Genomic DNA, 48,646 nt, shown 5'->3' on the forward strand with positions numbered 1-48,646 from the left:
GACGATGGCACGATCGAAATCACGTTCGCATACCACAACGGCGACGAGGCCATACTAAAGGCCAAACAGGAGACTTCTTCAACAGCCTGCTAGACTTGACAGAACAGACAATCGCGAACATTCAAGGAACATCTAATCTTTCCCCAGTGATTCTGCGGAAGCCCGACCGGACGGCTGGATGTATCTCGAAAAGCTTAACCCCCAGCAGCGCATGGCCGTCGAACACGGCACGCTCACCGACGGCAGCCATATTGCCGGGCCGCTGCTGGTCATTGCCGGCGCCGGCTCGGGAAAGACCAATACGCTGGCGCATCGGGTCGCTCATCTGATCGTCAAGGGCGCCGATCCGCGCCGCATCCTGCTGATGACCTTCTCGCGCCGGGCAGCCGCCGAGATGGCGCGCCGCGTCGAGCGCATCTGCCGCGATGTGCTGGGTACCAATGCCGGCGTCATGGCCGACGCGCTCTCCTGGTCCGGCACCTTCCACGGCATCGGCGCGCGGCTGCTGCGCGATTATGCACAGCAGATCGGCCTCGACGCCGATTTCACCATCCACGACCGCGAAGACAGCGCCGACCTGATGAACCTCATCCGGCACGATCTCGGCTTTTCCAAAACCGAAAGCCGGTTTCCGGCCAAAGGCACCTGCCTTGCCATCTATAGCAGGGCGGTGAATTCGGAAACGGCGCTCGATGAGGTGCTGCGCGACGCCTTTCCCTGGTGCGCGACCTGGGAGAAACAGCTGCGCGAGCTTTTCGCCTGTTATGTCGAGGCCAAGCAGGCGCAGAACGTGCTCGATTACGACGACCTGCTGCTCTACTGGGCGCAGATGGTCGGCGAGAGCGTGATTGCCGAGGATATCGGCAGCCGCTTCGACCATGTGCTGGTCGACGAATATCAGGACACCAACCGGCTGCAGGCCTCGATCCTGATGGCGCTGAAGCCGCAAGGCCAGGGGCTGACCGTCGTCGGCGACGATGCCCAGTCGATCTATTCCTTCCGTGCGGCGACGGTGCGCAACATCCTCGATTTTCCCGCCGCCTTCAGCCCGGCCGCCAATATCGTCACGCTCGACCGCAACTATCGCTCGACGCAACCGATCCTGACGGCCGCCAACGCCGTCATCGATCTCGCCTCGGAGCGTTTCACCAAGAACCTGTGGACCGAGCGGCAATCGGCGGAGCGGCCGCGCCTCGTTTCGGTGCGCGACGAGGCCGAGCAGGCGCGTTATATCGCCGACAAAGTGCTCGACAATCGCGAAGAAGGCTTGAAACTCAAGCAGCAGGCCGTGCTCTTCCGCGCCTCGCATCACAGCGGGCCGCTGGAGGTCGAGCTGACCCGGCGCAACATTCCCTTCGTCAAGTTCGGTGGCCTCAAGTTTCTCGACAGCGCCCATGTCAAGGACATGCTGGCCGCGCTGCGTTTCGCCCAGAACCCGCGCGACCGGGTGGCGGGCTTCCGGCTGATGCAGATCCTGCCGGGCGTCGGGCCGTCGACGGCGCAGAAGGCGCTCGACCTGATGGCCGAGGATGCGAGGCCGATATCGGCGCTGGCCGAAATGCCGGCGCCGCCGCGCTCCGGCGAGGACTGGACTGATTTCGTTGCCATGCTGCAGGAGCTGAAATCCGGCAAGGCCGGCTGGCCGGCGGAAATCGGCCTGGCACGGCAATGGTATGCGCCGCATCTGGAACGGCTGCATGAGGACGCCGCCACCCGGCAGGCCGATCTCCTGCAGCTCGAACAGATCGCCGGCGGTTATGCCTCGCGCGAGCGGTTCCTAACCGAGCTCACCCTCGATCCGCCGGATGCGACCAGCGACCAGGCCGGCGTGCCGCTGCTCGACGAGGATTATCTCATCCTTTCCACAATTCATTCCGCCAAGGGCCAGGAATGGACGAGGGTCTTCATGCTGAACGTCGTCGACGGCTGCATTCCGAGCGATCTCGCCGTCGGCGCCACCGCCGAAATCGAGGAGGAACGCCGGCTGCTCTACGTCGCGATGACGCGGGCAAGAGACGGCCTCGATCTGGTGGTGCCGCAACGCTTCTTTACCTATGGGCAGAATTCGCAGGGCGATCGGCACGTCTATGCCTCACGCAGCCGCTTCATCCCGGCAACACTGCTGCAGTTCTTCGAGGCCTGCAGCTGGCCGCAGGTGAAATCGGATGCCGCCGCTCAAGCGCAGGCGCGGCAGGTGCGTATCGATGTCGGCGCGCGCATGCGCGGCATGTGGCGGTAGGCGGTCGTTAGAGCGAAAGCGGCGGTTCGGCCGGTTTGAGGAAACGCTCGACCGTTGCGGCCTCGACCGAGGCCGGCGACCATTTCGGATTGCGGTCCTTGTCGATGACGGCGGCGCGGATGCCTTCGAAGAAATCGGGATTATCCAGCATCTGCAGGCAGGCGCCGAGTTCGCGGTCGAGGCATTCGGCAAGCGAGACGCTGCGGCGGCCGGCCCGGAGCAGCCGCAACGCGAGCTTCAGGCTGGTCGGCGAACGGGTCGACAGCACCCGGCGCGTCTCGGCGGCGAAATCGCCCTCTTCGCCTGATAGTGCTGCCATGATCTCCTCGACCGTGTCGAAACGAAAGGCGCGGTCGATCAAGGCCGCATTCTGCCTGAGCCGGCTTTCTGCCGGAGGCTCGGAAAGCCCCCGCAACAGGGTATCGACATTGCTCGACGAACTGCCGCGTGGCAGGCCCGACAGGGCATCGATCACCGCGGCAAGCCGCGGCGAAGCGATCTGAAGGTCGGCAAGCCCGGCATGGATCGCGTCGGCGGCACCGATATCGAGCCCCGTCAGACCGAGCCATGTTCCGGCCTCGCCCGGCGCCTTCGGCAGCAGCCAGGTGGCGCCGACATCCGGGACATAGCCGATGCCGGTTTCCGGCATGGCGAGGCGGGTGCGCTCGGTGACGATGCGGTGGCGGCCGTGTGACGACAGGCCGACGCCGCCGCCCATGGTGATGCCGTCCATCAGCGCGACATAGGGTTTGGGATAGGAGGCGATCTGATGGTTGAGGCGGAATTCCTCGCGCCAGAAGGTTGCCGCCAGGCCATCGCCGGTACGCGCGCTCTCATGCAAAGCGCGGATGTCGCCGCCGGCGCAGAAGCCGCGTTCGCCTTCCCCCGATATGACGACGCTCGCCACCGCGGGATCACCGGCAAAGGCATGCAGCGCTTCGGCGATCGCACGGATCATCGGCAGCGTCAGGCTGTTCAGCGCGCGCGGCCGGTTGAGCCGGATCACGCCCGCAGTCCCCCGCCGTTCAATGATGACTTCGCCCGACCGTTCGCCGTCCTGCATGGTTCACCTCCAGCTTTTTGTTTTTGCGCAATTCCGGACGCAAACCGCGGCACACTTTTGCTGGAATTGCTCCCGACTAGGAATAGCCGAGGACGAGGCGCCGCTCCAGTCGATTCAAGCTCGGTTCAGGCAGACAGCGAATTGCGGGCGGCGGCGGCCGCGTCGCATCGGGCGGCATAATCGATGGCCAGTTCCAGCGGCAGCGGCCGCGAGAAATGATAGCCCTGCGCCAGGCGAACGCCCATCGCCTTCAACCCTTCAGCGATCGTTTCGCTTTCGACGCCCTCGGCGACGGAGGCGATGCCGAGATTCTGGCAGAGATTGGCGACCGAGCGGGTGATATTCATGCAACGGGCGTCGCGATCGAAATTCATCACGAAGGCCTTGTCGATCTTCAGCTTGTCGAAGCCGAGGCGATGGATATGGCTGAGGCTGGAATAGCCAGTGCCGAAATCGTCGAGCGCGATCGAGATGCCTGCAGCGCGCAGCATCGATATGACCTCGTCGGCGGTGTCGAAATCGGAGAGCAGCGCCGTCTCGGTGATTTCGAATTCGATTCGCCTGGGATCGATGCCGGAACGGGTGATCATGGCAAGCAGCGCCATCGAGGTCTCGTGGTCGCAGATATCGCGCGCCGAAAGATTGAAGGAGAGCTTGAGATGGCGGGGAATGATCGCCAGCGCTTCGAGCGCCTTGGCGAAAAGGATGCGCGTCATGCGGCCGATGACGGCGGTGCGCTCGGCAGCCGGAATGAAGGCTTCCGGGCTGATGCGGCCGAAGCGGGCACTGTCCCAGCGGGCGAGCGCCTCGTAACCGACGACGCGGCCGCTCTTCAATTCGACGATCGGCTGATAATCGAGTTTCAATTCCCGGGCGAAATCGCCTGCCTGCAGCTCGAGTTCGATCAGGTGGCGCTGCGTCAGGATCTTCTCGTGCTCGGCTGAAAAGAATTCAACGCCGCTGCTGCGCTTGCTCTTGACCTGGTAGAGGGCGAAATCGGCTTTTTCGTAGAGATCTTCGGCGGTGTATTCGCCGGCGTCGGGATAGACGATGCCGCAGGAGCCGAAAACCCGGACCGAGCCATCGGGGATTTCATAGGGATCGCGGACAGCGGCGCAAAGCGCCTGGCCGAGATCGGCGATTGCCTGGCGTGTCATCGAACAGGGGAAGATGATGCCGAACTCATCGCCGCCGAGACGGGAGACGATGCCCTCTTCGCCGACCAGCGCTGTAAAGCGGCGGGCGGTCTCCTTGAGCACGAGATCGCCGGCGGCATGGCCGAAGACGTCGTTGACGGGCTTGAAGCCGTCGAGATCGAGAATACCGATGATGGGCGGCCGGGACGGGTGCTTCTGCAGCCGCTGTTCCAGCGAGAGAAAGAAACTGCGGCGGTTGGCAAGGCCGGTCAGCTGGTCGTGCAGGGCGTTACGGCTGTTGACGAGGTTCAGGTCCTCGGCTTCCGCCCGCTTCTGCTTCAACTCCTCGGTCAATCGCACGAGGCCGACGAAGTTCTGGAAATAGCTGTCGATCACCCGCAGAAACGGCAGGATCAGGAAAAGACCGCTGACGGCGGTCGCGACGAAAACCGGATTGCCCGAGAACATGAAGGTCGCGACCATCGCCGAGAAGGTGATGACCGTGGTGAGCACCGCCGCCAGCGGCAGATGCATCAGGCAGAAGATGCAGGAAATCCCGGTGACGACCAGGAAATAGGCGATCTGGCCCTGCTGATACGCATCGCCATATCGGTAGAGCGCGATCGCCCAGCCGCCGAAAGCAACGCACAGGATGCAGGCTCCGGCTATGGTGACCTTCATCAGCCGGTAGGCCCGCTCGGCGGTAATGTCCTTGCCTCGTGTCTCCCACCAGCAGAGCCGGAAAATACAGACGATGCTCAAGCCGACCGGAATATAACAGGAGAGCCAGAGAGGCGCGGATTGGAGATGGGTGATTGCCACCGCAAGGGCATTGATGATCAAGAGAACATAGAGAATGGGGATCTGCGACGACAGGGCCTGGAACTGTGCCGTCAGAAAGGTCGGATTGTCTTTTTGCAGCCTCAACGAGGCTAGAAAGTTCCTCATCTTCTCTTGTTTCCGTTGGCCGGGGCCAGGAGATGCTCGATTTTTCTCTATTCACGTCATGTCATGCAGGTCCCGCAGGCACGGGGATGATCAACAGGCCGATGCGCACTCTCGCCGGGAGCGCTTCAGAAAGATGCGGCGGCGAGTGCCCGGTGGATGCTCTGCAGGTCGTCGACGTTTCTGTTTGCCAGGAACAGTTCCCAATCGAGCGAGCTCTGGACGATGGTTTCCAGCGAATCGTGCCGAGGCTTCCAGCCGAGCACCTGGCGAGCGAGCGAAGCATCAGCGACGACGCTTGCCGAATCGCCGGCGCGGCGCGGCGCCATGTGGATCTTGAAGGAATGCCCGTGCAGGCGCGTGACCATGTTCAGCACGTCGAGCACGGAATAACCGCTGCCATAACCGCAATTGGCAACGAGCGAGCCCTTGTCCCTGCGCAGGTGCTGCAGCGCTTTCAGATGGGCCTCGACAAGGTCGGTGACATGGATGTAGTCGCGCACGCCGGTGCCGTCATGGGTCGGATAATCGATACCATAGACGCTGACGCTGTCGCGCCGGCCGAGCGCTGCCTCGCAGGCAACCTTGATCAGGTGGGTGGCGCCTGATGTCGACTGGCCGGCACGATGGTCGGGATCGGCGCCGGCGACGTTGAAGTAACGAAGCGCGACATAGTTGAAATCATAGGCTGCGGCGGCATCGCGCAGCATGAATTCGGTCATCAGCTTCGACTGGCCGTAAGGATTTTCCGGATTGAGGACGGCCGTCTCCTTCACCGGCAGGTCGCTCTTCTGCTGACCGTAGACGGCCGCCGTCGAGGAGAAGACGAAGTTGCGGATGCCGGCCTTGATCGAGGAGCTCAGCAGCGCGCGGGTCTTGCCCGAGTTGTTGTCGTAATAGGAGAGCGGATCGGCGACCGAGACCGGGACGACGGCGGAGCCGGCAAAATGGATGATCGCCTCGATGTCGTTTTCGATGAAGATCTTTTTCAATATGTCGGGATCGGCGACGTCGCCGAGATAGAAACGCGCCGCCGGCGCCACGGCCCAGCGAAAGCCGGTGGAGAGGCAGTCGAGCACGACCACATCCTCGCCCGCATCGAGCAGCGCCCAAACCATGTGACTGCCGATATATCCGGCGCCGCCCGTCACCAAAACCGCCATGTCCCGCATCCCTGCTTTTGTTTTATAGCAGGGGCATCAGGCCCGGTTTTTCTTTCCAATTTTGTTATCGAACGGCCTTTGGAGGGCCTTTGAACCGGTATGTTTGGACTTGTGGTTAGAGGCCGATTTCGGGCTTTGCTCAAGTTTTATCGATCCGGCGATTCCGGCACAAAATGACCCGCCGGACCGCTGCTCAGAGCTTGAGGATATAATCGCAAAGACGCTCGGCTGCGATCGCCACCTGGGCGGGGTCACGCAGGAAACAGGCGCGCAGGAAGAGCTCGCCGCCGGCGCCGAACGCGGTTCCGGGAGCCAAGCCGACGCCCGTCTTGTCGACGATATCGATGGCAGCGCGGCGGCTGTCGGTGACGCCGTCGATCTTCAGGAAGGCGTATAGCGCGCCGTCCGGCTTCAGCGTCTCGACGCGGTTGGTGGCAACAAGCGCATCACAGAGAATATCGCGGGAGCGGGCCGCCTTGGCGATATTGGCGCGCACGAAATCGTCGCCTTGATCCAGCGCGGCGACGGCGCCCTTCTGCATGAACTGGGCAACGCCCGATGTCGAATATTGCACGAGATTTTCGAGCACCTGGCCCATCTCGGGCGGCGCCACGATCCAGCCGACGCGCCAGCCGGTCATCGACCAGTTCTTCGAGAAGGAATTGACGAAAATGATCTTGTCGTCAGGCTCCATCACGTCGAGGAAGGAGGGCGCCCGGCCGCCCGGAAAATAATAGAGGGCATAGATCTCATCGGCCATGATCCAGAGGTCATGCTTGCGGGCCAGCGCCAGGAGATCGGCCAGATCCTTCCTGGTTGCCGTCCAGCCGGTCGGGTTCGACGGCGTGTTGATGAAGAGGCCCCGGGTCTTCGGCGTGATGGCGGCTTCGATGCGGTTGAGATCGACTGCCCATTTGCCGCCTTCGAACTGCAGCTCGACACCGACCGAACGTGCGCCTGCGATCTCCAGAGCTGCGGCGATATTCGGCCAGGCGGGGGTCAGGTAGACGAATTCGTCACCCGGCGAGGTCAGCGTCTGCACGGCGATCTGGATCGCCTGCATGCCGGAGCCGGTGACATAGAAATGCTCGACCGGGAGCCGGACACCGAAATGCCTGCTGTAATAATCCGAAAGCGCCTGGCGAAGCTCGGGAATGCCGCGCTGCCAGGTGTAGAAGGTTTCGCCTGAAGCAAGCGCATCCATCGCCGCCCGGCTGATGAAATCGGGCGTCGGCAGATCGCCTTCACCGACCCAGAGCGGCAGCAGGCCTTCGCGGCCACGGGCATAATTGACGACTTCGACGATCCCGCTTTCGGGCGCCGCCATGGCGCGCGGGCTGAGGCTTTTGACGATCGACATGCATATCTCCGGTTTCCGCCTTCATAGCGGATTTGCACCGGCAAATCCCATGATAACAAGTGATGGCATATCGATTTTGGTGATGAGTGCCGGCCCGGCGGATGGCCAGGCCGGAAGCCCGTCAGACGGCCGGGCGCTTGGCCAGCAGGTCGCGGATCTCGGTCAGCAACTGGACGTCTGCCGGCGGCGGAGGCAGTTCCTCCGGTGCGGCCTTCTCCTTGCGCTCGACCTGGGCACGCAGGGTATTCACCCCCTTGACCATCAGGAAAATGATCCAGGCGAGAATGAGAAAGTTGATCAGAACCGTGAGGAAGCTGCCATAGGCAAACACCGCTCCCTGGGCGCGGGCGGCAGCAAGCGTCGGCGCGTTGACGGCCGACGAGAGCGGCAGGAAGTAATTGGAAAAATCGAAACCGCCGAAAATGGCGCCGACGATCGGCATGATCAGGTCGTCGACCAAGGATTTGACGATGCCGCCGAAGGCGCCGCCGATGATGACGCCGACGGCAAGATCCATGACATTGCCGCGGGCGATAAAGGCCTTGAACTCATTGAGCATCGGATCCGTCTCCCTCTGATGCAGTTCAACGATATGCAATTGTTTTTATTAGCACCATCTTCACCGCAATTAATCAATCGGCAATCGCAATTATTTCGCCATACTCCGGTGGGTTCTTTGACTTAAGGCCTAGACGACCGGGAATTTTCAAAGCCCCTGAAATAACTTAAGCTGATCCTGTTGCGGGAGGTCCCGGCGGGTTTCCCGCCGGCGGAGGGTCAATGCTTCCAGGCTGGGTCATATTCGCGTCTGCCTTCGGCTATCTGCTCCTGCTTTTCGCCGTGGCAAGCTATGGCGACCGCAAGAACCGCGGAACGGGCGCACTCGGCCCGGGCGCGCTGGAAGGCGGATGGCCTGTTGTCTATGCGCTGAGTCTGGCGATCTACTGCACCTCCTGGACCTATTTCGGCAGCGTCGGGCTTGCCGCGCAGCGCGGGTTGGAATTTGCCGGGATCTATATCGGCCCGATCCTGGTCTTCACGCTCGGCATGCCGCTGCTTCGCCGCATCATCGAGCTCGCCAAGGCGGAGAAGCTCACCTCGGTCGCCGATTTCGTCGCCGCGCGCTACGGCAAGAACCCGACGGTCGCGACGATCGTGGCGCTGATCTCGCTGATCGGCACCATTCCCTATATCGCGCTGCAGCTGAAAGCGATCTCCAGCACCGTCAGCGCCATGGTCAACCCTTCCGATTACGGCATCGGCAGCGGCAATCTCTATTTCCTCGACCTGCCGCTCCTCGCCACGCTGGTGCTTGCCTGTTTCGCCATCATGTTCGGCACCCGGCACACGGATGCGACGGAACACCAGGACGGTCTGATCCTCGCCGTCTCGATGGAATCCGTCGTCAAGCTCGTCGCCTTCCTGACGGCCGGCGTCTGCGTCATCTGGTTTCTCTTCGACGGTCCGGCCGACCTCTGGCAGAAGACCATCGACAATGCGCTTGTCATGTCGGCGCTGAACTACCATACGCCGATCAGCCGCTGGATCACGCTGATCCTGCTGTCGGCCTTCGCGATCATCCTGCTGCCGCGGCAATTCCACGTGACGGTCGTCGAAAACCGGACGCCGAAACAGCTGAAACTGGCGGGTTTCCTGTTTCCCACCTATCTCATCGCGATCAACCTCTTCGTGCTGCCGGTGGCGATCGGCGGGCTGCTGACCTTCGGCGGCAGCGGCAACGCCGATTTCTACATGCTGTCGCTGCCGCTTGCCGGCCAGATGCCTCTGGTGTCGCTGATCACCTTCATCGGCGGCTTCTCCGCCGCCACCGCGATGGTTATCGTCGATTCCGTGGCGCTGTCGATCATGGTGTCGAACGACATCATCATGCCGATTTTCCTCAGGCGCAAACTCGCCGGCCGCGCCAGCCAGCGCGACAATTTCGCCAAGACGCTGCTCAATATCCGCCGCAGCGCCATCTTCGCCGTGCTGCTGTTCGGCTATGCCTATTACCGCTCGACCGACAGCACCGCCGGTCTTGCCTCGATCGGCCTGCTTTCCTTTGCGGCGATCGCGCAAATCGCCCCTGCCCTGATCGGCGGGCTGATCTGGCGGCGGGCGAATGCACGCGGCGCAATCCTCGGGCTGACCTCCGGCTTCGTCATCTGGATCTATCTGCTGTTCCTGCCCTCGCTCGGCGGTCCCGATTATTCGCATGTGGCAAGCGCCGTGCTCGGCTTCATCTTTCCCGGGACGACGCTGTTTACCGCGCCCGATGCCGATCCGCTGGTCAATGCGACGGTCATGAGCCTGCTCGTCAACACCGCCTTTTTCATCGTAGGCTCGCTCACCCGCAATGCCAGGCCGCTGGAGCGCATCCAGGCCGGCATCTTCGTCAAACGGCATTCGCGCTCGCAATTTGCCACGCGCGGCTGGAAGACCCGTATCAGCGTCGGCGATCTCAAGGCGGCGATCTCACGTTATCTCGGCGAAGAGCGGATGCAGCGTTCGTTCACCACCTACGAGCAAAGCTCGGGCCGCAAGCTGGAGGACGAGCAGCCGGCCGACATGGCGCTGATCCATTTCAGCGAACAGCTGCTCGGCAGCGCCATCGGCTCGTCCTCGGCCCGGCTGGTGCTGTCGCTGATCCTGCAGAAGATCGAGGATGCCTCTTCCGACACCGCCTGGCTGCTCGACCAGGCGAGCGAGGCGCTGCAATATAACCAGGACATGCTGCAGACGGCGCTATCGCAGATGGACCAGGGCATCGCCGTCTTCGACAGCTCCAACCGGCTGACGATCTGGAACCGGCGCTTCCGGCAATTGCTGGATCTGCCGGAAAGTGCCGGCCAGGTCGGTTTCCCCCTGTCCGACATCGTCACGACGCTCAGCCAGCGCGGCGATATCGCGCCCGGCGATCTCAATCAGACGGTGCGGCATTTCCTGACCCTCGACAAACCCTTTTCGCTGGTGCTCGGCGGCGGCGAGCGGATCATCGAGGTGCGCTCCAACGCCATGCCGGACAAGGGCATCGTCGCCACCTTCACCGATATCACCCAGCGCGTCAGCGCCGACCAGGCGCTGAAACAGGCAAACGAGACGCTGGAGCAGCGCGTCGCCGAACGCACGGCGGAACTGACCCGCGTCAACCACGAACTCGCCGAGGCGCGCGCGGCCGCCGACGAGGCGAATATCGGCAAGACCCGCTTTTTCGCCGCCGCCGGCCACGACATCCTGCAGCCGCTGAATGCCGCCAGGCTCTATTCCTCGGCATTGGTCGAGCGCATGGCGCAATCCGACAACAGCCCGATCGTGCGCAACATCGATTCCGCGCTGGAATCGGTCGAGACCATTCTCGGCGCCGTGCTCGACATATCGAGGCTCGATACCGGCGCCATGCGGCCGCGGCTTGCCTCCGTCGCACTTTCCGATCTGCTCGAGCGGATCGAGACCGATTTTGCGCCGATCGCCCGGGAAAAACAGCTGAAGCTGGTGGTCATGCCGACATCACTGAGGGTCCGCTCCGACCCCAATCTTCTGCGCCGGCTGGTGCAGAACCTGGTTTCCAACGCCATCAAATACACGATCACCGGCAAGGTTCTGGTGGGCGCACGGCGGCGCGGCAACCAGGTGATCATCCAGGTGATCGACTCCGGCATCGGCATTCCGCCGTCGAAATTCCGCACGGTGTTCAAGGAATTCGCCCGGCTGGACGAAGGCGCCAAAACCGCCTCCGGCCTCGGGCTCGGCCTTTCGATCGTCGACCGCATCGCCCGCGTGCTCAATCATCCGGTCGAACTGCACTCGACACATGGCAAGGGCACTGAATTTCGCATCGCCATGCCGCTCGACGTCTCGCGCCCGGCCGAGGCCGCCCCCACCGCCGTCGCCGCCGACCGGGCGGGGCAGCCGCTCAAGGGGCTGAAAATCCTCTGCATCGACAACGAGCCGAAGATCCTCGAAGGCATGCGGCTGCTGCTCAGCGGCTGGGGTTGCGAGGTCACGGCACTCGATTGCCTCGCCGACGTGATATCGAGCGACGGCCGTGACGGGCCGCCGGATCTCGCCATCGCCGACTATCATCTCGACGACGGAACCGGCATTGCCGCGATCCTGCATCTGCGCCGGCAGTTTGGCGCCGATATCCCTGCCCTGATGATCACCGCCGACCGCACGCCGGAGGTGCGCAGCGAGGCTGAGCGGCACGACATCGCCGTTCAGCACAAACCGGTGCGGCCGGCGGCGCTGCGCGCCTATATCACCCAGATATCCGGCCTCAAACGCGCGGCTGCGGAGTAAGCTCAGTTCGTTGTGTTCATGACGCGGGCGACCAGATCGCGCACCCGCGCCGCATCCGGCACGTCGCCGAACAGAATGCGGTACATGATCGGCGCCACGAGCTGATCCATGACCAGATCGACATCAGGAAACCGTCCGCCGCGGGCCTTTGCCCGCTCGGCGATAACGACGATCTGCTGGCGGGTATATTCGCTGCATTTGCAGGCATTGGCACCCGCCTGCGCCGCCAGCACGTCGCGGATCATCTCGCGGCCCGGGCCGGAAGACATTTCCTCGGCATATTGCTCGGCCCAGGCTTGAAGATCGGCCTTGCCGCTGCCGGCATCGACCGGCTGCATATCCGGCCGCAGCCGTTCGACGGCGACATCGGCAAGAAGCGCCTGCAGGTCGCCCCAGCGGCGGTAGATAGTCGACGGCGTCACACCCGCCCTGGCGGCGATCAGCGGGATCGTCACCTCGGCGCGGCTCATTTCGGCCAACAGCTCGCGCACCGCCTTGTGCACCGATGCCTGAACCCTGGCGCTTCTGCCGCCCGGGCGGAGATTCTCTTTCACTGCCATGCCTGCAACCCGATCCCCCGATCCGATAGTTCAAAATCTTTGACAGCACCATAAACGCAAATAATTTGCCTTTACGCAGAACCTACATTACATGAAGCTAACGCAACGGCTTAGCTTTAAGGGGGCTTATATATGCTCGCCGCAGCCAAATCTACAGAGAATGCGCCGCGCCCCTCGATCGGCTTTCATGCGCTGATGCTCGCCACCTTCTTCGGCGCTTCCGCAGCGCCGACGCCGCTCTACCGGATCTATCAGGAGAATTTCGCGCTCTCACCGGTGCTGATCACGGTGGTCTTCGCCGTCTACGCCTTCGCGCTGCTGGCAGCACTGCTGACGGCCGGTTCGATCTCCGATCATCTCGGCCGCAAGCCGGTGATCTTTTTCGCCCTGGTGCTCGAAATTGTCGCCATGGCGCTCTTCGTCGCCGCAAGCGGCCCCGGCTGGCTGATCGCGGCGCGGATCGTGCAGGGTATTGCAACCGGGATCGCCGGCGCTTCGCTCGGCGCCGCACTCGTCGATGTCGATCGGGCCAAGGGGCAGATCGTCAATTCGATCGCCCCGCTTTGCGGCATGGCGGTGGGCGCGGTCGGCACCAGCGCCCTGATCCAATATGGCCCCTTCCCGATGCATCTGATCTATGCGCTGCTGCTCACCGCCTTCGCGCTGCAGGCGGCCGGCATCTGGCTGACGCGCGAGACCGGCGGCAGGCGGCCGGGGGTGCTCGGCTCGCTGATGCCGCGCGTCACCGTTCCGCCGCAGGTGAAGCGGCCACTGTCGCTGGTGACGCCGATCAACATCGCCAACTGGACGCTCGCCGGTTTCTATCTCTCGCTGGTTCCATCGCTGGTCGCCGGCACGACCGGCAGCGGGGCGCCGCTGACCGGCGGAGCCGTGGTGACCGCGCTGATGGCAAGCGGGGCGATCACCGTCTATCTCAGGCGCGCCAAGAGCGCATCGGCCAATCTCGGTTTCGGCGTGTCGGCCAAGACACTTGGCATCCTGACGGTCGTTGCCGGCGTGCATCTTGCCAACGTGCCGCTGCTCATCATCGGCACCGTCTTCACCGGCGCCGGTTTCGGCACGAATTTCCTCGGCTCGATCGGCACCATCATGCCGCTTGCCAAACCGGACGAGCGGGCCGGCCTGCTTGCCGCCTTCTACGTCCAGAGCTACCTCGCCTTCAGCCTGCCGGCGATCCTTGCCGGGTTCCTGGCGAAATCAGCCGGTTATGCGCTGACGACGGATATTTATGCGACGGCAATCCTGCTGTTGATGGGCGCCGGGCTGATCGCCATTCGCGCCGGCCGCCGGAAGGCGGCCGCCTGAGCTATAGTGGGGACCTGTCTCCGTTCCGCTGAGCAGACCGGATCAAAAATCTTCCCAGCCGTCGCCGGCCGGGGCGGCTGCCGTTGAGCCGCCACCAAGGGCGACAGCCAGCGTCTTCTTCAACGCACGGGCCGGAGAAGGAACCGGGACGGCTGTGTGCGACGATACGATTTTCGGAGAGGAGACCGGTCGCGAAGCATGCGAACGCGGCGTCGCCGAAGTCATGCCCGCGCCCATATCGAGCCGGAACTGGCCCAGGCGTCCGGAGAGCGCCGAGACCTCGGTCGCCAGCGTGTGGGCTGCCGCGTTCGATTCCTCGACCATGGCCGCGTTCTTCTGCGTCGCCTGATCCATCTGATTGACGGCCGTATTGATTTCCTGAAGGCCGGTCGACTGTTCGCGCGCCGACTGGACGATCGCGTGGACATTGCGGTCGATCTGCTGCACCTCCTGGACAATGCCTTCGAGCGCATCGCCGGTCTGACGGACCAGGGCAACACCCTGTTGGACCTGGCCGCCTGAAGAGCTGATCAATGTCTTGATTTCCTTGGCCGCGCCGGCCGAACGCTGCGCCAGCTCGCGCACCTCCTGAGCGACGACCGCAAAACCCTTGCCGGCTTCACCGGCGCGTGCGGCCTCGACACCGGCATTCAGCGCCAGCAGGTTGGTCTGGAAGGCGATCTCGTCGATGACGCCGATAATGTTCGAGATCGACTTGGAGGACTGTTTGATGTCGTGCATGGCGGCGACCGCCCGCTGCACGATCTGGCCGGAACGTTCGGCATTTTCCTTCGTCCGAACGACCATCGATCCGGCTTCTTCGGCGCGCACCGTGGAATCCTTGACGGATGTGGTGATCTGCTCCAGCGCTGCGGCGGTTTCCTCGACGGAAGCCGCCTGTTGTTCCGTCCGGCGCGCAAGATCGTCGGCAGCAGAACGGATCTCCTCGGTGCCGCTTTGTATGACCTCGGCATTCTGCGAGAACGATACCAGCGCCGACCGCAATTTGACGACCGACTCGTTGAAATTGGTGCGGGTCTCGTCAAGCGTCGCCGCGAAAGGCTGCTCGAGTGCGACCGTCATGTCGCCTTCGGCAAGTTTTGCCAGGCCAAGCGCCAGTTCACCGACGGCGAATTTGACGTCCGCCTCCTGGGCCTGGTCGATCCGGGCGCGCTCCGCACGCTCCTTTTCCTGCAGCGTGCGGTGTTCTTCTGCCTCGGCCTGCAGACGCGCTCTTTCGCGGTTGCTCTCGAGCAACGCCTTCAGGGAGCGCGAGAGATCGCCGATTTCATCCCTAGCGTCGCCGTCCTTCAGGGTCACGTCGAGTTTGCCGGCGGCGATGTCGGCGGTTTCGCCGATCACGCTGGAAATGCGGCCGACGAACCGGCGTGCGATCAGCCATCCGGCGAGGCCGAGCAGCACGGCCGCCAGGCTGGTGGCGAGAATGGCATCCCGCACGACCGCATAGAGAGTTCCGAAGAGTGTTTCCCTCGGGACCGAAACGATCGCATACCAATCCGGGCTCTCGGCAAGCTTGACGGCGATGGCAATCGCCAGCGACACGCTGCCGTCCTCGTTGGTCGCCTCATGCTCGACACCGGGCGTGGCGATAAGGCGGTCCCAATCCGCAGTCTTCGCTCCGGTCTCCGAAAGGTTCTTGCCGATCAGGCTCGCATCCGGATGGCTGACGATCTTGCCGGCGCTGGTCACCAGGCCGAGGAAGCCCGCTCCCATCGGCCTGACTGAAGACAGCGCCTTGTTGGTGTCCTGCAGCGACAGGTCGAGACCCGCCACACCGACCGCCTTGCCATCGATGATGATCGGTTTGGTGACGGAGGTCATCAACACGTCCTTGCCGTCGATCGCATAGGAATAGGGCTCGATGACAAGGGTTTTGCGCTGCGTGAACGGCAGCTGATAATAGTCGCCCGGCCCGGCCGTCGCGTAATCCGTCAATGCGGTATGGGTGATCTGGCCGCCGCTGCGCACCCAGTAGGGCACATAACGGCCCGTCGCATCGTGGCCTTCCTTGCCGGCATAATCCTTGTCCTTGCCGTCGAAGGCATTGGGCTCCCAGCCGGTCCAGGTCGCCAGGATCGGCGGGTTGGCCTCCAGCATGTTGAGCAGGACCTTATCCGCCTTGGCGCGATCGGTGTCGCCCAGTTCCTTCATCGTCGCTAGCACGGCGTCCAGCCCATCGACAATGTGCACGGTGCCGCCGATATTCTTTTCGACTTTCAGCGCCTCGGCTGTCGCGATCTGACGCATCTGTTCGATGCTGCTGCTACGAATTTCGGTGTATGACCGATAGAATATCACACCGGAAGCGACAATAACGGCAATGACGCCACAGGCGGCCACAGAAAAAAGATTGCGGCTTGTCGTAGACTTGAAAAGCATGTTCCCGCTCGCCCCGATGCTCGTACTGGCGCACGCCTCAAGTCAATTCGCCGGCAGGTTTAAACAACCGTCATCCAGCAGAAACTGAAGGCCTCCCAAGGTCCATGCTTACAAAATTTTATTAAAAGAAAGTTCTTATTCTCCACGAATTATGGACGGAACTATCCAGCTCCAGTTTAGCCGCCCGCGATGCAAGATATCCCGTTATTCTAAACCGGAATTATGCAATAGAATCCAGCTTCACGGCTTCAAATCGAGCAGCGCGCGGCCGCTGCCATCCATGGCGAAAGGCACCGAGGCGTGCTGATGGGCGACCAGCCAGCGGCCATCCCGCTTGACGAGGCCCAGCGTCTGGCGGAACCAGAGATCGACCTCGGTGCCATCGGTCTTGGTGCCGGTCATGCGGGTCAGGCCGCTCCAGAAGGCGACATCGCCACCGACCGTCAGCTTGGCATCGCGCACTTCGCCGCCGATCGGGCCTTCCCAGGTATCGAACCAGGCCTGCAGGCCCGCCTCGTCCTTGCCATTGTAGACGAGCGGCGGCGCCAGTGAAAACTCGACGGAATCCTCGGCCTCGTAGGAAAGCGCATCCCCGGTGTTCTTTTCGCCTAGCGCCTTGGCCCGCATCATCAGCATGGCGATGACGGCTTCTTCCTCGACGTTGGCATTCTTTTCGTTGCTCATGCCCACTCTCCTCATCTGTTGCAGGCAGAGGACGCACGGGAGAACGACGATCCGACAAGGATGCTTGCCATTGCGCAATTTCGCCGAAATTGCTTCAGAGATAACTCGTCACGTCTGGCTCGTTCCACCAGGCATCGTGCCTGCCGTCGTAATAACGGACCGGCAGGGCTGCCAGTTCCTCAGGACTGATATCGTCGAGGCAGGCGATGTTGATCGAGACATAGGCGCCGCCGATCGCCTCGACATAACCGTGGCCATAGGCCGACACGCCGCAGGTGCGGCAGAAGCGGTGATGGCCGCTCATCGTGTTGAACTGGTAGTCCGATGTTTCCGCCTCGTCGCACATCAGCCGGAAATCCTCCGGCTTGACGTTGGCGCCCCAATAGCGCCGCTTGGCGCAGATCGAGCAATTGCAGCGGCCGGTACCCTCTTCGAGGTCGATGTCGACCTCGTAATGCACTTTGCCGCAATGACAGCTTCCCTTGTAGGTCTTCTTCATCGGCTCCTCCTCCTTGGCCGTTGCACCGGCCACCAAGATATGACAATATGTTGTCACTATGGATGAGATACAGAATCGACAACATGTTGTCAAACAAAATCGACCGGAGCGGACGATGGAGGGGAATGCCTTTTCCGCTTTCGCGATTGCAGCCCTTCGCCTTGCCGGCCATCTGACGGCGGCCGGCGACCAGCTGGCCAAGCCCGCGGGACAGACAAGTGCGCGCTGGCAGGTGCTGGCCGCGGCGAGGCGCGGCGACATGTCGGTGGCACAGATCGCCCGCGCCCTCGGCCTTGCCCGCCAGGGCGTGCAGCGGCTTGCCGATGTGCTGGAGGGTGAAGGGCTGATCGCCTATGCCGACAACCCGCAGCACCAGCGCGCCAAGCTGGTGCGGCTGACGGCGGAAGGCGCGGCGCGGCTGGGGGTTATCGAGGTGGCGCAGGCCGGATGGGCGGATGGGCTGGGTGCTGCGTTTACGCCAGGCGAGCTCGATGCGGCGCGGGCGGTGATGGGGCGGGTGATGGCGATGCTGGAAGGTGACGGGGCGGCTGGAGGCTGAGGGACGAAGGATTCTTTAAGGTCATGCCGTAAGTACCCAAATACAAAAAAAGGCCGGGCTAACCCGACCTTCCCTGCCATCTCGACGGACCGTGCCAGTATATCCGTGGTCACGATCCGGAGATGATATTCAAAGCCCGCGCGTCCAGCAGGACGCGCTGAAAGGCTCAGGCCGCCTGGAGGCGGTCTGCCGACATCTTGCCGGACTTGTTGTCGCGAACGAGCTCGTAAGACAGCTTCTGGCCATCCTTAAGATCGCGCATGCCAGCGCGTTCAACAGCGGAGATGTGGACGAAAACGTCGGCTGCGCCGTCATCCGGCTGAATGAAGCCGTAGCCCTTGGTTGCGTTGAACCACTTTACGGTACCAGTGCTCATGACGATATCCCTTTCGAATCGTTCATAGAAGATTGCAGCCCGGACAAAGGTACGAACCGCGATGAAAACCGATTTTGGAGGAAGTTCGCCAGGAAAGACGCAAGCGCCGTTTCAAAGTTCATCTAGCAAGATCGATGCTTGAACGTTTAATCGGGAATTGTGTCCGTGACAAGGCGTCGGCGGGGAAAATTAGAATTCGTGCGGATTGAGGAAAATCGAAGGCTTCTTTGCCGTCGCGCTGTGGGCACCCCCTCTGCCCGGCGGCAAAGATAGTCCATAAAACCAAGACCGCGAAAGCGGCCTAAGCCGCCTTCCCGACCTTCGCATAGGGATCGAACCGCCCATAAAACGTCTCTCCCTTGGCGGCCATGTCCTTCAGCAGCGGCGTCGGCCTGAAATGACTTCCGTAAGCCTCAGCTAACTTTTCGGCCAACTCCACGAAAGCCCTTACCCCCATGCCGTCGATGTAGGAGAGCGCTCCGCCGGTATAGGGCGCGAAGCCGAAGCCGAGGATCGAGCCGACGTCGGCCTCGCGCGGATCGGTGACGATGCCTTCCTCGACGGTGCGGGCGGCTTCGAGCGCGATGGTGACGAGGAAGCGTTGCTTGAGCACGGTGACGTCGACCTCGTCGGCCTTCTTCTGCGGGTAGAAGCTTTTGAGATCCGGCCAGAGGGACTTCTTCGCCGGCTTCGGCGGATAGTCGTAAAAACCCTTGGAATTCTTGCGTCCGAAGCGGCCCTCCTTTTCGACCATGCGGGAGATCAGCTCCATATGCCTGGGGTCGATGGCCTTCTCGCCGAGATCGGCGACCGTCGCCTTGAGGATCTTCAGCGACAGATCGATCGCCACCTCGTCATTCAAAGCCAGCGGTCCCACCGGCATGCCGGCCATCTTGGCGGCATTTTCGATCATGACAGGCGGCACGCCCTCGATCAGCATGTCATAGCTTTCCGACATGTAACGCAGCACGCAGCGATTGACGAAGAAGCCGCGGGTGTCGTTGACGACGATCGGCGTCTTCTTGATCGCCGCGACATAATCGAGAGCGACGGCCAGCGCCTTGTCGCCGGTTTCGCTTCCAAGGATGACCTCAGTCAGCATCATCTTCTCCACCGGTGAGAAGAAGTGGATGCCGATGAAATCGGCCGGGCGCTTGGAATTCTTCGCCAGACCCGAGATCGGCAGGGTCGAGGTATTGGAGGCGAAGATCGCGCCTTCCGGCAGCACGGCCTCGACCGCTTCGATAACAGCCTTCTTCACTTCGCGATCCTCGAACACCGCCTCGATGACGAGATCGGCATTGGCAAGGGCCGCATAATCCGCCGAGGGCGTGATGCGCGACAGCAATGCCGCCGCCTCGTCCTGCGTAAGACGACCCTTACCGACAGAGTCCTTGACGAGGCCTTCGGAGACGGTCTTGCCCTTGGCCGCCGCCTCGATGTCGCGGTCGATCAGCGTCACAGGAATGCCGGCTGCGGCGGTGACATAGGCGATCGAAGCGCCCATGAAGCCGGCGCCGACGACGCCGACATGTTTCAGCTCGGTCTTGGGGTAGCCTGCCGGGCGGCGGGCGCCCTTGCCGAGCTCCTGCATCGAGATGAACAGCGAACGGATCATCGAGAAGGCTTCGCGGGTCTGCAGCACCTCGGTGAAATAACGCTGCTCGATCTTGAGACCGGTGTCAAACGGCACCTGCAGGCCTTCATAGACACATTTCAGGATGGCGAGCGCGGCCGGATAATTGCCCGATGTTTCCCTGCGCAGGATCGCCGGCGCTGCCGGCCAGAGCTGGGCGGAGGCCGGCGTCCAGATGCCGCCGCCGGGCGCCTTGAAGCCCTTCTCGTCCCAGGGCGCGACCGGCTTCAGGCCATCCTTGATCATCTGCCTGGCGGCAGGGATCAGCTGATCCGGCTCGACCACCTGATGCACGAGGTTCATCGCCTTGGCACGTGAGCCGGTCAGCGACTGACCCGTGGTCATCATCTGCAGCGCATCCTGGGCATTGGCGAGGCGCGGCACACGCTGGGTGCCGCCGGCGCCGGGGAAGATGCCGACCTTGACCTCGGGCAACGCGATCTTGACGCTCTTGGCATTGGAGGCGACGCGGCCATGGCAGGCGAGCGAGAGTTCGAAAGCGCCGCCCATGCAGGTGCCGTTGATCGCCGAAACCCACGGCTTGCCCGAGGTTTCCAGCTTGCGGAACAGGCCGGACATGCGGCCGACCAGACCGAAGAGGGTCTGCACCGCCTTTTCCGGGCTCTTTGCCTTTTCCTCCTGATAGGAGCTGAACATCGACTTGATCATCGACAGATCGGCGCCGCCGGAGAAGGAGGACTTGCCTGATGTGAAGACGACGCCCTTGACGGCGGCGTCAGCGGTCGTGGCGTCGATGATGGCGTCGAGTTCTGCCATCACCTCCGCTGTGAAGACGTTCATCGACTTGCCGGGCATGTCCCAGGTGACAAGAGCGATGCCGTCGGCGTCGGTTTCGAGCGTGAAATTGGTGTAGCTGCTCATCTTGGGAATTCCTCTCCCTGAATTTTCTTGCGGTGAAGCTCCTCCCCTCAAGGGGAGGGTTCAGATCCCGTCAAACGCGTTCGATAACCGTTGCCGTGCCCATGCCGGCGCCGATGCAGAGCGTCACCAGCGCGGTGTTGAGATCGCGGCGTTCAAGCTCGTCCAGCACCGTGCCGAGGATCATCGCGCCGGTGGCGCCGAGCGGATGGCCCATGGCGATGGCGCCACCGTTGACGTTGATCCTGTCGTGGCCGATGTCGAAGGCCTGCATGTAGCGCAGCACGACGGCGGCGAAAGCTTCGTTCAGCTCGAAGAGGTCGATATCCGCAAGGCTCATGCCGGTGCGTTTCAGCAGCTTCTCGGTGACGTCGACAGGCCCGGTCAGCATCAGGGCCGGATCGGAGCCGATATTGGCGAAAGCCTTGATGCGGGCGCGCGGCTTCAGCCCCATACTTTCACCGCCGGCCCTGGAGCCGAGCAGGACGACGCCGGCCCCGTCGACGATGCCGGAGGAATTACCGGCATGATGGACATAGTTGATCCGCTCGATCTCCGGATGGGCCTGGATGCCGACGGCCTCGAAGCCGCCCATCTCCCCGGGCATCTGGAAGGAAGGATTGAGCGAGGCGAGCGCCTGCATGTCGGTGCCGGGGCGCATATGCTCGTCCGTTGCCAGGATCGTCAGGCCGTTCTGGTCCTTGACCGGGACGACCGACTTGTCGAACCAGCCGTTTTCCCAGGCGTGGGCGGCGCGCTTCTGGCTTTCGACGGCGTAGGCGTCGACATCGGTTCGGCTGAAGCCGTATTTGGTGGCGATGAGATCGGCCGAGACGCCTTGCGGCATGAAATAGGCCGGGAAATTCACCGAAGGGTCCATGAACCAGGCGCCGCCCGACATGCCCAGGCCAACGCGGGACATGCTTTCCACCCCGCCTGATATGACGATATCGTCGGCGCCCTGGGCGATCTTGCCGGCGCCGAAATTGACGGCGTCGAGGCCGGAAGCGCAGAAGCGGGAGATCTGCATGCCGGGCGCCCGGGTGGAATAACCGGCTTCGAAGGCGGCGGCCTTGGGGATGACGGCGCCGGCATCCATGACCGGATCGACGCAGCCCATGATGATGTCGTCGACGGTGTTGGTGTCGAGCCCGTTGCGGTCACGGATCGCTTCCAGCGTCTTGGCCGCCAGGCGGACGGAGGGCACCTCATGCAGGGCGCCGTCCTTCTTGCCGCGGCCGCGCGGCGTGCGGACGTGATCGTAAATGAAAACCTCGGTCATAGTCTCGTCTCCCTGGCGGCAATCTATCTTGCCTCAAATCTTGGCAGGAGGAGAAAAGGCCCCTCCCCAACCCTCCCCACAAGGGGGAGGGAGAAATGGCTCAAAACGCTTCCGCGGCCAGTTCCATCATCGTGTCGGCGCCGGCCTCGATGCGGGTCTTGCGCAGCGCGGTTTCCGGCATGATGCGCTCCATGAAGAATTTCGCGGTGATCAGCTTGTTCTTCAGGTAATCCTCGCGGGCGGCATCGCCCGTTGCAAGGCCGTCCTCGGCGGCTTTGGCCATCTTCGCCCACATATAACCGAGAACGACGAGGCCGAAGAGATGCATGTAGTCGGTCGAGCCGGCGCCGGCATTGTCGGGCTTGGCCATGGCGTTCTGCATGAACCACATGGTCGCGCCCTGGACGTCGTTCAAGCCCTTCTTCAGATGCTTGGTGAAGAAGGAGAGCTTCTCGTTGCTGCGGTTCTCCTCGCAGAAATCGCCGATCTCCTTGAACAGCGCCATGGCGGCGCGGCCGCCGTTCAAGGCGAGCTTGCGGCCGACGAGATCGAGCGCCTGAATGCCGTTGGCGCCTTCATAGATCATGGCGATACGGGCATCGCGGACATACTGGCTCATGCCGTGTTCTTCGATATAACCGTGACCACCGAAGACCTGCTGGGCCATGACGGCATGATCGAAGCCCTTGTCGGTCATCACGCCCTTGAGGATGGGGGTGACGAGGCCGAGAATATCGTCGGCCGTCTGGCGCTCCTTCTCGTCGGTGGCCCGGTGGGCGATGTCGGACTTCAGCGCGGTCCAGAGCAGGAAGGCGCGGCCAGCCTCGTTGAAGGCGCGGATGGTCATCAGCGTCCGGCGAATATCGGGATGGACGATGATCGGATCGGCCTTCCTGTCCGGCGCCTTGGGGCCGGACAGCGAACGGCCCTGGATACGGTCGCGGGCATAGGCGGCGGCGTTCTGATAGGCGACCTCGGAAATGGCGATGCCCTGCAGGCCGACCATCAGGCGGGCCTCGTTCATCATCACGAACATGGCGTTGAGGCCGCGGTTTTCGGCGCCGATCAGGAAGCCGGTCGCCTCGTCGTAATTCATGACGCAGGTGGCGTTGGCGTGAATGCCCATCTTGTGTTCGATCGCGCCGCAGGAGACGGCGTTGCGGGCGCCGAGCGCACCGTCCTTGCCGACGAGGAATTTCGGAACGATGAACAGCGAAATGCCCTTGGTGCCCTCGGGCGCACCCTCGATGCGGGCGAGCACCAGATGGACGATATTGTCGGCGAGATCGTGTTCGCCGGCCGAGATGAAAATCTTCTGGCCCGATATCTTGTAGCTGCCGTCGGCCTGCGGCACGGCCTTGGTGCGCAGCATGCCGAGATCGGTGCCGCAATGGGGCTCGGTCAGGTTCATGGTGCCGGACCAGGAGCCGTCGACCATCTTCGGCAGATAGATGCTCTTCTGCTCGTCGGTGCCGTGGACGAGGATCGCGGCGATCGCGCCCTGCGTCAGGCCGGGATACATCATCAGCGACATGTTGGCGGCGGAGGTATATTCGCCGACGGCGGTATGCAGCGTATAGGGAAGCCCCTGGCCGCCGAATTCCTCCGGCACCGCAAGGCCGATCCAGCCGCCTTCGCGATAGGCTTTATAGGCTTCCTTGAAGCCCTCCGGGGTCGAGACGCTGGCATCGTCGTGGCGCGTGCAGCCTTGCTGATCGCCGGAATAATTCAGCGGGAAGAGCGCTTCCTCGGCCACCTTGGCCGCCTCACCGAGGATTGCCTCGATCAGATCGGGTGTCGCATCGGCAAAACCGGGAAGATTGTTGTAGCGTTCGAGGCCCAGCACGTCGTTCAGGACGAAGAGCGTATCGTTTACCGGGGCCTTGTAGACTGGCATCTTGCGAATTCCTCCCATTCGGTTGACCGGATCGCGCCGGCCTCGGGCACTGTCTTACAAAATATTGACGTTTGCGTAAACGTCAAAATCTGCAGCTTTGCCTCCTTTTCATGAAAAAATTGCAAGGCACGAATCCACGAGCCGTGAAACGCCAGGAAGAGACGTCATCTCCCCTTCCTTGTCCATCTGGGAACGGCGTATAAGCGAAAGCATCGTTCAACCCGCAATTCGGGAATGCCAGAGGAGGGCCGGCGGGATGATCAGTTTCGAGACGATCAGGCAGCGTGCGGAGCAGCGAAAAGGCGGCGCGGCGGCGCTGCAGGCGTTGCTGGAGAAACACCGGCCGGATCACGACCGGCTGCGCGCCCTGCCCGACGACCGCATTCTGGGGGATATGACCCGGCGCATCTTCTACAGCGGCTTCGTCCAGAAGGTGATCGATGCGAAGTGGCCGGGTTTCGAAGCGGCCTTTTCCGGTTTCGATCCGGCAATGCTGAATATCGCACCCGACGACTACTGGCATGAGCTGACCTCGGACGAACGGATCATCCGCAACGGCGCGAAGATCATGTCGGTTCGCGCCAATGCCGCCTTCATCAGGGAACTGGCGAGGGAACATGGCAGCGCCGGCGCCTTCTTCGCCGACTGGCCGCGCGAGGACCAGATCGGACTTCTCGAGCTGTTGAGCAAACGCGGCAGCCGGCTCGGCGGCATGACCGGGCAATATTTCCTGCGCGGCATCGGCCGCGACAGCTTCGTCGCCACGATGGACGTGCTCGCCTGCCTGAGAGCGGCCGGCGTGCCGCTGTCTGCCTCCGGCACGGCGAAGAAGGACCAGCCGCTGATCCAGCAGGCCTTCAACGACTGGGCGGAGGAGACCGGCCTGTCCTTCATCCATCTCTCGCGCATCAGCGCCTATTCGATCGATGCGGCGCCCTGAAATTCGCAGGGGGTCGAAAGTTGCGGCAGGCAATCATTGCCTGTTAATCACCAGGACAGATTGGTACGTATCCTTCATATCTGGCTGCTATATCGGCGCGTGTTGTAACAATGCGTGGGGAAATTGCACTTGAAACAGCTGATCGGCGCCGCCGCAGGATGGTTGATCGGTTATTCAGCGGCATTTGCGCAAGAGCCGCCGCTCCTCCCTAAGTTAACGAAACAGCAGTTTCTGTCCTACGCCGCCGGCGCAGCCGTTGCGAGCATGTACTGCGGGAAGCTCGAACTGAATGCCGATTTCGTCGCCGGGTATGAGGCTGGGACCGGTATCTATCCGCCGCTCGATCCCTATTTCCGATCAGAAATGGCGCGACTTGAGAAAGACGCACAAACCGACGTGAAGAGCTACTGCTCGCTTGCAAAACTGATGTTTTACAAGGGCAACAAACCAAAGCCGTTGGCGGCCCCTCTTTTGATCGACAAGCCGTGATAGCGCCTGCGCACGAAGGCTAACGTTTTTGACGACTGGGCCGAAGAGACGATCCTTTGCTTCACCGCGCACGGGCATCAGCGCTCATTCTATCGTTCCGGCGCAATCGCGTCGAACCTCCGCTTGAGAGCCCACAGTCCGGGCAAAAACGACTTTCGCGACGAGCCCGAAGAGGCTAGATTTCGCATCGTCAACGCTGGCTGGGAGGATACCGATGCCGCGCCTGGATCACGTCACCATCGAAACCCGCGATGCGCCTGTCATGATCGGTTTTTTCGAAACCCTGCTCGGCGTCAAGGAAGGCTATCGCCCACCCTTTGCCTCGCCCGGCCACTGGCTCTATCTCGACGGACTGCCGGTGATCCATCTCAGCCTGACATCGCGCAGCACTGACTTTCCGCCTGGCATCTTCAATCATGTCGCCTTCAGCCTTTATGAATTCGGGCCGGCGCTGGAGCGCATCAAGGCAAGCGGCTACCGCTACGAATATTACGATATTCCCGGCGCCGACCTCGGCCAGGTCTTCGTTTACGGTCCCGAAGGCGTGAAGATCGAGCTGCAATATCCCCGGCCGGCCTGAGCCGTGGCGGCCGTCCGATCTGACGAATTCAGCGGCAATTACCGCCAAAAGCGGCCTTTCAAACATAAACGTTAAAAAATTCTCATCGATATTAACGGCTTGTTTACCACGTTTCGTGAAAGGTGCGGATTGAGCAGTAGCAATCCGCATTCCTTACTCCAGTCTCGCGTTTCTAAGGATGCCGCTACATCGTTCAGCTTGAGGAAAGTCTAATTGACTAGCTTCTCATGAATGATGTGCTCCGGTCCGCGGCAAAGCCGTGGCCACAGAGGGAAAAGCCAAGGATCGAGCTCTGACGAGAGGTCGACCAGTCGAAGCGAGCAAGAAGATGAACGGATCGCGATCAAATCCTTCCCGACAGTCCGACAGGACCTCGCTCGATGCGCTGAACCGCACGATCGAAGGGCTGGAGGCACGCATCGAAGGGCTGATGGGCAGTGGGCGCGAACAGCGGCCGCGCACGGCAACGGCCGAGCGCGATCCCTATGCCAGCGCCCCGCGCCCGGCACGGCCGCCGCTCGAACAGCGGCCGGATCCACTCGCCGAAATCCGCCAGCGCCAGCGCGCTCTCGAAGCAGGCCGCGAACGGCCCTATACACGCGAGCCGGCCCCGCAGATGCGCGAACCGGCGCCGCGCGCCGCCGCGCCGCTGGCCGCACCCGCCTTCCGCGCCGGCGACGACACGATGACGGAGATCGCCCAGGCGCTCGTCAACCTGCGCCAGGACCTGAAGCGCGACATTTCCGAGGGCGTCACCCGCGAAATGAACGCGCTGCGCACCGAATTGCGCGAGATCAAAACAAGTGCCGGCGACGGCCGTTTCGCCGACGACATGCGCGCCGACATGGGCCGCCTTGCCCAGAGCATCAGCCAGCTGACCGGCCGCGCGAGCGGCCCGGAGGCCGCCGGCCTGCGCGAGGATTTCGAGGACCTGCGCTCGCTGATGGACGGGCTGGCGCGCGAGGATTCGCTGCGCCACATGGAAAACCGCTGGGACGGCTTCGAGAGCCGGCTTGCCGCACTCGATACCGAGGGGCTGCAGGAAGAGCTGGTTTCGCTCGCCTACCGCCTCGACGACATCAAGCGCCATATCGGCGGTATGGGCGAAAGCCCGGCGGTGCGGGCGCTGGAAGACAAGCTGATCGCCATCGCCACGGCGATGGAGCAGTTCGGCAATATGATCCAGCCGCACGACCGGGTCATGTCCGAGCAGTTCGCCGCCATGGATTCGCGCCTCGACGAGATCAGCCGGGCGATCGCGGCCAGCGGCCGGGCTGCCGCCACCAACGACCCGGCGCTGATGCAGCGGCTGGAAAGCCGGCTTTCGGCGCTCGCCGACCAGATCGACCTGATGAGCCATGATGCGGCCAACCGCGTGAACCCGGCCGACGAGCTGGCGATGCGGCTGGAGGCGCTGACGACGCGCGTCGAGGAGCTGACCAAGGCGGAAGCAACATCGCGGCTCGACGAACGGCTGGAGCATCTTTCCTATCTCCTGGAGCGCACGCAGAAGGCCGCACCGCAGCCCGACCTCACCGGACCGCTTTCCGATATTTCCCGCAAGATCGACGCGCTCGAGAACGGCGCCGTCAACGATGTGCTGGCGCAGCGGCTCGACTATCTTGCCCGGCGCATCGACGAGATGGCCTATCAGCAGCCGGCGCCGGCCGCTGCGATCGACGACGTCGCCTTCCAGCGTCTCGAAGGGCGGCTGAGCGACATCGCCGCCCGGCTGGAAGAGAGCACCGCGGCGGCCCCGACCGATGCGCGCGCGCTGAAGAGCCTCGAAGACCAGATCGCCAATCTTTCGGCGCTGATGAGCGAGCCGCGCGAAAGCGCTGCGATCCCCGCCGATCTCGACCGGCGCATGGGCGCGATCGAAGATTATATGGCGACCAGCGACGAATATATCATCGAGGCGGCGCGCCAGGCGGCGGAAGCCGTCGTCGAAGCCTATGCGCGCAATGGCAGCGCCCAGGGCGGCGTGCCCGCCGCCGACATGTCGGCGCTGACGGCGCTGGCCGAGGATCTGCGCCACCTCGAGGATATCAGCCGCGACAGCGAGGAGCGCACCCACAAGACGTTCAAGGCGCTGCACGAAACGCTGGTGCATATCGCCGACCGCCTCGACGGCATGGAAGAGCGCGGCGGACGGGCGAGCGCCCAGATGCCGGTCGCCGACGTCGATTTCGATGTCGATCCCTATGCGCTGATGGTGGCGGAAGCCGAGATGGACAGGACGCCGGCCGCTGCCCCGGCGCCGAAGGCCTCTCCTGTGATCCGCACCGCCGAGGTCGCTGCCGAACCTGTCGCCCCCGCACAAGCCACCGTCATGAGCGGAACGAGCGCGATCGCCATCGAAGCCGCGACCAGGACGCCGGAGGCTGCGACAGCGGCACCGGCCAAGGTCAGCCTGCTCGCCAGCCTCGGCAAGCGGCTGCTGCCCGGCAAGAAGACCGAAGCCCGTGCCGCCGAACGCCCGATGATCGATCCTGCACCGTCGATCGATCCGACCGACGTGGTGCCCACGGATGCGTCGAACGAACTGCTCGAGCCGGGTTCCGGCGCCCCCGACGTCAAGAAGATCCTCGAGCGCGTCCGCGCCAGCCAGAATGCCGCCCGCGGCAAACCGGCCGCTGAGACCGATCGCGCCGATTATATCGCCGCCGCCCGCCGTGCGGCGCAGGCCGCCGCGATGGAAGTTGACGCCAACCCGAAGCAGGCCGTCAAGGCCGAGAAGAAGGGTGCTACCGCCGACAAGGCCGGCAAAATTTCGGACAAGGCTTCGGACAAAACTGGCAAGACCAGCGCCTTTTCGCGCTACCGGCGGCCAATCCTGCTGGCTGTCGGCGCCGTGCTGCTCGCCATCATGGCCTTCCCGCTCGCCCGGACATTGACGAGCGGCGAGCGCGCGCCGCAGCCGCCGGCAGAAGTTTCGGCATTGACGGGGGTAACGGAGAGCCCGGCCCCGGCCCTGCCTGAAGCAACGCCCGTCCAGCCGAATGCCGGCACAGCGGAAACGACCGCTCCCGCATTGGAAGCGACACCTTCCGCCGCCGAACGGGCTGAGCCGGAAACAGCTCCGCCTGCCGCCGGCGAGCATCTGACCGAGGCAGCGCCGCTCGACGGCGAAGGGGCTGCGACATTTGCTCCGGCCGGCACAGCACCGGAGGCATCGGGCTTCGTTGCCAACACCCCGGCCGGCGGCGCATCCGCACCGCAAGCCACGATTGCCATTCCCGACACTGTCCAGCCGAAATCGCTCGCCGATGCAGCGCAGGGCGGCGATCCGCTGGCGCTGTTCGAGATCGGCGCGCGCTATTCGGACGGCCGCAACGGCATGACGGTCGATCAGAAGCAGGCGGCAAGCTGGTACCAGCTTTCGGCCGACAAGGGTTTTGCACCCGCAGAATACCGGCTCGGCAGCATGTACGAGAAGGGCAACGGCGTCGAACGCGACATCGCCAAGGCGAAGGCCTTCTACGAACAGGCGGCAAACCAGGGCAATGCCAGCGCCATGCACAATCTCGCCGTGCTTTACGCCTCCGGCGCGCTCGGCCAGCAGGATTATGCGACGGCAGCCTCCTGGTTCACCAAGGCCGCCAACCTCGGCATCACCGACAGCCAGTTCAACCTGGCGATCCTCTGTGCGCGCGGCAACGGGGTGCCGGCGGATCTCGAAGAGTCCTACAAATGGTTTGCGATCGCTGCCAAGGCCGGTGACAAGGATGCGGCCCAGAAGCGCGACGAAGTGGCCAAGGCCATGAAGCCCGACCAGCTCGAACAGGCCCGCGCCAAGGCCGATCTCTGGAAGCCGGAACCGGTCGACCACCGCACCAACGCCATCGACATTCCCGACGAATGGGCAGGAACAGGCCCCAAGACGGCAAGCGTCGACATGAAGAAGGCGATCCGCAACATCCAGGCGATCCTCAACAATAACGGCTTCGACGCCGGCGCGCCGGATGGCGAAATGGGCGCAAAGACCGTGACCGCGATCAAGAGCTTCCAGAAATCGGTCGGCCAGGAGCCGGACGGCAAGGTGACCGACGCGACCGTCAAGGCGCTGCTCGAACGCAACAAGCAGGGCAGCAAGGCGATCTGAGGCGGGTTGTTTCGACGCGGGAGTCGGCTGTGAAGACCCCTCCCCAGCCCCTTCCCACAAGGGGGAGGGGCTATGCGCCGCACCCCCCATGACAAACATCAACGCTTCTGCGGATGAGACGGTAAAATGAAATGCGGCGGGGCGGCATCCAAGTCCCTCCCCCTTGTGGGTTGGGGAAGGGTCTTCGCCGGTCTTGCGGCGTTCCGTCACAAAGCTTTTCCCAATTTTTCCGGCTCTCGTCACAAAACCTGAAAAAAGCCGGATTATGCGGGAGATATCGATCCGCGCATCGCCGAATCTCCTGCCATCGATCTCCATCGCCAATCGGGGCCGATCGAAAGCCTCTGGCAACGATTTCACAGTATGGTGCGCATTCGAACGGGGACGTGACGGAAACCGCCCGGCAGGCGCGGTCATCATTCGGGGTCGGTTGTGACAATCTATCTGCCCATCGCAGAATTGTCGGTGAACATTTTCATCATTCTCGGCATGGGGGCGGCCGTCGGATTCCTGTCTGGAATGTTCGGCGTCGGCGGCGGTTTTCTGATCACGCCGCTGTTGATTTTCTACAATATTCCCCCGGTCGTTGCTGTCGCGACCGGCGCCAACCAGGTGGTTGCCTCATCCATATCGGGCGCGATCACCCATTTCCGGCGCGGCACGCTCGACGTCAAGCTCGGCACGGTGCTTTTGATCGGCGGTCTCTCGGGTGCCACGGTCGGCATCTGGATCTTCTCGCTGCTGCGCGCCATCGGCCAGCTCGATCTCATCATCTCGCTGATGTACGTTATCTTCCTCGGCACCGTCGGCGGGCTGATGCTGCTCGAAAGCATCAATGCCATGCGCCGCGCCGCGCGCAATGAGCCGCCGGCGCCGCGCAAGCCCGGCCACCAGCACTGGGTGCACAAGCTGCCGCTCAAGGTGCGCTTCAAGAAATCGAAGATCTATCTCAGCGTCATTCCGATCGTCGCGCTCGGTTTCGCGATCGGCATCCTCACCTCGATCATGGGCGTCGGCGGCGGCTTCATCATGGTGCCGGCGATGATCTATCTCCTGCGCATCCCGACCAATGTCGTCGTCGGCACCTCGCTGTTCCAGATCATTTTCGTCACCGCCTATACGACGATCGTGCAGGCGGCGACGAATTTTTCCGTCGATATCGTGCTCGCCTTCATCCTGATGGTGGCGGGTGTCGTCGGGGCGCAATACGGCGTGCGCGTCGGCCAGAAGCTGCGCGGCGAGCAGCTGCGCGCCCTGCTCGGCCTGCTGGTGCTCGCCGTCGGCCTGCGTCTGGCGATCGCGCTGGTGGTGACGCCGGCCGACGTCTATTCGGTGGTGATGGGAGCCGGCAACTGATGCGCCTGCTTGCCGCCGTCATGACATTCCTTTGCCTGCTGCCGGCGGTAGCCGGCGCGCAATGGCTGCCCGGGCAATCCACTGAAGCGGTGCGCGAAGGGCTTGAGATCGGCACCTCGACCAGCGAAATCGCCATTACCTCTGATTTCCACGGTGCCGACCTGACGATCTTCGGGGCGCTCTCCAACACCGACCAGTTGCTTCTCGCCATCGGCCAGTACGACGTGGTCGTGGTGCTGGAAGGCCCGCGCCAGGATGCGACGGTACGCAAGAAAGAGCGTGTCTTCGGCATCTGGGTGAACAGGCGCTCGATGACCTTCGAAGCGGTGCCGCACTCCTATTCGATGTCGAGTTCGCGGATGATCGATGATCTGACGACGCCACTCGAACTGACCGATCAGGGGATCGGCATCGATCACATTCCGCTGACGCCGGTCGGCTTCGTCGGCGACGGCAGCAATCTCGGCGAGTTCCGCGATGCCTTCCGACGGCTGCAGCAGGGCGGCGGCTTCTACGACCGCAACCCGAGCGGCGTGCGGTTTGTTTCCTCCAACCTTTTCAAGGCGAGCCTGCGCCTGCCGGCGAATATTCCGAACGGTGTCCACACCGTGCGCGCCTATCTCTTCAAGAGCGGCAATCTGGTGACCCAGGAATCGCTGCCGCTGCGCGTCATCAAGACCGGCATCGAGCAGACCATCACCGATGCGGCGCACAGCCAGCCGATTCTCTACGGTTTTGCGTCCGTGGCTCTCGCCGTCATCACCGGCTGGGGCGCCAGCCTGATCTTCCGCAAGGATTGAGCCGCCGCGAGGCACGTCCCACCTACCCTTTTGAAAACTTCGTATTCGACTAAAAACCGGTCCTTAACATTTACGAGTTAGTAATCTCTCGGAAACGAGAGGTTTTGTCATGCGTACTCGTATCGTTCTGGCCGCTATGGGTCTCGCGCTGCTTGCCGGCTGCGCGACGGCGCCGAAGCAGACGCGGAACATCTGCGCCGTCTTCGACCAGCGCGACGGGCTTTTCTCCAGCTGGCAGAGTGCTGCCGAGCGGACCGAGAAGAAATACGGCGTGCCGGTGCCGATCCTGATGGCGACGATGTATACCGAATCCGGCTTCCAGCCCTATGCGCGGCCGCCGCGCACCAAGCTGTTCGGCTTCATTCCCTGGACCCGGCCTTCGACCGCCTACGGCTATTCGCAGGCACTCGACGGCACATGGGATCACTATCAGTCGCAGACGGGGAATTGGACGGCGCGGCGGGCGAACTTCGCCGATGCGATCGATTTCATCGGCTGGTATCACGCCCAGAACAGCGCCGAGACCGGCATCCCGCTGAACGATGCCTATAATCTCTATCTCGCCTATTATTCCGGCCCGACCGGATACAAGCGCGGCGACTGGCGCTCGAACGGGCAGTTGCAGCAGACGGCGCAGAAGTTCGCGCGGATGGCCGGGACGTATCAGCAGCAGTTGCACGGGTGTAATTGAGGGTGTGCCGTGTGGCACCCCATCGAGGCCAATCACTACCCCCGCAAATTCCCATACCGGACCGAATAAATCCGATCCCGCCCCAGCAGGTGGGCGATCAGCGACGTCCGGTCGAAAAGACCGTGCATCGCCTGATGGCCGAGATCGAGACCGCCGCTCATGACGCCGAAGGCGGGCATCAGCAGGCGGGCGCCGTCGGTGGCGAAACACGGGCGGCGGACGGATTTGTCGCGGCGGCGCACGGTGGCCGAGGGGTGCAGATGGCCGGCGATTTCGCCGCTCTGTAGACCATTCCTTGGCTCGTGGCGGAAGGTCAGGCCGGCATAATGTAGTTCGTCGGTGGAAACGCCGGGCAGATCGACGATGCCGTCGGGATCATGATTGCCGTTGATCCAGATCCATTCGCGGCCGCGCGCCAGGCCGACGATCAGCGCCCGGAAATTTTCCGGCAGATGCTTCGAACCGATGCGATCGTGAAAATTGTCGCCGAGCGAGACGACGAGCTTCGGATCGTAACGCGAGATGACGGCGGAAAGCACGGTTAGCGTCGCCAGCGTGTCATAGGGCGGCAGCATCATGCCGCGGCGAGCGAAGGCGGCGCCCTTTTCCAGATGCAGGTCGGAGACGACGAGCAGCCCGGCATCCGGCAGATAGAGGGCGCCGAGCGGATCGCAGACGGCGGCGATACCGTTCACCGATGTCTCGATGCCCGGTATCGCGGCCAGTCCGGAAATGTCGCGCGCCAGCGCCAGGCGGTTCATCACAGTCGTGTTTTCCCAGTCTTCGTCATCATGCCAGAGCTTCGGCGATCAGGTCGTCGGCCGCTTCGGCGAGCAACGCATCATGGGCCTCGCCCGGCACCGCCTCGCGTCCGATTTCCAGCATCACCGGCACGGCGAGCGGGGAAATATGGTCGAGCGGGCGATGGGTGATGTGCCCCCTGATTCGCATCAGCATATCGCCAAGCCGGCTGATATCCAAAAGTCCAGTCGCCGCATCCTGGCGGGTCGCCTGCAGCAGGATGTGATCCGGCTCGTGGCTGCGCAGCACGTCATAGATCAGATCGGCGGAGACGGTGATCTGGCGGCCGCTCTTTTCCTTGCCCGGATGGCGGCGTTCGATCAAGCCCGCAATCACGGCGCAATTGCGGAAGGTGCGCTTCAACAGGAAGGATTCGGCGAGCCAGGCTTCCAGATCGTCGCCGAGCATATCCGCATCGAAGAGGTCGGAGAGGTTGAGACGGCCATTGCCGATCATCAGCCCCATATCTTCCAGGCCCCAGACGGCCAGCGAATAATCGGTGGCGACGAAGCCGAGCGGCTTGGCGCCCGCCCGCTCCAGCCGGCGAGTGAGCAGCATGCCGAGGGTCTGATGGGCGAGACGGCCTTCGAAGGGATAGGCAACCATATAACCGCGGCTGCCGCGCGGGAAGGTTTCGATCAGGAACTCGTCGCGTTTCGGCAGCATCGACTTGTCCTTCTGCAGCGACAACCAGTCGCGCACCTGATCCGGCAGGTGGCGCCAGCGATCGGGATCGGCGATCATCGCCCGCACCTGCTCGGCGAGATAGGTCGACAGCGGAAACTTGCCGCCGGCATAGGAGGGGATTTTCGGATCGAGCGAAAAGGCCTGCGAGGCCAGGCACTCGTTTTCGCGGATGCCCTCGAAGCGCAGCACCTTGCCGGAGAAAAGGAAAGTGTCGCCCGGCGACAATTGCTCGAGGAAATATTCCTCGACCTTGCCCAGCGTGGCGCCGCCGCGGCCGATCCGGCCGCCCTCACCGCGCTTGACCATGCGGATATTCAGCATCGGGCTTTCGACGATGGTGCCGAGGTTGAGGCGGTATTGCTGGGCAACGGCCGGATTGGAGACGCGCCAGCGGCCCTCCTTGGTCTTGCGGATACGGGCGTAACGCTCATAGGTCCGAAGCGCATAACCGCCGGTCGCGACGAAATCGACGATGCGCTCGAAGGTCTCCCAGCTGAGATCGGCATAGGGCGAGGCGCTGGTGACTTCGTCGTAGAGTTCCAGCATGTCGAAAGGTTCGGCGCAGGCCATGCCGAGCACGTGCTGGGCGAGCACGTCGAGCGCGCCGCGGCCGACCGGCGGCGTGTCCTGGGCACCGATATAATTGGCATCGAGGGCTGCCTGGCACTCCATGACCTCGAAACGATTGGCCGGCACCAGGATCGCCTTCGAGGGTTCGTCCATGCGGTGGTTGGCGCGGCCGATGCGCTGGGCAAGACGCGAGGCGCCCTTCGGCGCGCCGACATGGATGACGAGATCGACATCGCCCCAGTCGATACCGAGGTCGAGGGTAGAGGTAGCGACCACAGCGCGCAGCCGGTTTTCGGCCATCGCCGCCTCGACCTTGCGGCGCTGGGCGACATCGAGCGAACCGTGGTGAAGGGCGATCGGCAGATTGTCGTCATTGATCGTCCAGAGTTCCTGGAACAGCATCTCGGCCTGGCTGCGGGTATTGACGAAGAGCAGCGTCGTCTTGTGTTCAAGCAGTTGCCTGTACACATCGGGAATGGCGTATTTGGCGGAATGGCCGGCCCAGGGGATGCGCTCCTCGGTCGACAGGATCGAAATATCGGGTTTGGCGCCGCCTTCGACGACGACGAGACCGGCATGATGCGCGCTGCCCTCCTCCCCCTCGCCCCCCTGTTGGCCGACCAGCCATTTCTGCAGGTCCATCGGCTCGGCGACGGTCGCCGACAGGCCGATGGTCTTGAGGTCGGGGGCAAGGCGGCGCAGGCGGGCGAGGCCAAGCGACAGCATATGGCCGCGCTTGGAGGTGACGAGCGAATGCAGCTCGTCGAGCACGACATATTTCAGGTCCTTGAAGAAGCGCTCGGCCTCGCGGTTGGCCAGCAGCAGGGCGACCTGTTCGGGCGTCGTCAGCAGAATATCCGGCGGGTTGAGCTTCTGGCGCTGGCGCTTGGCGTTCGGCGTATCGCCGGTGCGGTTTTCCACCGTGACCGGCAGGCCCATCTCCCCGACCGGCTTCATCAGATTGCGCTCGATATCGATCGCCAGCGCCTTCAGCGGCGAGACATAGAGCGTATGGATGCCGGTGAAGGCTGAGCCGGGCGGAATTTTGCCGCGGCGGGTGAGATCGGTGAGCGAGGGCAGGAAACCGGCAAGCGTCTTGCCGGCGCCGGTCGGCGCAATCAGCAAGGTGCTTTCACCGGCCTCGGCGCGGGCAAGCAATTCCAGCTGATGGGCACGCGGACGCCAGCCCTTTTCCGCAAACCAGCGGGTAAAGGCGGCAGGCAGCAGGGCGCTGGCTTCGGAATCGATCTGGTCCACATGCTGAAGGTAGTGAAAGCCCAGGGAAAAAGAAGAGCGGTCATCGCCTCACACGGCGATATAGCGGTCCTTGCGGTGATTGATGGCAATCGCGAGGTTGAGCACGACCGCGCCGAGCACGGAGCAGGCGATGATGAAGGGGCTGGCGACGAAGAAGGAGAGCGCCAGGATGACAAGGTCGAAGCCGAGCTGAACGAGACCGGCGCGCCAGCCGAGACGATCCTGGATATAAAGGGCGAGAATGCCGATGCCGCCGAGGCTGGCGCGATGGCGGAAGAGCGCCAGCATGCCGGCGCCGATGACGAGGCCGCCGAACAGCGCCCCGGCGATCGGATTGACATGGGTGATGCCGATAAAGCCCGGCACGAACTCGGAGAGGATCGAGGTCAGCGCGATGGCGGCGAAGGTCTTGATGGTGAAGGCCGGCCCCAATCGGCGGAAGGCGAGATAGTAGAAGGGTAGGTTCACGGCAAAGAAGCAGAGGCCGAAGCTGAGGCCCGTCGCATAATGGGCGAGAAAGGCAAGACCGGCCGTGCCGCCGGCAAGCAGCCCCGCGCCCGACAGAAGCGAGACGCCGAGCACGGCGAGCATGCTGCCGGCGACGATGCCCTGCGCATCGTCGAACGGCGAGTGTCGATCGGCGCTGGAATTCAGAAGGCCTGCGAAGGCGTTGGATGCCATGAATGTTCCCCTGTCGGCTTTTTCCGTCTTCTATCCCCCGCAGGGATAAAGGCAAGCAGCATGGCGCCTCTTGACATCGACCCTAATCGTGGATATTTTTTATCCACGAATTGAGGAGGCCGTACGTATGAAAATGAGCGATGGGGTCGAGCAGGCCATTCACAGCGTCGCGATGCTTTCCGGCCTTTCCGAAGGCGGCGTGCTTTCGGCAGCGGCGCTGGCGGAATTCCACGGTGTATCGACGAGCTATCTGCTCAAACACCTGCAGGCGCTGTCGGGCGCCGGCATCCTCGATACCGTGCCGGGGCCGAAGGGCGGCTATCGGCTGGCGAAGGCGCCGGCGGAGATTTCGCTGCTCGATATCCTGCTCGCCGTCGAAGGGCCGGCGCCGGCCTTTCGCTGCGCCGAAATCCGCCAGCGCGGACCGAACCCGGTCTCCGACCGCTTCTTCGCCAAGCCCTGCAACATCAGCGCGGCGATGCTCCGGGCCGAACGGATCTACCGGGCCGAACTCGCCAAGACCAGCATTGCCGATCTCGGCATCGAACTTGCCGCCCTCGACGACGGATCGATCGCAGCCCGAGGCTGCGCCTTCCTTGAAATTCATGAACGCAAGACGGCTCGTTGAGCCCCAACAAGGAGAATGACCATGCAGCCACGTTTCAATTTCGCCAAAGCCGCTCCCGATGCCTACAAGGCCGTCGCCGCACTCGAACAATATGTCCAGTCTTCCGGGCTGGAGCGCCGCTTCATCCACCTGATCAAGCTGCGCGCCTCGCAGATCAACGGCTGCGCCTATTGTGTCGACATGCATGTGAAGGAAGCCCGCCATGATGGGCTCAGCGAGCAATGGATCAACCTGATGTGCGTCTGGCGGGAATCGCCTGTTTACGATGCCCGCGAACGCGCCCTGCTCGGCTGGGTCGACGCCGTCACCAATATCGCCAAGACCGGCGCACCGGACGGCGACTACGAGGCGCTGAAGGCGCATTTCTCCGAGAAGGAGATGACCGAGATCACCGTGGCGATCGGCGCGATCAATATCTGGAACCGTCTTGCCGTCGGCTTCCGCTCGCAGCATCCGATCGATCAGGCAACGAAGGCAGCCTGATCGCTATCGACGACGAACCGACCCGAAAATCTCGGGTCGGTCGAATATCTGATCATTGGTGATCGGCAGCGGCCCGCAGGGCAACGGCATCGGACCCATTGTCCGAGAGGTCGACGCTGTTGAATATGTCGCGGACGACTTTCGCGATTTCCTCTGCGGAAGCGCCCCTGGCGTATTCTTCCTGCATGCGGCGTCTTACAAGTTTTTCCAAATCCGACATGGTTCACCTCATCAAATCCGGCGCGAGGAGAGTGTCGCGCCAGGGTCGATCAGAGGCAAGTTACGATCTGTTTAGAATGGGTTACGGATTTTTAAGGTTTGAATCTGGTCGTGGCGTGCCAGGAAAAATCCACCCCTACAGCGCGATGTAACGGTCGGCGCGGTGGTTGATGGCGACGAAGAGGTTGAGGACGATGGCGCCGAGGACGGAGTAGAAGACGACCGGCGGCGTGGTGACGAAGAAGGCGGCAGCGAGCACGCACATGTCGATGGCAAGTTGGACGAGGCCGGCGCGGATGCCGAAACGTTCCTGCAGATAGATGCCGAGAATGCCGACGCCGCCGAGGCTGGCGCGGTGGCGATAGAGCGCCAGCAGGCCGAAGCCAAGGAGCAGGCCGCCGAGAAGGGCGGCCCAGGCCGGATGGATGCTGGAAATCGAAAAGAACCGAGACTGCACATCTGCCAGCACCGACGTCAGGCCGATGGCGATGAAGGTCTTGACCGTGAAGGCCATGCCGAGGCGTTTCCACGAGAGATAGAAGAAGGGCAGATTGAGCAGGAAGAAGGCGAGGCCGAAATTGACGCCGAAGGCGTAATGCAGGAGGAAAGCCACCCCGGCGGTGCTGCCGGTGAGAAGCCCGGCGCTGGCGAGCACGTAAAGGCCGAGCGCGGCAACCAGGCTGCCGGAGAAGATGCCCTGCACGTCTTCAACAGGCGTATGGCGCGTTGCGCTGGTATTCCAGACGCCGAGGGCATTGATGCGCTGTGTCATATCGCCAGTCTCCACGGCAAACGAGGTCGAAACGCGCTCGGGAAGACCTGGGCGCGGCGGAATTTTGCAGAATGAAAGGAGCCCGAGCGCCTCGGCGCCAATTGCCGGGCTCTCTGCTGATGCGACGCAGTATCGGGTTTTTCGGTCTTGCGATCAAGCGAAATAGGTAAGCAATGCTGACCTATAAAAACATCGCAAGAAATGTTCGCTCAAGCGGGTTTGCGCGTAAGGAACAGAATGCCGGCAACCGGTTTGCCGCCATCTTTGCGAATGACCGTCCTGACGATGGTGAGGATTTCCAGGCCGTGGCGGGCAAGCCGCTGCCTCACATAGGCTTCCGAATGGGCATAACGCAGCGACGGCGCGAGATGGAAACCTTCGCCATCCCCGGCATCCTCGACGGAAAAGGCGATATCGGCGCCCGACGCGGCAAGCTCTTCGATGATCGCAAAGACACTTTCGAGATTGCCGAGATACATCAGCACGTCGGCTGCCGTCACAAGATCGGCGCGCCGGCGTCCCGCATCGGCAAACAGGCCGGAAAGATCGGGCGCGAGCGAGAGATCGGCCTGGGCGAGATGATCGTAGATCCCCTTCTCGGCCGCCTTGACCAGCATGTTCTGCGAGAGGTCGAAGCCTTCGAGACGGCCGGCGCAAGCGCGGATCTCGGGGCCGAGCAGGCCGGTGCCGCAGCCGAGATCGACGGCGCATGCGTAATGCCGGCCGGTGGAGACGACGAGGGAGGCAAGCTTCTGCGGCACGCTGTAATCGAGTTTTTCGACGAGCGACGTTTCGAAACGGTCGGCATAATCGTCGAACAGGCGCTCGACATAGCGGCTCGGCGGCTGGTCAGGGGTAGCGCCGTCGCCGAGAAGGGCGAGCTTGAGGGCAGCGCCGAAAATGTCATCGGGATCGAGGGCAAGCGTCCGGCGATAGGCCTCGATCGCCGCTTCCCCCCTGCCCGCCTTTTCCAGATAGGTGGCGAGACGAAACCAGCCGGCCGCCCAGGCGGGCACGAGTTCGAGCGCCTGCTCCATCAGCTCGGCCGCTGCCTCCGGCTCGCCGCCTTCTTCGAGCATTTTGGCATAATCGGCGCGGCGGTCGGCGATGACATCGCCTGAGGAAAGCTGGTGGGGCTGCATGAAAGGACCTTTGGTTCACCGGCATTTGGCGGCGGCCACAAAAAAACTCAAGTCCTATTTCACAGGCGAAACAGCCAATTCCGGAAAGGGCTTGCGGGCGGCACGCCGCAACCTTATTCCAGGGGCAAACAGGAGATGGCTTATGTCCGATCAGGCGAACAGGTTCCTCGGCGATTCAGTCGGCCGCACGCTGATAAAACTTATCGTGGTGTCGCTGATCGTCGGTTTCGTCATGACCGTCTTCGGCCTGACGCCGTGGAATATCATCTATGGTTTCCGCGACTTCATCCTGGAAATCTGGCATCGGGGTTTTTCGGCGCTCGGGCGCGTCGGCGACTATCTCCTGCTCGGCGCCACGATCGTCATCCCGCTCTTCGTCATCCTTCGCCTTTTCAGCTATCGCCGGTAACATGACCTCCATCGATCTTTCCAGGCGCGGTCTGCTGCGTCTTTCCGGACTTGCGCTCGCCGCCGGCATTGCCGGCTGCACCACCACGCCGCGAATTGCCGGCACGCCTTCGAACGGCGAGGACGAGACGGCGAGCGTATTGCCGCTCGTCAATCAGCTCCGTGCGAAAAACGGCCTGCCGCCGCTTGCTATCGACCCGGCGGCACAGACCGCCGCCCTCTTCCAGGCCAAACGCATGGCGAGCGTCGGCAAGATGGCGCATCTGATCGGCATGACCGACAATTTCGGCGCCCGCGTCAAGGCAAGCGGCGTGCGGCTGCCGGCAGCGGAAAACATTGCCTCCGGTCAGCAGAGCGTCGATGCCGTGGTGACGGCCTGGATCAACTCGCCGCACCATTTGGAGAACATGCTCGGGCGCTATGACGGCCTCGGCGTCGCCGTTGCCCACAATACATCTTCCAGGAACCTGCCCTATTGGGCCATGGTGCTTTCCAGCCGAGGCGATTCCGCCTCGATATGAGGCAGGTCATGGATACGCGCAGCCACAATCACTCTCTTGCCTTTGAGGTAACACACCGGCTGGTGCTGTCGATTGCCATTCCGATGACGCTGGGCTTCATGACCACGCCGCTGCTCGGGCTGACGAGCACCGCCGTCGTCGGCCATATGGGTAACGCGGAAGCGCTGGCAGGGCTTGCGATCGGCGCGATGCTGTTCGATCTGATCCTCGGCAGTTTCAACTTCCTGCGCGCCTCGACGACGGGCCTGACGGCGCAGGCCTATGGCCGGCGGGATCAGCACGAGCAACAGGCCGTTTTCTGGCGAGCCTTGATTTCGGCGCTCGGCTGCGGCTTGGCGCTGCTCTGTCTTTCGCCGCTGTTGATGGCGGCGGGTTTGAAGCTGATGGGCGCGGAAGGGGCGATCGCCGAAGCGACCGGCACCTATTTTTCGATCCGCATGCTGGCGGCACCGGCGGCGCTGGCGAATTACGCGATCCTCGGCTTCGTGCTCGGGCGCGGACAGGGCACTGTCGGCCTGCTGCTGCAGGCCCTGATCAACGGCATCAACATCCTGCTTTCCATCTATCTCGGGCTGTCGCTCGGCTGGGGTGTGGCGGGGGTGGCCTGGGCAACGATGGCCGGCGAGACGGCCGGCGCTTTCGCCGGGCTCTTCATCGTCCTCAGAGGTTTCGGCAGGGCCGAGCGGCCGGCTTGGGCCGAGATCTTTTCCCGGCACCGGCTGGCTGAGCTTTTCGCGCTCAACCGTGACATCCTGATCCGCACCTTCGTGCTGATCGGCGCTTTCACGATCATGACGCGGATCGGCACCGGCTTCGGGGCGGTGACGCTTGCCGCCAATGCCGTGCTGATGAATTTCTTCCTGCTGTCAGGCTATTACCTCGACGGGCTTGCCAATGCCGCCGAGCAGATCACCGGCCGGGCGATCGGCGCGCATTATCGGCCGGCCTTCGACCGCGGGCTGAAACTGACGACCGTCTGGTCCTTCGGACTGGCCGCATTCGCTTCCGCCTTCTTCTTTCTGGCCGGCCCCTGGCTGATCTCGGTGCTGACGACCTCGCCCGAAGTGCGGCAGGCGGCCGAAACCTATCTGCCCTGGGCTGCGATCACCGGGCTGACGGGCGCGCTCGCCTTTCTGATGGACGGCGTCTTCATCGGCGCGACATGGTCTGTCGACATGCGCAACCGCATGCTGATATCCTTTGCCGGTTATCTCCTGATGCTCGCCGTCTTCGTGCCGCTCTTCGGCAATCACGGCCTGTGGCTCGGCATGAACGCCTTCCTGCTCTTCCGCGGCTTCTTCCTGGCGGTGCTGGTCAAGCCGCGCGCCGATCAAACCTTTCGTGCTGCCCAGTAATCGAGCCTGCTGTCGCGCAGCTCACGGATCGAGCCGGCCTTTTCGCGATCCAACAGTTTCGACAGGCCGCGAACGATATCGCCGGGCAGGCCCGGACCCTCATAGACCATGCAGGAATAGAGCTGGACGAGATCGGCGCCGGCCCTGATCTTTTCCAGCGCCGTTTCGGCCGAGGAGACGCCGCCGACGCCGATGATCGGCAGACCGGGGCCGACGCGCTTGCGCATCCGGGCAAGCACCGCCGTCGATTTTTCAAACAGCGGCACGCCGGAAAGGCCGCCGGTCTCCTGCGCCTGACGCTGATCCTTCAGACCTTCGCGCGACAGCGTGGTGTTGGAGATGATCAACCCATCCAGCGCATGCGAGAGCACTTCGGCGGCGATATCGTCCATGCCTTCTTCGGTCAGGTCAGGAGCGATCTTCAGGAAGACCGGGATCTTGCGGCCGGATTTCTGCGCCATCTCTTCGCGCGCCGCAAGCACTGCCGACAGCAGCGCCGCCAGGCTTTCGCGCGCCTGCAGGTCACGCAGGCCGGGCGTATTCGGCGAGGAGATATTGGCGGTGAAATAACGCGCCACGGAATAGAAGCGGCGAATGCCCGCGACATAATCGGCGATGCGATCTTCGCTATCCTTGTTGGCGCCGATATTGACGCCGATCATGCCGCCGCCCGTCAGTGCCGAGAGACGCTCGAAAGCGGCATCATGGCCCTCATTGTTGAAACCCAGGCGATTGATGACCGCTTCATCCTCGACCAGGCGGAAGATGCGCGGGCGCGGATTGCCGGCTTGTGGCTTCGGCGTCACCGTGCCGATCTCGGTAAAGCCGAAACCGAGCTTCAGCAGGGCTTCGGGCACCTCGGCATTCTTGTCGTAACCGGCCGCCATGCCGAGCGGATTGTCGAAGGCAAGGCCGGCAACGGTCTGGCGCAGGCGCGGATCGGGGGTGATCTGGCAGGCGGGCACCAGGCCGGACTTCAGTGCCGCGATCGACATGCCGTGCGCGGTTTCCGGATTGAACAGGAAGAGGCCCTTGCGGGCGAGACGCTTGAAGGGATCGATCATGGCGTAAGCTCCGGGAAGATATGGGCGCCTGTCTCATCGAGCAGCAGCGCTGCCTCCCAGAGCACGGCGGCCAGCGGCAGATCGGCGTAGAGATGCGGGAAGAGATCGCCGCCGCGCGAGGGTTCGAAGATCAGCTTGTCCCCGAAGCCGCCGCCATCGACGGCAACCAGCAGCAGCCCGGACTGGCCGGTAAAATGCAGGGCGGCAGTCTGCTTGACCTGATCGGCCGTCGAGAAATGGATGAAGCCATCCTTGAGATCGATGCCGGCGCCATGAAAAATGCCGGTTTGTCTGGCTTGCTGCCAGAGCGTTTCCGTCACGATCTTGTAAAGGGTCGGTGTCACGCTCATCATGGCCTCGCGATTGCTGGTCCTCGGATCACGAGGGCTTTGCCGGAAAGAGGCGGCGATGTCCACGCCCCCGGCGCTTAAAATGGGACTGCCACGGGCAAAATCCGGAGGATGAGACGATGAAGTTTTTGGTTCTCACATTTGGCGTTGTTCTCCTGCCGCTCGGCGCTGCGGCGGCGGAGGCCGATGCCACCCGCTTCCAGCTGGAAAAGAGCGGCGACCATTTCGTCCGGCTCGACCGGCAGACCGGGGCGATGTCGATCTGCCAGGACAAGGACGGCGCCCTCGTCTGCCGCATGGCCGCCGATGAGCGGGCGGCCTATGAGGACGAACTCGACCGGCTCTCCGAGCGGGTGACGAAGCTGGAACAAGGCGGCCTCATCGAGCGCGCGCTGCCGAGCGATGCCGAAGTCGACCGCTCGATCAGCATCATGGAGAAGATGATGAAGAGTTTCATGGGGATGGTGAAGGAGTTCCAGTCGGAGGAAAACGCCAATCCCCTTCCGCAGAAGACCTGATCTGATATAGTCCCTGCGAGAAAGCGGCATGCGGCGCGGAGGGGATGGCGGCGCGTGCAGGCAGGATCGGGCTCTTGGGAGGGAGTTTTCGATGCACGAACAGACCATCATCATTGCCGACGATCACCCGCTGTTCCGCGATGCGCTGCGCCAGGCTGTCATCGGCATGGAAGGCCAGCAGACGATCGTCGAGGCCGGCGATTTCGCCGCCGCGCGCAAGGCGGCAGGCGCCCATGCGGAGGCCGACCTGATGCTGCTCGACCTCGCCATGCCGGGCGTCAGCGGCTTTTCCGGCCTGATGGCGCTGCGCTCCGAATTCGCCAGCCTGCCGATCATCATCGTTTCGGCCACCGACGACGCGACGACGATCCGCCGAGCGCTGGAACTCGGCGCTTCCGGCTTCATTTCCAAATCCTCCGGCATCGACGACATTCGCCGCAGCATCCAGACGGTGCTGGCCGGCGATATCGCCACGCCGGAAAGCTATCGCGACGGCCAGGAGCAGGATCCCGATGTCGCCGACCTGATCCACCGCCTGCATACGCTGACGCCGCAGCAGAGCCGGGTGCTGACCATGCTCGCCGAAGGGCTTTTGAACAAGCAGATCGCCTATGAACTCGGCGTCTCCGAGGCGACGATCAAGGCGCATGTCTCGGCGATCCTCCTGAAACTCGATGTCGACAGCCGGACGCAGGCGGTCATCCAGCTCGGCAAGATCAACATGGCGATGGTTGCCTGAGCGCCCGGCACGATAATCGCTACCGATATCGATCGACCGCTAAGGGCAGGATTTTATTCCTCTTTTGCCTTTACTCCGTTGGTGCGGTCGGTTAATATTCCGCCCTGTTGAAGTGCGGCCCGCAGGAGCCGCGGAATCGGGCGCATATGCTGTCACACGAGCAGATCTGGGGGGCGATCGACAGGCTTGCCGAACGGCACGCGCTGACGCCATCCGGCCTTGCACGGCGCGCCGGGCTCGACCCCACCTCCTTCAACAAATCGAAACGGCTTTCCGCCGATGGGCGGCTGCGCTGGCCCTCGACGGAATCGATCGCCAAGGTGCTCGACGCGACAGGGGCGAGCATGGAACAGTTTCTTGCCTTCCTGCGGCCGGACGCCGAACTTTCTGAACAACCGGCTGAACAGCGGGCCGAGCAGCTTGGCGCCGCAACTCCGCCGCAGGGCAACGCGATTCCTCTGCTCGGCTTTGCCCAGGCCGGCGCCGGCGGCTTCTTCGACGATGGCGGCTTTCCGGCCGGCCAGGGCTGGGACGTGGTGGAATTTCCGGCAACGCCGGCGCAAAAATCAGGCGTCTATGCGCTGGAGGTGCAGGGCGAAAGCATGATGCCGCTCTATCGCGACGGCGACGTGCTGATCGTCGAGCCGGCAGCGCAGGTGCGCCGCAACGACCGCGTCGTGGTGCGCACCCGCGAGGGCGAGGTGATGGCCAAGGTGCTGCTGCGCCAGAGCCCGCGATCGATCGAACTCCTGTCGCTCAATCCCGAACATCCCAACCGCACCCTCGATCTTGCCGATGTCGACTGGATCGCCCGCATCATCTGGGCCAGCCAATAGGAAGATATTCCATGCGCCCTGCCGCCGTCTTCACAGGCCTCCTAGGGATGGTGGTGGTGGCCGGCCTGCTGCTGGCCGGGCAAGCAAGGCTTGGCGGCGGCACTGCCGGCGACGAGCCGGTGTCGGCGCAGGAGACGGCAGCCGCCGCAGCGAATAGCGCCCCCAAGGCCGGCGAACCGGCTGCGATATCGGACGAACAAGCCGAAATCATCGCCGGCGCGGCGCAACCGGCGGCCCCAGCGCCCGGAGCCGGATCGGGCGACAGTGCGGCAGCCAAACCCGCCGATGCGACGCAGCAGGCCCAGACCGCCACCCGGCAAACGGCAGCGCCGGCCGCGAAAAAGCCGATAGAGCTGGCGCGGCCGGCGGTCGAAAATGCCGGCATGCTTTCGTTCGGCGAGCGCCGGCTTCAGCTGGCCGGCGTCGTTCCGACGGCCGCCGATAAAATATGCGGGCCGGCGGGGCGGCAATGGCCCTGCGGCATGATGGCGAAGACGGCGCTGCGCCAGCTGTTGCGCAACCGCAGCATCAGCTGCGATCTCGATAGCGCGGAATGGAAGGGAAGCGTGTCGGCAAGCTGCCGGCTCGGCGCCCAGGATCTCGGCACATGGCTCGTCGAAAACGGCTGGGCGGAAGCAGGCCCGGGTTCGCCACTTGCATCCGCGGCCGAGACGGCCAGGCAGGCGGGAAAAGGCATTTACGGCGACGACCCGCGCCGGAGATAGAAGGCGGTCTTGACAGAGGGCCGATCCCTTGTAATGCCGGCTGCCAATTCCCACTCTGGGCTGATCGAAAAAGGAAACAGAGATGAACAAGCCGCTTTCCGCCCATGACGCGCTGATCTACGTGATGGTGATGGCCTCCGCCGTCGACAGCACGATGAACGACCGGGAGCTGGAAAGGATCGGCCAGCTGATCGGGTTCCTGCCAGTGTTCCGGGATTTCGACGACGACAAGCTGATTTCGGTGGCACGCGACTGCGCCTCGCTGCTGGCCGGCCCGGAAGGTCTCGACGTCGTGCTCGAAACCGTGCGCGATACCCTGCCGGCAAAACTCTACGACACCGCCTATGCGTTGGCCGTCGAAGTCGCTTCCGCCGATCTTTCGGTCAAGGCTGAGGAACTCAGGCTGCTCAGCCTGCTGCGCGACCGGCTCGGTCTCGACAAGCTCACCTGCGCGGCAATCGAGCGCAGCGCCATTGCCCGCTTCCGCAAGGGCTAATCTCTATTTTTCAATAGAGCCCGTAAGGGAAATAACGCAGATAGATTTCCTGGAGGCGGCCGTTGCGCGACAGCGTGGCGAGCGCGTGGTCGATGGCCGCCGTCAGCACGCTGTCCTTCTGCCGCAGCATGATCGTCATGCCCTCGCCGAGGAACTGCTCGGAGAGATAGGGACCGTCGAACAGCGCGCAGCATTTGGCTGAAGCCGGCGACGAGACCCAGAAGGAAAGCTGCAGCGCATCGGCAAAGGCGGCATCGACCTTGCGCTCCCTGAGGGCTGCCAGCAGGGCGTCCTTGGTGTCGAACGGCTCGGCCTTGATCGTCGGGAAGAAGGCCGACAGCATCGCCTCATGCACCGTCCCCCTGACGACACCGACCGGGCGTTTCGAAAGAGCGGCCGCCGTCTTACCGTCGAGCGGCGCAGCGAGATTGCGCACGAAGCGGGCCGGCAGCATCAGATAGGGCCGGGAGAAGACGAATTGCCGGCGCAGCTCCGGGGTCACCGCCAGGCCGGCGATGACGGCATCGCCCTGCGAGGCGGCGAGCGCATCCTTCAAATCGGCAAAGGGGATCGCCTGGATCTGGCACTTGTCCGATATCTCCAGCTCGCTGCAGATTTCACGGGCGAGATCGACGTCGAAACCCGAAAGTTTGCCGTTCTGATCGGTAAAATTGAACGGCGGAAAATCGACCGAGGTCAGGAAGCGCAGGCGCACCAGCGAGGAGAGATCGGGTCTGGCAAGACGCTCGCGGGCATCGAAGAGCAGCGGCAGCGAGGGAGACGCCTGCTGGGCGGATGCGGCAAAGCTCGAAAGCAGTGCTGCCAGGAACAGCCCGAACGCGAAAAACCCTTTGAGAGTCAGGGATGCCAGCTTGGATTGCGTCATCGTGATCTTGGTCTCGGGGTTGAGGGCGAAGCATCGCGGGGTCGGAAAGATGTAACAGAGTCATGGCCGGCGGGGAATATGGGTGGGAGTGCGGATGAGAGAAGCGCGGCATCCTCCAAGGCTTTTTGGGCGCGGCATCCTCCCCCGCTCCTCATCCTTGTACGTTGCCGTTGGTGTATAATGGGGTCGTGCGACGGGGATGCGTGTCATCCTTGGGTTTTGAACTCGTGCCTCAGCGAGCATC

General features: G+C 63.1%; 43 protein-coding genes. 21 read left to right on the forward strand and 22 right to left on the reverse strand.

The window, feature by feature from the left end; all coding sequences use genetic code 11:
* The first annotated feature begins 178 nt into the window (after positions 1-178).
* Positions 179-2,239 (forward strand): ATP-dependent helicase, encoded by a 2,061-nt coding sequence (locus GGD57_RS27615; RefSeq protein WP_184473350.1) that lies wholly within the window; start codon positions 179-181, stop codon positions 2,237-2,239.
* Between the two features lie 7 nt (positions 2,240-2,246).
* Here the strand turns inward: GGD57_RS27615 and GGD57_RS27620 are convergent, their stop codons facing one another.
* The 5 genes from GGD57_RS27620 to mscL all read right to left on the reverse strand — a co-directional run bounded on the left by GGD57_RS27620 (position 2,247) and on the right by mscL (position 8,465).
* A complete protein-coding gene (locus GGD57_RS27620) occupies positions 2,247-3,302 on the reverse strand; it encodes an enoyl-CoA hydratase/isomerase family protein (protein WP_184473351.1) in 1,056 nt (351 codons plus the stop codon).
* 125 nt (positions 3,303-3,427) lie between these two features.
* Complete coding sequence (locus GGD57_RS27625; protein WP_184473352.1) at positions 3,428-5,386, reverse strand: putative bifunctional diguanylate cyclase/phosphodiesterase; 1,959 nt, start codon at positions 5,384-5,386, stop codon at positions 3,428-3,430.
* 125 nt (positions 5,387-5,511) lie between these two features.
* Positions 5,512-6,546: a UDP-glucose 4-epimerase GalE gene (gene galE / locus GGD57_RS27630; RefSeq protein ID WP_184473353.1), complete on the reverse strand. Its 1,035-nt coding sequence runs from the start codon at positions 6,544-6,546 to the stop codon at positions 5,512-5,514.
* Between the two features lie 193 nt (positions 6,547-6,739).
* Positions 6,740-7,906 carry a pyridoxal phosphate-dependent aminotransferase gene (locus GGD57_RS27635; RefSeq protein ID WP_184473354.1) on the reverse strand — a complete coding sequence of 389 codons (1,167 nt, stop codon included), beginning with the start codon at positions 7,904-7,906 and terminating at the stop codon, positions 6,740-6,742.
* 121 nt (positions 7,907-8,027) lie between these two features.
* Positions 8,028-8,465 (reverse strand): large conductance mechanosensitive channel protein MscL, encoded by a 438-nt coding sequence (gene mscL / locus GGD57_RS27640; RefSeq protein ID WP_184473355.1) that lies wholly within the window; start codon positions 8,463-8,465, stop codon positions 8,028-8,030.
* Between the two features lie 221 nt (positions 8,466-8,686).
* On the opposite strand from mscL, the gene GGD57_RS27645 reads away from it, so the two are divergent.
* Positions 8,687-12,205 carry a PAS domain-containing hybrid sensor histidine kinase/response regulator gene (locus tag GGD57_RS27645; RefSeq protein ID WP_184473356.1) on the forward strand — a complete coding sequence of 1,173 codons (3,519 nt, stop codon included), beginning with the start codon at positions 8,687-8,689 and terminating at the stop codon, positions 12,203-12,205.
* A 2-nt stretch (positions 12,206-12,207) separates the two neighbouring features.
* Here the strand turns inward: GGD57_RS27645 and GGD57_RS27650 are convergent, their stop codons facing one another.
* Entirely contained in the window at positions 12,208-12,765 is a 558-nt protein-coding gene (locus GGD57_RS27650) for a TetR/AcrR family transcriptional regulator (protein WP_184473357.1), read from the reverse strand.
* 132 nt (positions 12,766-12,897) lie between these two features.
* Here GGD57_RS27650 and GGD57_RS27655 point away from each other — a divergent pair, with 132 nt between their 5' ends.
* Complete coding sequence (locus GGD57_RS27655) at positions 12,898-14,091, forward strand: MFS transporter (RefSeq protein ID WP_184473358.1); 1,194 nt, start codon at positions 12,898-12,900, stop codon at positions 14,089-14,091.
* A 42-nt stretch (positions 14,092-14,133) separates the two neighbouring features.
* On the opposite strand, the gene GGD57_RS27660 is transcribed toward GGD57_RS27655, so the two are convergent.
* The 3 genes from GGD57_RS27660 to GGD57_RS27670 form a co-directional block, all read right to left on the reverse strand.
* Complete coding sequence (locus GGD57_RS27660; RefSeq protein ID WP_184473359.1) at positions 14,134-16,491, reverse strand: methyl-accepting chemotaxis protein; 2,358 nt, start codon at positions 16,489-16,491, stop codon at positions 14,134-14,136.
* A gap of 240 nt (positions 16,492-16,731) precedes the next feature.
* Entirely contained in the window at positions 16,732-17,175 is a 444-nt protein-coding gene (locus GGD57_RS27665; protein WP_184473360.1) for a YybH family protein, read from the reverse strand.
* 94 nt (positions 17,176-17,269) lie between these two features.
* Positions 17,270-17,674, reverse strand: coding sequence for a GFA family protein (locus tag GGD57_RS27670; RefSeq protein ID WP_184473361.1), 405 nt, complete (start codon positions 17,672-17,674; stop codon positions 17,270-17,272).
* A gap of 115 nt (positions 17,675-17,789) precedes the next feature.
* On the opposite strand from GGD57_RS27670, the gene GGD57_RS27675 reads away from it, so the two are divergent.
* Positions 17,790-18,233 (forward strand): MarR family winged helix-turn-helix transcriptional regulator, encoded by a 444-nt coding sequence (locus GGD57_RS27675; RefSeq protein ID WP_246713751.1) that lies wholly within the window; start codon positions 17,790-17,792, stop codon positions 18,231-18,233.
* Positions 18,234-18,399: 166 nt separating this feature from the next.
* On the opposite strand, the gene GGD57_RS27680 is transcribed toward GGD57_RS27675, so the two are convergent.
* The 4 genes from GGD57_RS27680 to GGD57_RS27695 form a co-directional block, all read right to left on the reverse strand.
* Complete coding sequence (locus tag GGD57_RS27680; protein ID WP_010064266.1) at positions 18,400-18,609, reverse strand: cold-shock protein; 210 nt, start codon at positions 18,607-18,609, stop codon at positions 18,400-18,402.
* A 301-nt stretch (positions 18,610-18,910) separates the two neighbouring features.
* Entirely contained in the window at positions 18,911-21,127 is a 2,217-nt protein-coding gene (locus GGD57_RS27685) for a 3-hydroxyacyl-CoA dehydrogenase NAD-binding domain-containing protein (RefSeq protein WP_184473363.1), read from the reverse strand.
* Between the two features lie 70 nt (positions 21,128-21,197).
* Positions 21,198-22,406: an acetyl-CoA C-acetyltransferase gene (locus GGD57_RS27690; protein WP_184473364.1), complete on the reverse strand. Its 1,209-nt coding sequence runs from the start codon at positions 22,404-22,406 to the stop codon at positions 21,198-21,200.
* A gap of 100 nt (positions 22,407-22,506) precedes the next feature.
* Positions 22,507-24,303, reverse strand: a complete 1,797-nt coding sequence (locus tag GGD57_RS27695) for an acyl-CoA dehydrogenase C-terminal domain-containing protein (RefSeq protein ID WP_184473365.1) — start codon at positions 24,301-24,303, stop codon at positions 22,507-22,509.
* A gap of 256 nt (positions 24,304-24,559) precedes the next feature.
* On the opposite strand from GGD57_RS27695, the gene GGD57_RS27700 reads away from it, so the two are divergent.
* The 7 genes from GGD57_RS27700 (at position 24,560) to GGD57_RS27730 (ending at position 33,264) form a co-directional block, all read left to right on the forward strand.
* Positions 24,560-25,243 (forward strand): DNA-3-methyladenine glycosylase I, encoded by a 684-nt coding sequence (locus GGD57_RS27700; protein WP_184473366.1) that lies wholly within the window; start codon positions 24,560-24,562, stop codon positions 25,241-25,243.
* A 129-nt stretch (positions 25,244-25,372) separates the two neighbouring features.
* Complete coding sequence (locus tag GGD57_RS27705) at positions 25,373-25,732, forward strand: hypothetical protein (protein WP_184473367.1); 360 nt, start codon at positions 25,373-25,375, stop codon at positions 25,730-25,732.
* A gap of 214 nt (positions 25,733-25,946) precedes the next feature.
* The gene (locus GGD57_RS27710) at positions 25,947-26,312 is read left to right on the forward strand and encodes a VOC family protein (RefSeq protein ID WP_184473368.1); all 366 of its coding nucleotides are present in this window, start codon (positions 25,947-25,949) and stop codon (positions 26,310-26,312) included.
* A 328-nt stretch (positions 26,313-26,640) separates the two neighbouring features.
* Positions 26,641-30,417 (forward strand): peptidoglycan-binding protein, encoded by a 3,777-nt coding sequence (locus GGD57_RS27715; protein ID WP_184473369.1) that lies wholly within the window; start codon positions 26,641-26,643, stop codon positions 30,415-30,417.
* A 432-nt stretch (positions 30,418-30,849) separates the two neighbouring features.
* Positions 30,850-31,773, forward strand: coding sequence for a TSUP family transporter (locus GGD57_RS27720; protein ID WP_184473370.1), 924 nt, complete (start codon positions 30,850-30,852; stop codon positions 31,771-31,773).
* Positions 31,773-32,573 carry a TIGR02186 family protein gene (locus GGD57_RS27725; protein ID WP_085736054.1) on the forward strand — a complete coding sequence of 267 codons (801 nt, stop codon included), beginning with the start codon at positions 31,773-31,775 and terminating at the stop codon, positions 32,571-32,573. Before GGD57_RS27720 ends, GGD57_RS27725 begins: the two co-directional genes overlap by 1 nt.
* A gap of 109 nt (positions 32,574-32,682) precedes the next feature.
* Entirely contained in the window at positions 32,683-33,264 is a 582-nt protein-coding gene (locus GGD57_RS27730; protein WP_184473371.1) for a transglycosylase SLT domain-containing protein, read from the forward strand.
* Between the two features lie 35 nt (positions 33,265-33,299).
* Here GGD57_RS27730 and pdeM read toward each other — a convergent pair whose 3' ends face one another.
* The 3 genes from pdeM to GGD57_RS27745 are packed head-to-tail and all read right to left on the reverse strand — an operon-like array spanning position 33,300 to position 37,260.
* Complete coding sequence (pdeM, locus tag GGD57_RS27735) at positions 33,300-34,025, reverse strand: ligase-associated DNA damage response endonuclease PdeM (protein ID WP_184473387.1); 726 nt, start codon at positions 34,023-34,025, stop codon at positions 33,300-33,302.
* Between the two features lie 28 nt (positions 34,026-34,053).
* Positions 34,054-36,579: a ligase-associated DNA damage response DEXH box helicase gene (locus GGD57_RS27740; RefSeq protein WP_184473372.1), complete on the reverse strand. Its 2,526-nt coding sequence runs from the start codon at positions 36,577-36,579 to the stop codon at positions 34,054-34,056.
* A 48-nt stretch (positions 36,580-36,627) separates the two neighbouring features.
* A complete protein-coding gene (locus GGD57_RS27745; protein ID WP_184473373.1) occupies positions 36,628-37,260 on the reverse strand; it encodes a YitT family protein in 633 nt (210 codons plus the stop codon).
* A 127-nt stretch (positions 37,261-37,387) separates the two neighbouring features.
* Between GGD57_RS27745 and GGD57_RS27750 the strand changes: the two genes are divergently transcribed.
* Together GGD57_RS27750 and GGD57_RS27755 are read left to right on the forward strand one after the other, a co-directional pair.
* Positions 37,388-37,888 carry an RrF2 family transcriptional regulator gene (locus GGD57_RS27750; RefSeq protein ID WP_184473374.1) on the forward strand — a complete coding sequence of 167 codons (501 nt, stop codon included), beginning with the start codon at positions 37,388-37,390 and terminating at the stop codon, positions 37,886-37,888.
* A gap of 21 nt (positions 37,889-37,909) precedes the next feature.
* A complete protein-coding gene (locus GGD57_RS27755; RefSeq protein WP_184473375.1) occupies positions 37,910-38,371 on the forward strand; it encodes a carboxymuconolactone decarboxylase family protein in 462 nt (153 codons plus the stop codon).
* A gap of 52 nt (positions 38,372-38,423) precedes the next feature.
* Here the strand turns inward: GGD57_RS27755 and GGD57_RS27760 are convergent, their stop codons facing one another.
* The 3 genes from GGD57_RS27760 to GGD57_RS27770 form a co-directional block, all read right to left on the reverse strand.
* Entirely contained in the window at positions 38,424-38,591 is a 168-nt protein-coding gene (locus GGD57_RS27760) for a hypothetical protein (RefSeq protein ID WP_184473389.1), read from the reverse strand.
* Positions 38,592-38,726: 135 nt separating this feature from the next.
* Positions 38,727-39,362, reverse strand: a complete 636-nt coding sequence (locus GGD57_RS27765; RefSeq protein WP_184473376.1) for a YitT family protein — start codon at positions 39,360-39,362, stop codon at positions 38,727-38,729.
* A 209-nt stretch (positions 39,363-39,571) separates the two neighbouring features.
* Positions 39,572-40,504 (reverse strand): class I SAM-dependent DNA methyltransferase, encoded by a 933-nt coding sequence (locus GGD57_RS27770; protein ID WP_184473377.1) that lies wholly within the window; start codon positions 40,502-40,504, stop codon positions 39,572-39,574.
* 142 nt (positions 40,505-40,646) lie between these two features.
* On the opposite strand from GGD57_RS27770, the gene GGD57_RS27775 reads away from it, so the two are divergent.
* From GGD57_RS27775 to GGD57_RS27785, 3 genes are read left to right on the forward strand one after another with little or no spacing between them, the layout of a single operon-like run.
* Entirely contained in the window at positions 40,647-40,913 is a 267-nt protein-coding gene (locus GGD57_RS27775; protein WP_085736040.1) for a DUF6460 domain-containing protein, read from the forward strand.
* 1 nt (position 40,914) lies between these two features.
* Positions 40,915-41,433: a CAP domain-containing protein gene (locus GGD57_RS27780; protein ID WP_184473378.1), complete on the forward strand. Its 519-nt coding sequence runs from the start codon at positions 40,915-40,917 to the stop codon at positions 41,431-41,433.
* Between the two features lie 8 nt (positions 41,434-41,441).
* Complete coding sequence (locus tag GGD57_RS27785) at positions 41,442-42,788, forward strand: MATE family efflux transporter (protein ID WP_184473379.1); 1,347 nt, start codon at positions 41,442-41,444, stop codon at positions 42,786-42,788.
* On the opposite strand, the gene GGD57_RS27790 is transcribed toward GGD57_RS27785, so the two are convergent.
* Together GGD57_RS27790 and GGD57_RS27795 are read right to left on the reverse strand one after the other, a co-directional pair.
* Positions 42,764-43,852, reverse strand: coding sequence for a quinone-dependent dihydroorotate dehydrogenase (locus tag GGD57_RS27790; protein ID WP_184473380.1), 1,089 nt, complete (start codon positions 43,850-43,852; stop codon positions 42,764-42,766). The genes GGD57_RS27785 and GGD57_RS27790 overlap by 25 nt on opposite strands.
* Entirely contained in the window at positions 43,849-44,202 is a 354-nt protein-coding gene (locus GGD57_RS27795) for a DUF952 domain-containing protein (protein ID WP_184473388.1), read from the reverse strand. The genes GGD57_RS27790 and GGD57_RS27795 overlap by 4 nt, the downstream gene beginning before the upstream one ends.
* A 119-nt stretch (positions 44,203-44,321) precedes the next feature.
* Here GGD57_RS27795 and GGD57_RS27800 point away from each other — a divergent pair, with 119 nt between their 5' ends.
* The 5 genes from GGD57_RS27800 (at position 44,322) to GGD57_RS27820 (ending at position 47,516) form a co-directional block, all read left to right on the forward strand.
* Positions 44,322-44,720, forward strand: coding sequence for a hypothetical protein (locus GGD57_RS27800; protein WP_184473381.1), 399 nt, complete (start codon positions 44,322-44,324; stop codon positions 44,718-44,720).
* A gap of 91 nt (positions 44,721-44,811) precedes the next feature.
* Positions 44,812-45,459, forward strand: a complete 648-nt coding sequence (locus GGD57_RS27805) for a response regulator (RefSeq protein WP_184473382.1) — start codon at positions 44,812-44,814, stop codon at positions 45,457-45,459.
* A 146-nt stretch (positions 45,460-45,605) separates the two neighbouring features.
* Entirely contained in the window at positions 45,606-46,295 is a 690-nt protein-coding gene (locus GGD57_RS27810; RefSeq protein ID WP_184473383.1) for a S24 family peptidase, read from the forward strand.
* A gap of 11 nt (positions 46,296-46,306) precedes the next feature.
* Positions 46,307-47,020, forward strand: a complete 714-nt coding sequence (locus GGD57_RS27815) for a thermonuclease family protein (RefSeq protein ID WP_184473384.1) — start codon at positions 46,307-46,309, stop codon at positions 47,018-47,020.
* Positions 47,021-47,102: 82 nt separating this feature from the next.
* Entirely contained in the window at positions 47,103-47,516 is a 414-nt protein-coding gene (locus GGD57_RS27820; protein WP_184473385.1) for a tellurite resistance TerB family protein, read from the forward strand.
* Between the two features lie 10 nt (positions 47,517-47,526).
* Here GGD57_RS27820 and GGD57_RS27825 read toward each other — a convergent pair whose 3' ends face one another.
* Positions 47,527-48,402 (reverse strand): transporter substrate-binding domain-containing protein, encoded by an 876-nt coding sequence (locus GGD57_RS27825; protein WP_184473386.1) that lies wholly within the window; start codon positions 48,400-48,402, stop codon positions 47,527-47,529.
* Between the last annotated feature and the right edge of the window lie 244 nt (positions 48,403-48,646).

Source organism: Rhizobium esperanzae (genome assembly GCF_014197615.1).
GTDB lineage: Bacteria > Pseudomonadota > Alphaproteobacteria > Rhizobiales > Rhizobiaceae > Rhizobium > Rhizobium esperanzae_A.

Coding starts and splice junctions, on each gene's coding strand:
- GGD57_RS27655 (WP_184473358.1), top strand. CDS start 12,898: ATGCTCGCCGCAGCCAAATCTACAGAGAATGCGCCGCGCCCCTCGATC.
- galE (WP_184473353.1), bottom strand. CDS start 6,546: ATGGCGGTTTTGGTGACGGGCGGCGCCGGATATATCGGCAGTCACATG.
- GGD57_RS27625 (WP_184473352.1), bottom strand. CDS start 5,386: ATGAGGAACTTTCTAGCCTCGTTGAGGCTGCAAAAAGACAATCCGACC.
- GGD57_RS27750 (WP_184473374.1), top strand. CDS start 37,388: ATGAAAATGAGCGATGGGGTCGAGCAGGCCATTCACAGCGTCGCGATG.
- GGD57_RS27680 (WP_010064266.1), bottom strand. CDS start 18,609: ATGAGCACTGGTACCGTAAAGTGGTTCAACGCAACCAAGGGCTACGGC.
- GGD57_RS27725 (WP_085736054.1), top strand. CDS start 31,773: ATGCGCCTGCTTGCCGCCGTCATGACATTCCTTTGCCTGCTGCCGGCG.
- GGD57_RS27635 (WP_184473354.1), bottom strand. CDS start 7,906: ATGTCGATCGTCAAAAGCCTCAGCCCGCGCGCCATGGCGGCGCCCGAA.
- GGD57_RS27710 (WP_184473368.1), top strand. CDS start 25,947: ATGCCGCGCCTGGATCACGTCACCATCGAAACCCGCGATGCGCCTGTC.
- GGD57_RS27780 (WP_184473378.1), top strand. CDS start 40,915: ATGACCTCCATCGATCTTTCCAGGCGCGGTCTGCTGCGTCTTTCCGGA.
- GGD57_RS27790 (WP_184473380.1), bottom strand. CDS start 43,852: ATGATCGATCCCTTCAAGCGTCTCGCCCGCAAGGGCCTCTTCCTGTTC.
- GGD57_RS27645 (WP_184473356.1), top strand. CDS start 8,687: ATGCTTCCAGGCTGGGTCATATTCGCGTCTGCCTTCGGCTATCTGCTC.
- GGD57_RS27825 (WP_184473386.1), bottom strand. CDS start 48,402: ATGACGCAATCCAAGCTGGCATCCCTGACTCTCAAAGGGTTTTTCGCG.
- GGD57_RS27745 (WP_184473373.1), bottom strand. CDS start 37,260: ATGGCATCCAACGCCTTCGCAGGCCTTCTGAATTCCAGCGCCGATCGA.
- GGD57_RS27660 (WP_184473359.1), bottom strand. CDS start 16,491: ATGCTTTTCAAGTCTACGACAAGCCGCAATCTTTTTTCTGTGGCCGCC.
- GGD57_RS27675 (WP_246713751.1), top strand. CDS start 17,790: ATGGAGGGGAATGCCTTTTCCGCTTTCGCGATTGCAGCCCTTCGCCTT.
- GGD57_RS27815 (WP_184473384.1), top strand. CDS start 46,307: ATGCGCCCTGCCGCCGTCTTCACAGGCCTCCTAGGGATGGTGGTGGTG.
- GGD57_RS27795 (WP_184473388.1), bottom strand. CDS start 44,202: ATGAGCGTGACACCGACCCTTTACAAGATCGTGACGGAAACGCTCTGG.
- GGD57_RS27690 (WP_184473364.1), bottom strand. CDS start 22,406: ATGACCGAGGTTTTCATTTACGATCACGTCCGCACGCCGCGCGGCCGC.
- GGD57_RS27775 (WP_085736040.1), top strand. CDS start 40,647: ATGTCCGATCAGGCGAACAGGTTCCTCGGCGATTCAGTCGGCCGCACG.
- GGD57_RS27685 (WP_184473363.1), bottom strand. CDS start 21,127: ATGAGCAGCTACACCAATTTCACGCTCGAAACCGACGCCGACGGCATC.
- GGD57_RS27695 (WP_184473365.1), bottom strand. CDS start 24,303: ATGCCAGTCTACAAGGCCCCGGTAAACGATACGCTCTTCGTCCTGAAC.
- GGD57_RS27665 (WP_184473360.1), bottom strand. CDS start 17,175: ATGAGCAACGAAAAGAATGCCAACGTCGAGGAAGAAGCCGTCATCGCC.
- GGD57_RS27755 (WP_184473375.1), top strand. CDS start 37,910: ATGCAGCCACGTTTCAATTTCGCCAAAGCCGCTCCCGATGCCTACAAG.
- GGD57_RS27770 (WP_184473377.1), bottom strand. CDS start 40,504: ATGCAGCCCCACCAGCTTTCCTCAGGCGATGTCATCGCCGACCGCCGC.
- GGD57_RS27700 (WP_184473366.1), top strand. CDS start 24,560: ATGATCAGTTTCGAGACGATCAGGCAGCGTGCGGAGCAGCGAAAAGGC.
- GGD57_RS27670 (WP_184473361.1), bottom strand. CDS start 17,674: ATGAAGAAGACCTACAAGGGAAGCTGTCATTGCGGCAAAGTGCATTAC.
- GGD57_RS27765 (WP_184473376.1), bottom strand. CDS start 39,362: ATGACACAGCGCATCAATGCCCTCGGCGTCTGGAATACCAGCGCAACG.
- GGD57_RS27800 (WP_184473381.1), top strand. CDS start 44,322: ATGAAGTTTTTGGTTCTCACATTTGGCGTTGTTCTCCTGCCGCTCGGC.
- GGD57_RS27760 (WP_184473389.1), bottom strand. CDS start 38,591: ATGTCGGATTTGGAAAAACTTGTAAGACGCCGCATGCAGGAAGAATAC.
- GGD57_RS27730 (WP_184473371.1), top strand. CDS start 32,683: ATGCGTACTCGTATCGTTCTGGCCGCTATGGGTCTCGCGCTGCTTGCC.
- GGD57_RS27810 (WP_184473383.1), top strand. CDS start 45,606: ATGCTGTCACACGAGCAGATCTGGGGGGCGATCGACAGGCTTGCCGAA.
- GGD57_RS27715 (WP_184473369.1), top strand. CDS start 26,641: ATGAACGGATCGCGATCAAATCCTTCCCGACAGTCCGACAGGACCTCG.
- GGD57_RS27620 (WP_184473351.1), bottom strand. CDS start 3,302: ATGCAGGACGGCGAACGGTCGGGCGAAGTCATCATTGAACGGCGGGGG.
- GGD57_RS27820 (WP_184473385.1), top strand. CDS start 47,103: ATGAACAAGCCGCTTTCCGCCCATGACGCGCTGATCTACGTGATGGTG.
- mscL (WP_184473355.1), bottom strand. CDS start 8,465: ATGCTCAATGAGTTCAAGGCCTTTATCGCCCGCGGCAATGTCATGGAT.
- GGD57_RS27615 (WP_184473350.1), top strand. CDS start 179: ATGTATCTCGAAAAGCTTAACCCCCAGCAGCGCATGGCCGTCGAACAC.
- GGD57_RS27650 (WP_184473357.1), bottom strand. CDS start 12,765: ATGGCAGTGAAAGAGAATCTCCGCCCGGGCGGCAGAAGCGCCAGGGTT.
- pdeM (WP_184473387.1), bottom strand. CDS start 34,025: ATGAACCGCCTGGCGCTGGCGCGCGACATTTCCGGACTGGCCGCGATA.
- GGD57_RS27785 (WP_184473379.1), top strand. CDS start 41,442: ATGGATACGCGCAGCCACAATCACTCTCTTGCCTTTGAGGTAACACAC.
- GGD57_RS27805 (WP_184473382.1), top strand. CDS start 44,812: ATGCACGAACAGACCATCATCATTGCCGACGATCACCCGCTGTTCCGC.